Source organism: Agathobaculum desmolans ATCC 43058, assembly GCF_000701665.1.
GTDB lineage: Bacteria > Bacillota > Clostridia > Oscillospirales > Butyricicoccaceae > Agathobaculum > Agathobaculum desmolans.
In genome coordinates, this window is the sequence record NZ_JNJN01000007.1 from 1 (window position 1) to 57671 (window position 57671).

A 57671-nucleotide genomic window follows, 5' to 3' on the forward strand; every position below is an offset into this window, starting at 1 on the left:
AGCGTGCCGGATAGCCGCCCTCGCTGAAGAACGTGGCGTATACCTCGTTCATCGCGCCGAAGTTATTCATGTCGCTCAGGAACACCGTCGTCTTGATCACGCGATCCATTCCGACCCCTGCTTCCGCCAGGATCGCCTTGACATTCGTCAGCGATTGCCGTGTCTGCTCCGCGATCCCTTCCGGGAATGCTCCCGTCGCCGGATCGATCGGCAGTTGTCCGGATGTGATCACAAGTCCGTCCGTTGCAACGGCCTGTGCGTACGGACCGATCGCCGCCGGCGCCAGCTCCGTACTGATGACTTTCTTCATCCTTGCTCGCCTCCTTTTTCTGATATGAATTTATCACCGAGAAAATAAATTGTCAATCGGTTTTTGTATACTTTGTATAAATGAATGAAGCTGACCTGCTTATTTATACACATAAAACACATATTTTGTGAAAATGGATAAAATTTTTTTGTCTATTTGCTCGGATGAAACAAAATTTTCAGCATGAGAAATCCCACATATGCAGGATTAAGCGGATCGCCGGAATATGGAGGAGTGAAAATATGGAAAAATGTCTGTTAAGATGATGTAAAGGTTTGGGCTTATTGTGTAAAGTTTCTTTATTTGGCTTGACCAGAGAGGTTGCGAATGGTATTTTTAGGACGCTGGGATGAGTGGTGGAGTCTGTCATAAAAGCCGATGGCTTTTATTTATTCGCAGCCGTTCATAAGCAATTTTTGTAGGATGGAACGGGCAGGACTCCAGACGGAGTTCTGTCTTTTTGTAACCGGAGAGGCCACATACGCAGAGAAGACCATACAAAGATACAGTGATGACTGGGGGAACCAAAGAAATATGGCAAAGGGACGAAAAACAACGCTGGAAGAGCGGATCGAGATCATCAGTTATTGCATTGCCAATCATAGGGACTATGCAGCGGCGATGCGTCAATTTGATGTGACCTATTATCAGGTTTACGGTTGGCTGCGCAAATATGAGGCGGAAGGGCCTGCCGGCCTGCTTGACCGTCGGGGGCGGCGCAAGGATGTATTGCCGGTGAGCGAGCTGGCGCAGTTATCCGAGCGGCGGTCAGCGGCGGGGCGCTCGGATGTGCTGGTTTTGGCACAGCCTGCCATGATGCAGGCGGCACATTTGAGATTGCATATTCAGGATGAACTGCTGAAAGAACTGCAAAAATAAGCGCCGTGGCAGATGGCTGCTGCGTACCGGTATAAATTTACTGTGATAAGCTGAAACTGCCCCCGGCAGTCCTGCATCAGGACTGCCGGGGGCAGTTGTATGATTGGGGGAGTATTAGAACAAAGCCAGAACCTTGGCAATTTCGCCGCGGGTAATTTTGCCGAGTGGACGCAGGGTGTTGTCATTGTATCCGCTGATCACACCGGCAGAGGTGCAAATCTTAACCTGATCTACCGCCCAGGAAGGAATCGCGGCGGTATCCTTGTAGGTAAGGGCGCCTGCTGCATAGCCGCGCGGCAGGCAGCGGCCGATCACCGTCATCACTTCGGCACGGGTGACAGCGGCATCCGGAGAAAAATACAGTTTGCCGCCGATTGTGCTGCCCTGCATGATACTGGCATCTGCAACTGCATGGACGGCACCGCGCGCCCAATCCGGGATCGAGCGGTCATCAGTGAAGTCGGTTTTACCGCCGCCCGAGGTATCCAGCCCCAACAAACGAGCCATCGTAACGGCAAATTCTTTGCGGGTCAGATTGCGTTCGGGACGGAAACAGAGTGCACCATCAGACGAAAGCTCGCCCTGCATAATGTCGCGGGTATGGAGCAGCGACGCGTAGCCGCGCGCCCAGTGCTTGGCGGTGTCCGAGAACACGGCATTGGCATTGCCGGCCGTGATCGTAGCAGAGACGCGGGTACGGTTGCCGGCATCATCGGATACATCAATCGTCAAGCAGTGCGTACCGGATGCAAGCGAACCGGTCGTAACGGTCATTGTGGAGCCGCTCATGGAAGCAGCGCCGGGCAGAAGCTTACCATCCAGTTTAACTGCAATATTGGATGCACGTGCAGGGTATTTGCCCTTTTCCATTGTGGCGGTACCGGTGACAGAAGCGGAACTGCCGGCTGCGGTGGTGATGTCGGTTTGGTTCAGCTTTACAGCCGGGACATCTGTATTGGTCACCGCGTGATCCGCGGAAAGCACGATTTGATCCATATAGAGGGCAGAGTTTGCCGAACCGGATCCGGTGCGTTCAAAGCGGATTCCTGTGAGCTGTACGGCGGATGCAGGGACAGCGGCTGTCAGCTGCTGCCAGCCGGTGGCTGTCGGTGCGGACAGGGGAGCGGTTAGTTCGTTGCCCTCTGCATCGGCAAAGACGGCGGTCAGCGTGCCCTGCGTGTTTTCGCCACGCGCCCACAGCGTCAGATGGCGGTAATTCTGTACTGCGGCATCCGGCAGCAGCACAGTAGCTGTCAGCACCTTGCGTCCGTCATAGGAAGCGCAAAGCGACCCGGTGCCACGTGCAACCGCAGTAAAATCGGTCACGCGGGAGAGCGTAAACTCACCAGCTGCCGTGCAGCCGTCCATATCGGTTTCAAAATCTGCGAGGGTTTGGGCATCCTGCGGATCTCCCATGCCGATGCTGACCGGGATGCTGCGGTGAGTGTTGCCGTATCTGCATGTCAGTGTGCCTTCGGCCATAGCTGATCCAGCGGTAAATACGCCGTTCGCATCCACCGAACCGATTCCTTCGGAAACGCTCCATGTAAAGGCGGTGTCGGCTGAAGCCATGGCGCGGCCCAGATGATAGGCAATGCCGGTCAGGTCGACGCTTTGTCCGGGCTTAAGGGAGAGCGCAGAGATATCCTTTTTATCCCGTTGAATAGCGATCGACTGCACATCGCCGGTGATGCACAGCTGCATTTCGCCCTGCACAGCGCCGTTGGATGCGGTAACGGTTGCAGTGCCGGTTTGTGCACCGGCGGTAAAGGTTTGGCCGTTTACGGTGCCGCGTTCGTCTGAAACCGTATAGGTCAGGTCGGTCGGAGCCTCGGCAGGCCCGTAGGACGTGTCTGCTCCCTTGACCGAGAACCAGGTAGACGCACCGGGCAGCAGGTAGCGGTAGCTCGGCGTAAGGACGGCGCGGGCGGTCACACCGTCCGCTGCAACATGGTTGACGAAAAAGATATAATTGGCGCAGGCGCGCTGTGAACCGTCGGACGGGCTGGAAATCAGCGAGGCAGAGGCATCACCCGGCTGGCGCAGTGCCATGGCAGAGGAGCCGCCGCCATCCAGACACACCGCGCGGATGCATCCGAGGCTTTTGAGCTGCTCGCCCAGCTGGGCTGCGGTCAGACCGGCGCTGTGCGTAGACTGGTTGCCGTCGATCTCATAGAGTATGACTGTGCCGTCTGCCTTTACACCAATGGCACTGCGTGCCCGGCGGGAGGAGCCGCCGTCGATGCCGGCAGTGGTGATCGTACCGTTATCGATCAGCAGCTTGCCGCCGACCGCGTACTCGACCTCCGACCAGTTTTTATCACCGGCGTAAACAGAGAGTGTGACTTCCTCGCCGATGGGAAAATCCACCCAGGATGGCACATTGGCACCGTCCGACTTGGTCAGTACCATTTGATTTTCTGTGATGGTGAGGGGACTGTTGCCGGTTCCTTTGTTGATGACCTTCATTTTGACCGATCCGTTGACGGTTACCGGGGCATCATCTACCCGTTCCAGAATGATGTTGGTGCCATTTGCGGAAAAATGGGTGGAATCATCGTAGTTATGATCCAGCAGATATGCACCTGCGGTGGTACGGGTCTTGTTGAAGTAGGAAACCGATACCTTGCCGCTGGCACCGGATACCTGCATGCTCATGGTTGGCCGACCGATCACAGCGGTGCCGTCTGCCTTGAAGCCAACGGCGTACTGCCAGGCGTCGGAGGAAATCAGCTCACCCTGATCGATGACCAGACCGATCGGGATACCGCTTGACATAACGAAAAAGTCAGCGTTTGTGCCGCCGATAACAGTGTGACCTTGATTTTCCAGATATTTGACTGCATTGGTGATGGTTGCTTTACTGCCGTAGAGCTGCTCGTCCGCATATACCATAACGGGGGATACGCCGGTATTTGGCTGATAGGTCAGGATATTGGCCCGCTGGGGGCCGCCGCTGTCCTTGCCTTCCATACGGGTGTAGGAGAGCCCTTCACCGACCGCATAGGAATAACTGAAGCCGCTGTCAAATGCAGCGCCCGCTGCGATGGACATAAACTGCACGGCGGCGAGAGAGGCCGCCAGCAGGCGGCAGGATGTTTTAGCGAAGTGTTTCATGTTCCTCCTCATTTCTGGATAAGTGGATGCGAAATGCCCGCGCCGCGCCCCCACTTCGCGCGCAGCGCACCGCTCCACGCGCGCTTCCAGTTCGCGTGCAGCGCTGTATAACAGAAGCGGATAACCGGAATCCGCTTCTGCCAAAACCTGTGCGGCACACAGGTTTTGGTCATAAGAGGATTAAGTGATGCAGTGATCCGATCAGATGCTTTTCACAACCTTTTCCAATACTTCAGACAGTTTGGGGCTGCGCACAGATACATCGGCTGCATGATGATAGATGGTTTTGCGTGCATTGTACAGGCGGCGTGTTTCGGCCTGCTTATCCGGCCGGTCGAGCAGCGGCCGGGTATTGGAGTAGGATAGGTTTTTGACAATGCGGTAAAACGGCGTATCCAGATGGATCAGCAGGCCGGTTTCACGTACCGCCTGCACATTTTCCGGCCGCAGCACCGCACCGCCGCCAAGGGAGAGCACGATCCCCTCGCGCTGGGACAGCGCACGGATATACGCGGTTTCCCGCTCTCGGAAGTAGGCTTCGCCGTGCTCGGCAAAGATATCCGAAATTTTTTTCCCTTCCTGCGCCTCCAAATACTGATCGGCGTCCACAAAGGACAGGCCGGTCAGACGGGCGAGCTTGCGGCCGACCGTGGTTTTGCCGCTGCCCATAAAGCCGCACAGCACAATGTTTTGCTTGCCGTGCTTTTCGTGCAGCCGCTTGACAGCCATCCGTCCGTAGGTGCGGCGCAGGATGGTTTCGCAGGACTGCGGTGCAAAGCACACACCGGACCAGATGGTTTGCGCGTGAGCAGCCTGCATGACCAGCATATACAGCCCGTCGCGCGTTTTGGTCTTTTTAGGGTTTGCCAGCCGCATAGTAGATGTGACCGGCGGGTTATAGATCGCGTCAAACACGTACTCGGTCTTATGCGGCAGAAAATGCAGCGGGGCAGACTGTTCCTTGGGAAACATGCCGACCGGCGTGGAATTGAGCACGATCTGGATGTCGCGCGGGATATGCCGCCGGCTGAACACGGATACATGTGCGCCGGGCAGGACGTCACAGATCTGCCGCTGCAGGGCGGCAGCTTTTTCAAGATCGCGCCCGGTGATGGTCAGGTATGCGCCTTGCGAGGCACAGTGATATGCCATCACCGAAGCGGCGCCGCCGTAGCCAAGCAGCAGTACCTTTTTGCCGCGCAGGGCAATGCCGTCCCGCTTGAGCGATTCGGCAAAGCCGAGGATATCAGTGTTGTACCCGATGGACTTTCCCTGCACAAAAGCGACAGTATTGACTGAATGCAGGTCACGTGCTGCGGTATCGACTTCGTCCAGCAGCGGAATGACGGCTTTTTTGTGCGGGATCGTGCAGTTGATGCCGTGCAGTCTGTCTTTCGCCAGCTGGAAGGCTTCCGGCAGATCTGCAGGCGGCACGGCAACGCCGATATAGTCGGCGTCCTGTCCGGAAACGGTAAAAAGCTGCTGGTGCAGTTCCGGGCTCATCGTGTGGCCGAGTGGCCAGCCGAACAGGGCGTAGGTTGGTTTTTTCGGGTGAAATGCCCGGAATTCCTCCATAGAGAGCAGCATAACGGTCAGCCTCCCAGTTGTTGCAGGGTGTCGAAAAAGTCCGGATAGGAGATCGCAACAACATCGGGATCGTGGATCCTGCTGGCGCCATTGGCGGCAAGCGCGAGCACAGCAAGGCTCATGGCGATACGGTGATCGCCGTAGGTTTCAAATGCTGCGCCGTGCGGTGTTGTACCGCCGCGGATGATCATGCCGTCCTCGGTTTCCTCCACATTCACGCCGGCCTTGGACAGTTCAGCCGCCATGGCGGCGATTCGGTTGGATTCCTTGACTTTCAGCTCCTGCGCATCGCGGATGACGGTTTCGCCTTCGGCAAAGGCTGCGGCAACTGCGATTACCGGCAGCTCGTCAATCAGGCGGGGGATGATCGACCCGCCGATTTCGGTGCCATGCAGCGGACGATACCGCACGGTCAAATCACAGACCGGCTCTGCTTCGTCACAGAAATTGCTTTCCGTGATATCTGCGCCCATGGCGCGCAGCACATCAAGGATACCAGTGCGTGTTGGGTTAACACCGACTCCACGTATGGTCAGCTCTGAGCCGGGAACGATTGCGCCGGCGGTCAGAAAGAACGCGGCAGAGGAAATATCCCCCGGGATGGTGATGTCAACCGCGTGCAGATCCTCGGGCGGGTTGAGGGTGATTATATTGCCATGGGTTTCGATTTCGACACCCAGCGTGCGGAACATCCGCTCGGTGTGGTCGCGGGAGGGAGCAGGTTCGATGACGGTGGTCTGTCCTTCGGCATACAGACCTGCGAGCAGAATGGCGCTTTTGAGCTGCGCTGAAGCAACCGGCAGACGGTATTCGATCCCGTGCAGCTCGCTCGGATACAGCGTGAGGGGGCAGTAATTATCGTTTTTTCCCTCGATCGAAGCACCCATTTCACGCAGCGGGCGAATCACACGGCCCATCGGGCGCTTCTGGATCGAGGCATCACCATTCAGTGTAACGGTAAATGGCTGCCCGGACAGGATGCCGCACAGCAGGCGGGTCGTGGTGCCGGAATTGCCGGTATACAGCGCTTCCTCCGGGGCGGCAAGGCCGTGCAGCCCCACACCTTCCACGATGACCTCATCTTCGCGGACTTCGATCGGCACACCCATTTTACGAAAACAGTCAATGGTGGCGAGGCAGTCTTCTCCCATCAGGAAACCGGTGATATGGGTCGTGCCGCTGGCCAGTGCGCCCAGCATAACCGCGCGGTGTGAGATAGATTTGTCGCCCGGCACCATGATACTGCCGTGCAGCGGACCCAAGGGTTGGATTTGCATGGTTGTTACTCCTCTGTTGTATCGGCTACATAATAGCTGCCGATGACTTTGATGTAGGGAAGCTCCTCATGGAGCTGGTATAGCAGGGACTGTACGGCATGATCGCGCATATTGCCGGTGAAATCAATATAAAACACATAGCACCACGGACTGTCTTTGATTGGACGCGAGTAAATCTGTGTCATATCAACATGATAACCGGCAAAAATATCAAGCACGCCATTGAGCGACCCGGCGACGTTGGGAATATGGAAGGCAATTTCGATACGGTTGTCTTCCGGGCGGCTGGTCAGCGTGCGGCTGACGGCAATAAAGCGGGTTTCGTTGTGCTTGATATCGTTAATGCTTTCTGCAAGGATATCAAGCCCGTTTAATTCGGCTGCCTCACGCGAACAGATGGCGGCAAGTGTTTTGTCCTGTTTTGCAGCTACGGTTTGCGCGGCAATCGCCGTATTGGCCACTTCGATAGCCTGCAAACCATGTGCGGAGATAAAATCGTGGCACTGGGGAAGGGCGTGTGGGTGCGAACAGACCTGTTGAATCTGCGCAAGCGATGCACCGCGCGGAGCTGCTAGACAGTGCCGTATTTTTTTGATGTAAGAATAGTTGATGGAAAGGTCATATTCGAGCAAAAGGTCGTATATTTCGCTTACAGTGCCCGCGGTTGTGTTTTCAACAGGCACTACGCCTGCGTCTGCCTCGCCATCGCGCACTGACTGAAAAACCTGTTCCCAAGTGGGTACGTTTTGGGGCTCACAGGAAGGGAAAAGAGCGCGTGCTGCCAGCTCCTGATACGCGCCGGGCGCTCCCTGATAATAGACCGAGCGTGGATGCAGTGCAGCTTCTGAGGGATGAAAGGGAAATTTGGCAGGGTTCAGACGCAGCACTTCGCTGTATTGATATTCGCGGCTGGCGCGGATCATACTTTGCAGCAGCGCAATATATTTGATGCGCAGCTCTTCGCTCATGCCGGTAGCGCGCTTTTGAATGATTTCAGCCTCACGGTCGGGCTTATAGATGGCGTCATCCGTTTGCGCCTTGGTTTGCGCAACCTCCCGTGCGAGAGACATGCGCAATAGAAATAGTTCACGGATAGCGGCATCTACGGAGTTAATGTCCTGTCGGATCGAGGAAAGCTCACGCATAGCCGTTCGCCTCCCTCAGCAGGTCGGCCAGCGCGATGGCGCAGGCCGCTTCGATGACCGGTGCGGCGCGGGTGACGATGCAGGGGTCGTGCCGTCCGTGGATGGAGAGCGGCTCGGTTTTGCCGGTTTGCAGGTTGAGCGTTTCCTGTGTTATGCCGATCGAGGGCGTGGCTTTGATGCAGGCGCGCACGATCAGCGGCATGCCGTTAGTGATACCGCCGTTGATGCCGCCGTTATTGTTGGTTTCGGTTTTGACCACGCCGTTTTCTTGATACAGGGCGTCATTGGCATGCGAGCCGCGCAGCGCGGCAAAAGCAAAGCCTGCGCCGAATTCCACACCCTTAACAGCCGGAACGGCAAACAGGATGGAGGCAAGACGGCTTTCCACGGTATCCAGCATCGGGCTGCCCAGCCCGGCCGGCAGTCCGATTGCAGCGCATTCGATCACACCGCCAACCGAATCCTGTTCCATGCGCGCGTCCTCAATCGCAGCCAGCATGGCTTCCAGTGCGCGGGGGTTGTTGACCGGATAGTCGGCCTCGCGCAGCGCCTCAAGCTGTGCAGGAGTTACATCGACATCATCGAACGGCATATCCTGAATCTGTGCGATGGACTGGATGTGCGAGCCGACCTGCACGCCCTGCGTTTGCAGCCACAGCTTGCACAGCGCGCCGGCGAATACGAGGGGAGCGGTCAGCCGTCCGGAAAAATGGCCGCCGCCGCGCGGATCGTTGCAGCCCTTGTAACGCAGCATGCCTGTGTAGTCGGCATGACCCGGACGGGGCTGTGCGGCAAGACTGGCGTAATCGCCAGAATGCTGGTTGGTGTTTTGAATGAGGGCACAGATCGGGGTACCGGTCGTTTTGCCGTTGTAGATACCCGATTGGATCAGCGGCAGGTCGGCTTCCTTCCGCTGGGTGGATTGCTTATTGCGGCCGGGTGCGCGGCGCTCCATCTCGCGCAGAACAAATGCTTCATCATACGGAACGCCGGACGGGAAACCGTCGATCACAACGCCGATGCCGGCGCCGTGCGATTCTCCGAAAACAGAAATATGAATGGCGTTTCCCCAAGTGGAACCCATAGCGGGGCCTCCTTACAGTTTGAGTATATAGGTATGCAGGGCTTCGGCGTCAATCGGTGTGATCTCCGCACGGCCCGGTTCGCGGACAAGAATAAAGTTGACCGTGCCGCCGAATTTCTTTTTATCGGACAGCAGGGCGCGGAAAATCTCCTCCCTGTCATAGGGGAGCGCGGACGGCAGACCGATGTGCGCCAGCAGCGAAAGCAGCGGCGCAGTCAGGTCGGCGTTGCCCATCAGGGCGGAAAGCCGCATGGCGGCTGCCATGCCGATCGCAACCGCCTGACCATGCGTCAGGTCAGTGTAGCCGCCGAGCTTTTCTGCTGCGTGGCCGATCGTATGACCGAAATTGAGGATCATGCGAAGGCCGGTGTCGTGCTCATCAATGGCGACGACATCGCGCTTGATCTTGACGCATTCGGTGATGATCTCCTCAATGCGGTACCGGTAATCCGGATGGGCAACCATATCGAGAATATCCCTGTTGGCAATATAACCGTACTTGACCACTTCAGCCATACCGTCGGCAAAGGTTGCTTCCGGCAGGGTGGACAGTACGCCCGGGTCGATCAGTACAAGCCGCGGCTGATAAAAAGCGCCGACCAGATTTTTGCCTTCGGGCAGGTCAACGCCGGTTTTGCCGCCGACGGAGGAATCCACCTGTGCGAGCAGGGTGGTTGGGATTTGGCAGAGGGATACGCCGCGCAGGAACGTTGCAGCGGCAAAACCGGTGATATCCCCCACAACGCCGCCGCCGAGCGCGATCACCAGATCCTTGCGCGTCATACCGGCAGAAAGCATATCGTGGTAGATGGTCTCTACGGTGCAAAGCCGCTTGTGCTCCTCCCCGGCGGGAATCACGGTGTGGGATACCGGCAGGGAAAGCTGCTGCTCCAGCCGCGCCAGATACAGCGGCGCGACTGTGGAATCCGTAACAATATGGATGCGGCTGGGGGTGAAAATATCGGAAAGCACCGCGCCCGCACGATCAAGCAGGCCGGTTTCAATATAGATGTCGGATACGCCGTTCGCGCCCGTCAGGCTCAGCGTCTGCACTGCAAAACACTCCTTTTAGGTCAACTGCACAAGGATGCTGCGTATGCTGCGATGCATCCTTGCGGGGAAAGGTCAGATGTGGGATCAAAGCTCCCGACCGACGGCCTGTGCGACCGCGCGCAGGCTGGTCATGGTTTCGTGGAACGAATCATAGGTCAGGCTCTGGGCGCCGTCCGAGAGGGCGTGCGCGGGATCGTTGTGTACCTCGATCATCAGGCCGTCCGCACCAGCGGCAACGGCAGCCTTGGCCAGCGGTTCGACCATCCAGTAGATACCGCCCGCATGGGAGGGATCGACGATGACCGGCAGGTGGCTCATGCGCTTGAGCACCGGAACTGCGGAGATATCCAGCGTGTTGCGGGTGTATTTTTCGTAGGTGCGGATGCCGCGTTCGCACAGAATGACATTTTCGTTGCCGCCGGCCATGATGTACTCGGCGGACATGAGGAATTCTTCCATCGTGTTGGCAAAGCCGCGCTTGAGCAGGATGGGCTTGCTGGTCTGCCCCAGTTCCTTGAGCAGCTCGAAGTTCTGCATATTGCGTGCGCCAACCTGGAAGCAGTCGCATTTTTCCATGAACAGCTCGATATGCGCGGGATTGGTGATTTCGGTGACAACCGGCAGTCCGGTTGCTTCGTGCGCCTTGTGCAGCAGGTCAAGGCCTTCCGCCTTCAGGCCTTGGAACGAGTACGGGGAGGAACGCGGCTTCCATGCGCCGCCGCGCAGGACGGCTGCGCCGTCCGCCTTGACATGCTCGGCGACCTCGATGATCTGCTCTTCGCTTTCAACCGAGCAGGGACCGGCCATAACGACCAGCTTTTTGCCGCCGACCGCTACGCCCGGCGCGATCTCGACGACCGAATCCTGCGGGTGCATTTTGCGGTTGGCAAGCTTGAATGGTTCCTGCACCTTGAGGATATTTTCCACCTGCGGGTCGCGCAGCAGCGCGTCCTTATCCACCGCGCCGGTATCGCCGACCAGACCGATTACGATCGTGCCTGCGCCGTAGATCGGGTTAGCCTTGACGTTCCAGCGTTCGATATGGCGGGAAAGCTCTTCTACATGTTCGCGCGTTGCGCCGTGCTTCATAATGATGATCATGATGTTTTGCTCCTTTTATATAAAAAGATGATATGGTTGTGTTTGTCTGGGTGGAGAAAAATAAAAAGTCTTCCATCCACAAAGAGGGACGAAAGACAAACGGTTCCGCGGTACCACCCACATTCGGCATATTGCTATGCCGCACTTTTTCGGATACAGAGAACATATCCTATCCCTGTAACGGAGGAAGTCCGTCAGCGCCTACTCGAACCGTGGGATGTTTCAGCGCCGCAGCTCAAGAGGGAACTTCATTGTACCGGCGTCTGCGTCCGTTTCCAGTCATGCCGGACACTCCCTGTAAGCCGCACCCTGAACAATTACTTTCCTCTGTCATCGCTTTGTGCAATATTTGTACCTATTATATGCCTGATGTCCGCGCTTGTCAATGCAAAAAATGTTACGTTTTTATTTCAGCTTTTTCTTATAGCTATGGCAGGTATATCCTGCATGAGACGGGCATAGAGTAGGACAGGTGATGCGAAATGGAAGTAAAACGGGACAATGCTTTCCAGCAGGCGATCCGCTGCCTGCCGCCGCTTCGGGCGTCTCAGCTGGCTGCATTGGAGGAACAGGAAACCGCAGAGGAGGTGCGCTTTCGCGCAGGGCGGCCACCGGCGGTCAAGACCATGTCCGGCGAGCGGGAGCTGCCGCTGCCGCCGGTTTCGGCGGACGAGCTGCGTGAGATCCTCAGCCGGGCGGCACGGTATTCGGTACATAGTTACACGGAAAGTTTGAAGCATGGATTTATCACGCTGACCGGCGGGCACCGTTTAGGTGTTTGCGGTACGGCGGCGGTGGAAAACGGACAGGTCATCGGGGTGCGGGGGCTGTCCTCGCTCAATGTGCGCATTGCGCGGCAGATCAGAGCATTGGAAGCGGAGGTTGCATCGTGGATCTCCACGGGGCGGCCGCAGTCGGTGCTGCTGGTATCGCCGCCCGGATACGGCAAAACCACCCTGCTGCGGGAATGGGTGCGGCAGGTTTCCGGGCAGGGGCGGACGGTGGCGGTGGCGGATGAGCGCGGCGAGATCGCGGCGTTATCCGGCGGCGTGCCGCAGTTTGACATCGGCGGATGCACGGATGTGTTGGAGGGCTGCCCGAAAAAGCAGGCGGCGCTGATGCTGCTGAAAACCATGTCACCAGAGCTGATCGCTTTTGATGAGATCACTGCACCCGAGGATGTTGAGGCTGTGTCGTTGTGCGCACACTGCGGTACGGCGGTGCTCGCAAGTGCGCATGCGGCAGATGTGGACGATCTGTGCCGGCGGCCGCTCTACCGTGCGCTGCTTGCGCTGCAGGTGTTTGACTGTGCGGTTGTGATTGAAAAACAGGATGGACAACGGGTGTACCGGAAAAAGGGATTGGAGGATATAGCATGCTCAAACTGATGGGGGCGGTGATGATTTTCGGTTCATGCGCGGCACTGGGGCTGACGGCGCGGCAAAGCCTGCGGCGGCGGGTCGCAGCGGCGGACAGTATGCTGCTGGCACTTTCGCTGATTGTCAGCGAGATCACCTGCCGGCGGACGCCGCTGCCTGAGATCATTGCAGAACTGGCGGAAAATGAAAACGCGGCTGTGCGTTTGCTGTTTGCAGGACTGCAGCGCCGGCTGCGGGAGCAAAACGGGCTGTCGCTCAGCTACCTCTGGCGTTCGAACCTGCGGGACAATCGGACAGCGCTGGGAATGGGGGTGTCGGAATGCGATATCTTATGTGAAGCGGCAAACTATCTCGGCCGGTATGACGCGTCCGAACAGGCGGACGGGCTGCGGCAGGTGAGCCGCCGCCTTTCCGCCGCACGGGCGGCAGCGGCGGAAGAATTGCAGAATAAAGGGAATTTGTATCGCACCTGCGGTATCGCACTGGGGATTCTGGTCATTCTGGTGCTGATCTGAAAACGGAGGGACATATGGATGTTGATCTGATTTTCCGTATTGCGGCCGTGGGTATCTTGGTGGCTGTGTTGGGACAGCTGCTCACGCGCTCCGGGCGGGAGGAACAGGCCCTGATGACTACGCTGGCAGGGCTGATCGTCGTACTGATGCTGATCGTACAGGAGATCGACCATCTGTTTACGATGATGAAAAGCGTGTTTGGCTTTTGAACGGGCTGGCAGCGGCCTGCGGTCTGGTATTGGCCGCGCTGGTTTTGTCGCTGGTGCTCAAAAAGGACGCGCCGGTAATTGCCTTCCTGCTGGTGCTGACAGCCGGTATGCTGCTGGCAGTGCGCGGCATGGAGCTGGCAGGCAGTGCAGCACAGCAGTTTACCACACTGCTGGCGCAGAGCGGGATCACAGCGGGGCTGTATCGCCCGGTCTGCAAGGCGGTGGGGACGGCGGCTGTTGTGCGTGTGCTGAGCGCACTCTGCCGGGATGCGGGACAGTCTGCACTGGCGGCAAAGGTGGAACTTGTGGGGGCGGTGCTGGCGCTGTCGTTTTGTCTGCCGCTGCTCGAGCAGGTGCTGGCGCTGACATCGGATTGGATGCTGTGAAAGGACAGGAAGTATGAAAAAATGGATCGCGGTGCTGCTGTTGCTGCTCTGCTTGCCCGGTGCAGGGGCGGTGGATACGGCGGCGGTGCAGCAGGAGAGCGGCGCGGCGCTGTTGGATGCTGTGCCGCAGGAGCAGCGCGGCTATTTGGACGGTGTGCAGCCGGATACCGCGGAAGAGGTGGCCGCTTCTTTTTCCCGGCTGCTGGATAACGCGGCGCAGGATGGATGGAGTGCCGTACAGAACGCGGTACATACTTTGATCCGTACGGCGGTCGTTATTTTGCTGACGGCAGTGGCGCGGGGCTTTTCCGGCGCGGCGGGCGGTGCGGCGGACGGGCTGATCGACATGGCCGGGGCATTGGGCTGTGCAGCCATTCTGCTGCGGGATTTTACCGGGATGCTGGCACAGTGCCGGTCTGTTTTGCAGGAGATCAGCGCCTTTTCTGCGGTGCTTCAGCCGGTTTTGGCAACGGTTCTGTCGGTGGGCGGAAATGCCGCCACCGCGACGGCATTGCAGGTCGCTTCGATGTTTGTGTTCGATTTGGTGATCCGTTTGATCAACGTATTGCTTGTACCGGCGGCATGTGCTTATCTGTCGGTTACGGCGGTGGATGCCGCGACCGGCAACGAGATGCTGCATGGGGTGGCTGCTGGGATCAAGGGGGCGGCGAGCGGGGTACTCAAGCTGATTTTGACGCTGTTTACCGCCTATCTGACGGTGGCAGGCGGTGTGTCGGGCAGTGTGGACAGGGTTGCGCTTAAAACTGCGAAGTTCGCAGTATCCGGCGCTGTGCCGGTGGTGGGCGGTGTGATTTCGGATGCGACCGAAACGCTGCTTTCCGGTGCATCGCTGCTGAAAAACTCGGTTGGGATCTTCGGCATGCTGTGCGTAACTGCAATCTGCCTGATACCGTTTTTGCGGGCGGGGGCGAGCTACTTGTGCTATAAGGCCGGGGCAGCGGTGTTGTCGCCGCTTTGCTCGGGCAGTCTGCGGCAGATGTTGGCAGGGGTAGGGACGGGATTTGGTTTGCTGCTCGGTATGCTGAGCACATGCTGTCTGATTTTATATTTGGAGCTGGTATATGTGGTTGCGATGGTGAAGCCGGTATGACAGAGCTGTTTTCAACAATCCTGCTGCGCGTGACGCTGGCGGGGGCTGCTTCAGCAGTGGCGCTGCGCATTGCGGGCGGAGGAACGATGCGTGAGGTCGTTAAGCTGGCGGCCGGTCTGCTGATGCTGTTGGCTCTGCTGCAGCCGCTGCGGGGGGCGGATCGGTACAACTGGACGTCTGAGATTGGGGCGGCACAGACAGATATCGATGCAATCGAGCAGCAGAATATACAGACGACAATGAGCACTCTGGCGGCGACCATTGCAGATACGGCGGAGCAGCGTGCGGCTGTGGAGGGGTTTGACTGTTCTGTGCATGTGGAGATGGCTAAGGGGGCAGATGGTTTGCTGCAGATCGGTCGGCTGACCGTCTATTACAGTGCGCGGGATGCAGAGCGGCTGCCGGCATTGCAGCAGCTTTTAGCGCAGGAATGCGGTGTGCCGGCGGACAGACAGGAGCTGATCAGGCGATGAAACAACAGGTAAAGCAATGGTGGCAGCAGGCAAGCGGGCTGCTGCTTCCGGTTTTGCACCGGTACCGTGCGGTGCTGATCGTACTGCTGGCCGGTATTTTGCTACTGGGATCGGGGGGCTGGTTCGGCGGAGCGCAGCCGGAGGAAAACGCGCCGGTGCAGCAGGAGGAAGAATTTGCACTGCAAGCCTTTGAACAAAAGCTGCAGGAACGGCTTGGCGCAATCGAAGGGGCTGGCCGTGTGCAGCTTATGCTTTCACTGGAGCAGACCGGAGAATCCGTTTATGCGGTGGATGCGCGGCAGAACACAAATAGCGACAGCAGCCGCAGCTATGAGAGCAGTCTGGCGGTGGTGTCTGACGGGAGCTACGGCGAAAAGCCGATCACAGTCAAAAATCTGCTGCCAACCTTTCGGGGGGCGGTCATCCTGTGCGAGGGGGCGGATGACGCGCAGGTGCGGCTGGCGGTGACACGGGCGGTGGGGACGGTGTGCGGTCTCGGGGCGGATAAGATTACCGTTCTGAAAATGAAGGCAGAAGCATAAATCAGTAGTAAAGCTGTATAGGAGGGCAAGCATACGATGAAAAAAATCAAAAAACGCGGGGCGGTGTACGGCGTGATCGCATTGCTCCTGTGCGTGGCGGTTTATCTCAACTGGAGCTATGTTGGTGCGCCGGATGAGCTGCCGGCAGCAGAACAGACCGATGCACAAAATGGGGTGGACGGTGCGGCAAACCCAGCGGCAACGGATTATTTTGCCACTTCCCGGCTGAGCCGCGAGCAGGCGCGGGATGAAGCGGTCAGCACCTTGCGCGAAGTATCGGAAAGCGAGCAGGCGGATCAGACGGCGAAGGAAGAGGCGGCGGCGCAGATCTCGGCGCTGGCAGAGGATTCGGTGGCTGAGGCCAATATGGAAAGCATGATCCGTGCCAAAGGGTATGAGGATGCCGTTGTGATGATTGGAGACGGCAGTGTGAATGTGGTTGTGGCGCCGCCGGAGGGCGGTTTGCAGGCGACGGATGTGACGGTCATCAAGGATATCGTGGTGGCGGAAACCGGCGCAGTCCCCGGGCAAATTAAGATTGTGGAAGCGGCGTAACAGACAAAAAACGTATTTATCCTTGGCATTCCGCCGAAACTGTGCTATAATCCGTTTAACTGATAAAGGAGAGTGAGCATCATGGCGGATCATAAGGAATATTGGGAGACCGCAGGCGACCAGGGCTCTATCCGTATTTCGGAGGATGTCGTGGCGTCGATCGCGGCGCTGGCCACATCGGAAACCGACGGCGTCAGCGGGCTGTATTCCAGCCTGACCAATGATATCGTCAGCTTTTTAAGCAAGAAAAACCTGTCCAAGGGTGTGCGGGTCGAAATTGGTGAGGATGATACCGTAAAAATCGAAATCGGATTTCTGGCGCTGTTTGGCCATAACATTTGTGAAGTGGCAAAGCAGGTGCAGCAGAATGTCAAGGCGCAGATCGAATCCATGACCGGCCTGCGTGTAACAGAGGCAAATATCCATGTCGGCGGTGTAACTTTTGCGCCGGTTGCATCGGGAGATGAACCGGCGGAGCAGCCGGCAGAATAAGCAGCCGAAAGAGGCACAGAGCTGCGCGGCAGATTTCCGCAATCAATATGTGTCACAATGAATATGCATCAAAACCGAGGAAAATTTTCCTCGGTTTTGATGTTTTTTTATGGAAAAGTACCGCGATGGGAGCATCTGTGATTTCTTTAGTACCTTAAGCTGTGTTGCAACTTTTCTCTCTTTATTGAAATGCGCTGTGCATCCGATGCATTGGTGTGGGGAGGGCGTCACTGATTTGTTTCAGTACAGTCGAGTTCATTGGGGAATGCACGAAAAATATAAGCGGCATTCATGAGGATGCGCTGCGTTGACATGGAAGTGTGACAGAAGCGATGAAAATAATGTAGATATTTGTCAAAAATGCTAATTGCTTTATGTGTATAAATATGATATATAGATTGTAGATATTAAGCAAACATACCATAAGATACCACACTTCCGTGTGGAAAGAGTGTCATTTGCTGATAATGATCGTTTGCTTACAAGTATATTCCGCATGTCCGTGCAAAAGCAGGCCAAATGCCTGCTTTTGCTGTGCGTAGAATGCAAATCTCTATCTTATTGACAGAAACGCATTCCGACGCAAGCCTATTCCGCAAAGGGGGGAGTTGATCAAAAAACATAATCATGTGAAACTGGAAGAGTGCTATGCACGGAAAAGTGAATGATTTTGTCTTGCAAATTGAAAAATTGCAAGATGGCAAGATAAAGGTGACGAAGAAGTATGCTTAACAATCAGCAGAAGCGTAGGATTTGCAGAACGCTGTCTTTGAAAAGTGCAGGATTCTTTGACGCGATAGAAAGCTGCTTGGAATTTGTATTCTTCATGTTGTATAAAGCATTCAAGCTTCCGATATCTTGCCGATCTCAGGTTTACCGCATCATATGTAAGGTGTAATCTGTCTGAGGGATGAAATGATCCCTGCTTTAAGCCACAGTTGCGAATAGGTAAACCGGAAGCGGAATACAACGAACGTACTTGCGTCACTGTCATTGTAGTATTAAGATCACTTTATGGGGATGATTGTGGACTATGCAAATGATGCTGAAACGATTTGGACGAGAGTCTTTGTCTGGCATTCCCGGATAGAAAAGACGGGGATACATCACATTTAAGGAGAATTGTACCGAGAAATTAAACAGCTTCTTATCTGCTCTTGATCGAACAGAAAGTAGATATTCTTTCAACATATCAGGCACAGTATGAAGCGCGTATTGTAGAACAGAGGTGTGTGACGTGAAAAATTGGAAGGTAAAAAATAAACTGAGGATCAGCTTTGCGATTCTGATTGTTTTGATGCTGATTATTTCTGCGATTTCCATTTTGGGGCTGAGCTCGCTTCATCAGGAAAACGGCACTTTAGTGAATAAGACACTTGCGAATACAGAATATGTCTGGGAGATGCGAAGGAATTTGATGTCCGAGCAACGCTATGTGCTGATGGCATTTGCTGAAAAGGATAAGCAGGCCATGCAAGAGTATTCTCAAGCTGCACAGGAAGAAGTTGTAAAAAACTCCGATATTCTGAAACAGTATTTCGCCAATACTCGTGTGGAGCAGGATAAAATAAATGCCTTAGATACCTGCTTCAATGCACAGACGGCTCATCGCAATAAAATTATCGAATTGCTGGGACGAGGAACGGAAGAAAGTGTTGATGAAGCTTACGAGATTTTTGAAGCAGAGCTGAAACCTTTATTGGAACAGCAAGCGGATTTGCTGGCTGAAATTGGAAATGAGCAAAATGATTTAGCACGACAGCAGGTAGAGAAGGGTGAAAAAACCTACTGGGGTATGCTTACGCTTATTATTGCGCTTATCGTGCTGTCGATTCTCGTCAGTTTTGTTATCACTGTTGCGCTGATCAAGATGATCACATATCCGATGCAGCAGATTACCAATGCAGCGCATTCTCTTTCTCAGGGTGATTTTGACGCACATATCACATATGAAAGCACCGATGAGATGGGGGCAACATGTAAGAGTATGCAGGACAGCTTTGCTGCATTGAAGGCAATTATAATGGATATTAGCACGGTGCTGGGCGCTTTGAGCAATGGAGACCTTTCAGTGTCCACAGATGTTGAATATCCGGGTGAGATGCATGAAATCCATTTGTCTATCGAAAAGCTGATTCGGAAGCTGAATATGGCATTTGGAGAGATCAAGCGCGCAGCATATCAGATCAACTCCGGATCGGATCAGGTATCTAACGGTGCGCAGGCGCTTGCACAGGGTGCTACGGAGCAGGCCAGCAGCGTAGAAGAATTAGCGGCTACTATTTCGGATGTTTCGGATCGGGTGCAGACAAACTCTGAAAATGCTCGTAAAGCAAATGCGCTGGCTGCTGATGCAGGAGATGTGGCACAGGACACGTTGCGTGATATGAATAACATGATAGAGGCAATGCAGGAGATCTCCAATACATCAGAAGATATTGGAAAAATTATCAAGGTGATCGATGATATTGCATTCCAAACCAACATTCTTGCTCTTAATGCGGCGGTAGAGGCTGCAAGAGCGGGGTCGGCGGGCAAGGGCTTTGCCGTTGTTGCAGATGAGGTCCGGAATTTGGCGGGCAAGTCGGCTGAGGCGGCAAAGGATACGACGGCACTGATCGATCAATCGATTCGTGCAGTATCGCATGGCTCGGAAATTGCAAATAAAGCAAACGAAGCATTTAAGGAGCTTCGCGAAAAGGTCGATGAGGTTGTTACCACAATTAATATGATATCCGCAGCGTCGGCGGAGCAGGCAACGAATATCCAGCAGATTTCTGAGGGAGTTGATCAAATTTCTGCTGTGGTACAGACGAACTCTGCAACGAGTGAAGAGAGCGCGGCTGCAAGTGAGGAGCTGTCCGGACAGGCGAATGAGCTTGAAAGGCTGATAGAACAGTTCCGGTTGGCGGATTAAGGATAACTGTTATTTTGCCACAGAAGACTTGAGCGCGTGAAGAAAATCCTGTAAAAGTAGATATTCTATGTGAATGATAGGGGCTGAAGGCTCGTCTTGGAGCTTTCAGCCCTTGTTTCATACTATAACAGCACCGATGTTGTTGCCTGCAACTTCAACTATAACCGATGAGACCCTATCCTTCATCCTTTTGGTTTTTCCCGAATAACAGCTTGCAAATTTGGCCAAAATAAGATAAAATAAGTCGTATTCATAGATAACTGGGAGGAGCGTTCCGCCGTGAGTGTGATGAGCAGAACCAAAGCAAGAGAAATCGCGCTGCACCTGATCTTTGAGATGGGGTTTCAGCAGTTTGAAGAGGAGCATCTGGAAGATCGTCTGGATGCCAGCATTATGGATTCGATCAGCGGCGATATTGCGCTGTACGCAGGTAAACTGTCCGAACAGCAGACACAGTACATTCGCACGACCGTGAAGGGCGTGGCTGCACATTTGGCTGAGCTGGATCAGACGATCGAAACCTATTCCCGCGGCTGGAAGCTGAGCCGGTTGTCTCGGATGACGGTGGCAGTGCTTCGTCTGGCGATTTTTGAGATGCGCTATGCGGAGGATGTGCCGGTCGGTGTGGCGATTAACGAATCGGTCGAGCTTGCAAAAACATATGACGGGGATGAGGCGGCATCCTTTATCAACGGTGTGCTGGGAGCGGCCGCGCGGGCAGAGTTTCCCAAAAGCAAGGGGGCGCCGACCAAGACGGAGCAAAGCGATGGCTGAATGTTTTTTGGGGATCGACACCTCAAACTACCGCACCTCTGCGGCGATATATGATGCGGAGAGCGGGATGTGGCGCAATGAGGGCGGTCTGCTGACCGTACCGGATGGTGCGATCGGCCTGCGGCAGTCGGATGCGCTGTTTCAGCATACGGTTTGCCTGCACGAAAAGATAGAGGCACTTCCGCAGGGAAAGGTGCGCGCCATTGGTGTTAGCACCCGCCCTCGCGCGGTGGAAGGGTCATATATGCCCTGCTTTTTAGCGGGAGAGAGCGTCGCGCGCAGCGCGGCGCATTTGCTATCTGTGCCGCTTTTTGCGGTGTCGCATCAACAGAACCATATTGCGGCGGCAGCGTTGAGCGCGGGACGGCTTGATCTGCTCGACGGCACGTTCCTTGCATGGCACTTATCGGGTGGTACAAGCGAGCTGCTGCTGGTGCGGATGGGTGTGGACGGATTGCCGGACTGCACCTGCATCGGCGGTACGACCGATCTGGCTGCCGGCCAGTTGATCGACCGCGCCGGGGCGCTGCTCGGCCTGCCATTTCCTGCAGGGGCGGCGCTGGATGCGATGGCGCTGTCCGCAGAACCGGAAAAGGGCTATCGCCCGAAGGTAACGGACTGCAAATTTTCGCTGTCGGGAATGCAGAATCAGGTGGAGACGCGGCATAAAGCCGCATCGGATGTGCAGCTGGCACGTTTTACGTTGGAAACGGTGTCCAATGCCGTTGTCCGGGCAACAGAACAGGCGTGGGAGCGGTATCGCTGTCCGGTGCTGTGTGCAGGCGGCGTGATGGCAAGTGAGATCCTGCGTGCGCGGATGCGGGAAGCGTTTGGGGAAAAGGTGCATTTTGCAGCGCCGGTATTGTCGGGCGATAATGCAGTCGGCGCGGCGGTGCTGGCGGCACGGCTGTATGAAAGGATAAAAGCGTGAGTACCGTATATTCTGTTACGCAGCTCAATAATGAGATCAAGGAACTGCTGGATGCTGTGCCGGGTTATCGGAATCTGCTGGTGCAGGGCGAAATTTCAAATTACAAGGCGCACTCTTCCGGTCATCACTATCTGACCCTGAAGGATGAGGGGGCGTCGATCAATGCGGTGATGTTCCGTTCGGATGCTATGCGTCTGAAATTCCGCATGGAAAACGGTATGAAGGTGATCGTGCGGGCGCGGGTCAGCTCGTTTCCACGTACCGGCGCGGTGCAGCTTTATATTTCCGAGGTCATACCGGACGGCGCGGGTGCACTGAATCTTGCGTTTGAACAGCTCAAGCAGAAATTACAGGCGGAAGGATTGTTTGATTCGGCGCGAAAGCAGCCGATTCCCGCCTGTCCGCAGCAGATTGCGTTGGTAACTTCACCGACCGGTGCGGCTGTGCGCGATATGATCCGTATTTTGGGGCGGCGGTGGCCGTTGGCAAAAGTTGTTTTATATCCGGCGCAGGTGCAGGGGCAGGGCGCGGCTGAAAGCATTGCCCGTGCATTGACACTGGTAAACGCAGTCGGAGAGGCGGATGTGATCCTGTGCGGTCGCGGCGGCGGATCGATGGAGGATCTATGGGCCTTTAACGAGGAATCGGTCGCCCGCGCGATTGCCGCATCCGGGATCCCGGTGATCTCGGCGGTAGGCCATGAGCCGGATGTCACGATCGCAGATTTTGTGGCTGACCTGCGTGCTCCGACGCCGTCGGGAGCGGCGGAGATGGCGGTGCCCGATCGGGCAGAGCTGTCTGTGTCACTGCGCACGTGGGAGACACGGCTGTATGCGGCAGCACACAAACGGTGCAGCATGCAGCGCGCCCGTCTGACAGCCTTACAGGAGCGGCTGGCGCTGCGCACACCGCTGCATTACATGGAAGAAAAACGGATGGAAGTTGACCGGCTCACAGACCGGCTGCAAAATGCTCTGTCGGTACAGTTGGACAAAGCGGAGCAGCGGCTGGCGGTGCAAAAGCAGCGGCTATATACGGCGGCACAGGGCGGGCTGCATATCCGCCGGCTGCGGTTTGCCCGTATGGTGGCAACGTTGGATGCAATCAGCCCGTTGCGGGTGTTGGGGCGAGGCTACGCGGTTGCTACCAAGGGAGTGCGCGGCCCGGTGATAACAGATGCATCCATGCTTTGCCCGGGGGATCGGGTGCAGCTTCGATTTGCCAAAGGTGCGGCAGAGTGCCGCGTAACGGAAATCAGGGAGGAAGCATAATGGCGGAAAAGACGTTTGAAAGTCAGATGGAACGATTGGAGGAGATCGTTCGTCTGTTGGAGAAAGGCGAGGCCCCACTGGCAGACAGCATGAAGCTGTTTGAAGAGGGGACAAAGCTCTCTGCAGCGTTGGGGAAACTGTTGGATAAGGCGGAGCAGAAGGTATCGGTCATGCAGGAAAGCGCACAGGGCGAACTGGTCGAACAGCCTTTTCACGCAGAGGAGGCAGGAAAATGACGTTTGCCGAGCAATTACAGGCAGATATCGGCAGGATTGAATCGGCGCTGGAACGCAGCCTTTCCCGTGAAACCGGGGAAGGGTACGATCGCATTTTTGAGGCGGTCAAATATTCCGCCATGGCGGGGGGCAAGCGGCTTCGTCCGGTGATCGTACTTGCATTCTGCCGTCTGTGCGGGGGCGATGAAGAAAAAGCACTGCCGTTTGCCTGTGCACTGGAGATGATCCACACCTATTCGCTGATTCATGATGACCTGCCGTGTATGGACAATGACGACCTGCGGCGTGGTCGGCCGACCTGTCACCGGGCGTTTGATGAGGCCACCGCTGTGCTGGCGGGGGACGGTTTGCTGACGGCGGCATTTGAAACGGCTGCCGCTGCGGAAGGGCTGTCGGCGCAAACGGTTTTGCAGTGTATCCGTATTCTCGGCCGCGCTGCCGGGATGAACGGGATGATCGGCGGGCAGGTGCTTGATATGGGTGCAGAGCACCGCCGGATCCCGTTGGAGGAGCTGCGGCTGCTGCAAAGCCTGAAAACCGGCTGTCTGCTGCGTGCGGCCTGCGAGCTGGGCTGTGCTGCATCGGAAAAGGCAGATGCGGCAATGGTTGCTGCCGCGCAGATATATGGGGAAAAGCTTGGCCTGGCGTTTCAGATCCGGGATGATATTCTGGATATTGAGGGTGATGCTGCAACGCTCGGCAAGACGATCGGCAAGGATGAGAAGAATGAAAAATCCACCTTTCCATCCTTGTTGGGACTGGAAAAATGCCGTGCGCTCGTGGCAGAGCTGACGGATGCGGCAGTGCAGTCGCTTGCGGGTGCGGCGGATAGAGCTTTTTTGACCGAGCTTGCGTATAGTTTGGTCGGACGCATGAACTAATTTTGAATTTTTATGCAGCTTCCTTGAATATGGAACAAGTTTGTGCTATAATATTTATTAAGTGACGTAGTATCCTAGTCAGCGCATACGATTCCCAGGACGGGCCTAAAAATCCGTAGAAGGGCATATCGATGAAGTCTCTGGTGTTTGCTTCTTACGCCCAGTTTGGGGTGGATGCTGGAGGTTAAGGCTTGCGGGCGCGCTTCAATGGCATGAAGTACCGACCCTCTCGCCGTGGAGACCTGCATACGTGGAGCACCTATAGTATCGATTGATTGATGGATGTTCTACGGTGCAGGATGAAACCTGTATTGCGGTGCGGCGTGAATGCACGTGTTTTCCCGTCTGCCCGCCCTTCGGGGCGGGCAGGACAATGGGCGGCGTGCAGGAGCAAAACGCTGTGTGCAGTGTAGCCTGCCTTGCGTGGCCATGGTGAATAGTGTATCCGCCTGCGTGCCCCCGGCCAGGGGTGCGCGGGAATTGACGCTTGAAACCATGTCTGCAAAAGAGGCTAAGAATCGTGTTGCCTGCAGTGGAAAGCACCTAGGCTATTCGAACGAGGCAGGCGGAGGATTGCAGTGCGGACTAAGTGGCAATTCGGTCCCGGTGATGGTAACATCCCGGCACGGACTTTAATGGGAAACCCCCACGACGGCGACGCGTGGCAGTCCGCGGGGAAAGCCAACCGAACCTCAAGCCGCAAGATTAACTCAGCCTGCCGTCACTTTTTTGAACATTTTTCGGGCCGAGGCTGATTTGCTTCGGCTCGCGGGCAGTGGCTGCACGGCTGCTGTATATTAGTATCCGGCAGCGGAGGGCGGATCGCACTGCTGGCTGCCGGCAATAGGAGCAGAAAATGGATACGTCAGATAAACAGAGGAAAAAGCCACAGCCGCCGCAGAAGCCGCGGCTGATCAACACCAAATGGGTGGCAACGATCATGCCGGTCAGCTTTGTGCTTTCTATTGTCATGTCCTACATGTCGAACGAGGCGCTGGGCAATTCCGGCACTTTGCTGTCCTTTGTGGTGTTGTTTTTCTTTATTGCACTCGGTATTCTGTTTGATATGATCGGCATCGCCGCTACCTCCGGCACGGAAAAGGAGTTTCACTCCATGGCTGCGCACCGGGTGCGCGGTGCGAAAGAGGCCGTTTGGATGACCCGAAACGCTGAAAAGGTCTCCAGCATCTGCAATGATGTGGTAGGTGATATCTGCGGCATCATTTCGGGTGCTACGGGCGCTTTGATTGTGGCAAACATCACCCGGAACATGAGCGGGCCGATGATCGTTGTGGTATCGCTGTTGGTAACCGGTGTGGTTTCGGCGCTGACCATTGGCGGTAAGGCTGCCGGTAAAGGAGTGGCAATCGCGTTCAGCAGCAAGGTGCTGGCGGTGTGCGGACGGATCTTATCCGTACTGCCTTTTTCCTTTGATAACAAGAAGTAGAAAACAGCCTTTGAATGGGATGAACGGAAAGCATGAAACGATATGGAATTTTGGACTGCATCACCGGTCCGGCCGATCTGCGCGGGCTGTCCTATGATGTGCTGAATGTGCTGTGCGCTTCGCTGCGCGAGTTTATCGTGGATTCGGTATCACATACGGGCGGACATCTTGCGTCTAATCTGGGCGTGGTGGAGCTGGCCGTTGCGCTGGAGCGTGAATTTGATTCCTCACGCGACCGCATCATTTATGATGTGGGACATCAAAGCTATGTGCATAAAATTTTGACCGGCCGGCGGGAGCGGTTTGATACCCTGCGTCAGTTCGATGGGCTTTCGGGCTTTATGAAGCCGGAGGAGAGCGGGACCGACCCCTGTGTGACCGGACATGCCTCCAACTCGGTTTCGGTGGCGCTCGGCATGGCGCACGCACGCACGCTGAAAAATCAGAAATATCATGTGGTTGCCGTGATCGGCGATGGGGCGCTTACCGGCGGCATGGCATATGAGGCGCTCAACAATGCGGGCACTTCCAAAGAGCCGCTGCTGGTGATCCTCAATGATAACAATATGTCGATTGCACAAAATGTCGGCGGATTGAGCCGCCATCTGTCGCGTCTGCGTGTCAGCTCGCGTTATCTGCATGCCAAAGTGCGGGTGAAGGAGCAGTTGCGCCATGTTCCCGGCGGCAGTCGTGTGATTCGCGCGATCTCCCGGGTGAAGGCGCGGGTCAAGCGGCTGGTGTTGCCCACTTCACTGTTTGAACAGATGGGGTTTACCTATCTGGGACCGGTAGACGGACATGATCTGAAAAGCGTGTGTGAGCTTTTGGCACAGGCGAAAAAAATCAAAAAGCCGGTGCTTTTGCATGTAATGACGCAAAAAGGACGCGGTTATGCGCCGAGCGAACGCGAACCGGAAACGTATCACGGCGTTTCGCCGTTCGATCCTGTCACAGGGGCGTTTCTGGCATCCAAAAAACAGGATTTTTCCGCTTGTTTTGGAAAAGAGCTGTGTGCCTTTGCGGAGAAAGACGCGCGTATCTGTGCGATCACGGCGGCTATGCCGTCCGGTACGGGACTGACACGCTTTGCAGAACGGTTTCCGGATCGCTTTTTCGATGTCGGGATTGCAGAGGAACATGCGGTTGCCATGGCAGCCGGTATGTCGGCACAGGGAATGGTGCCGGTAGTGGCGCTGTATTCCACGTTTTTGCAGCGTGCATATGACCAGTTGGTGCATGATGTTGCGATTGAAGGACTGCATGTGGTATTTGCGATCGACCGTGCCGGCGTGGTTGGTGCGGACGGCGCTACCCATAATGGGGTGTTGGATGTCGCTTTTCTGCGTTCTGTTCCGGGAATACAGATCTACTGTCCGTCCAATTTTAGCGAGCTGCGCAGTATGCTGTCACATGCGATCTATCATGAAAACGGCCCGGTTGCGGTGCGGTATCCGCGTGGTGGAGAAGGGGCATTTCGCGGGGACACATCCGGTCAGGCGATCGTTTGTGTGCGTGAGGCACCCGGCCACACCCTGACTCTGCTTGCGCATGGCGTTCTGGTGAATGAGGCACTGGCTGCTGCGGAAATTCTGGAAAGCAAACGCATTTTTGCGCAGGTGTATAAAGTTAATGTGATCGGGGATGCTCTGCGGCAGGTCTGGAGCGAGAAGCAGCAGGAATTGGCGGGCCCGTGCATTGTGATTGAAGACGTTGTGCAAAATGGCGGTTTAGGCGAGTGGGTCGCAGCACAGAGGACGGAAAAAACGCTGTTGTGCAATACAGGAGACCGCTTCCTGCCGCATGGCAGCGTGAATGAGGTATATCGGTATTGCGGATTGGATGCGGCATCGATTGCCGCACGGGCGGAAGCATATTGGAAGGAGAACCAAGTTGGCGAAAAAGAGACTTGACGTACTGCTTTTTGAACGCGGACTGTGTCCTTCGCGGGAGCGTGCGAAAATAGCCATTATGGAGGGGATCGTCTATATTGCCGGACAGAAGGCCGGCAAAGCGGGCGATCTGGTGGATGAGAACGCAGAGCTGGAAGTGCGCGGCAACCAAAATGCCTTTGTTTCGCGCGGCGGCAAAAAAATCGAAAAAGCACTGGATTATTTCCATATTGATCCGGCTGGGCTGGTGGCGATGGACGTGGGTGCTTCGACCGGCGGTTTTACCGACTGCCTGCTGCGCCGCGGTGCGGTCAAGGTGTATTCGATCGACGTTGGCTACGGCCAGCTTGCATGGAGCCTGCGGCAGGATCCGCGCGTTAAATGCATGGAGCGCACGAATATCCGTTATGTTACAGCAGAAATGCTGGAGGAAACGCCGAATCTTTGCGTGATCGACGTTTCATTTATTTCGCTCCGTCTGGTGCTTCCGGTCGTTTCCGGACTGTTGGCGGAGCATGGCCGTGTAGCCTGCCTGATCAAGCCGCAGTTTGAAGCTGGTAAGGGAAAAGTAGGCAAAAAAGGTGTGGTTCGTGAGCTGGAGATCCATTTGGAAGTGCTTGGGCAGTTTGTGGAGAATGCGCATGCGGCTGGGTTTGTGGTGCAGGATGTAACGTTTTCCCCCATCAAAGGGCCGGAGGGAAATATCGAGTTTTTAGGCTATCTGGCAAAGCAGGGGGAGGAAGCGATCCCGGATTTGCAGGATATCGTGCGGCAGGCGCACGCGGAATTGGACGGTTGAGTTATGAAGACCATTTTCATCTACCCCAATATGCGGAAAGAAGGGGCGCGCGCCGTTCTGCCGGAGGTGTGCAGACGTTTGACCCGTGAAGGGGTGCGGTTGCTGCTGCCGATGCAGCTGCGCGCTGTATCGCTGGGACTAGCCGGTGTGGACTATACAGAAACCGATGCTGCAGTGCAGTTTGCAGAGCTGGCAGTCGTTCTCGGAGGGGACGGCACTATGCTGCGGCTGGCTCGCGCCGCCGCCCGGCAGAATCTGCCGATGCTGGGGATCAATGTCGGTCACGTCGGCTTTATGACCGAGCTGGAGCCGGATGAGCTGGATGAAATGGAAAAGCTGTTTTCCGGTGCGTACACGCTGGACAGCCGCATGATGCTGCATGTTGCTGTGATGCGGCAGGGGCGTGTGGTGTATGAAAATGATGCGCTCAATGATATCGTGATCGCCAAAGGTACGGCATTTCGTGTAGTGCGGGTGCGTATCGAGGCGGACAGCGAGGAAGTGACGCGCTTCAACGGTGACGGAGTAATCGTTGCGACCCCGACTGGATCGACAGCATACGGCTTATCGGCCGGCGGACCGGTCATCGAGCCGAGTGCGGAAAATATGGCGGTCATCCCAATTTGTGCGCATGCGCTGACGGCAAAGTCCTTTGTGTTTGCGCCCGAACGCCGGATCGCGTTGACCGCCGCCTGCGAGGGCGGCAGTGAGGTGTTCATCTCGGCAGATGGCGGGCAGGGCTTTGCAGTTCGGCCGGATGACCGGGTGATGATCACCCGGTCGGCGCTGCACACCCGGCTGGTTCGTCTGAAGGGCGACAGCTTTTATCGGATATTGCAGCAAAAGCTATAAAAACGGAGGGGTGTGTATGAAATTCCAGCGACAGGCAAAAATCCTTGATCTGATCGATCGGTTTGAGATCGAAACACAGGAGGAGTTGACCGACCATCTGCGTGCTTTGGGTTATAATACTACGCAGGCAACGGTTTCACGTGATATCAAGGAGCTGCGCCTGATTAAGGCGCTTTCGGCGGAGACCGGAAAATATAAATACTCCGTGGCGGCAGCCGGCGCGGCGGACAGTTTTACCACCCGCCTGCGCAACATCTTCCGGGAATGTGTGACCGGGATCGACGCGGCGCAGAACATGGTTGTGATCAAGACTCTGCCCGGACTGGGGCAGGCTGCTGCGATGGCGATTGATGCGATGCGCGCCTCGGATGTGGTCGGCACACTGGGCGGTGATGACACGGTGTTTGTGGTCATGCGGAACAATGATGCAGCGGATCGATTCCGAAAGCAGGCGCATGATATCCTAAAATAAAAGCAGAGGAGGAACCGCGGCTATGCTGCAATTACTCCACATTGAGAATATTGCTGTGATCGAACAGGCGGATATTGAACTGGAAGACGGGCTGACCGTGCTATCCGGTGAAACCGGTGCGGGCAAGTCGATCGTGATCGACTCAATCGGCGCGATCTTAGGACGCAGAGTCAGCCGCGATCTGGTGCGGTCAGGGGCACAGAAAGGCTTTGTCAGCGCGGTGTTTACCGCGCTGTCTCCTGCGTTGCAGGCGTTGCTGGATGAACTGGCGCTGTCCGGAGAAGAACCGGATACCCTGCATATCCAGCGGCAGATCACGGCGGACGGTAAAAGTACCTGCCGGGTGAATATGAAGCCGGTTTCCGCATCAGTGCTACGGCAGCTTGCCCCGTATTTGATCGATATTCATGGGCAGAACGACGGACAGAAACTGCTGGATGAACAGCATCATATCGACTATCTGGATGGTTATGCAGGCTGTGAAGCGCTTTTGGCACAGTATCGCCCCCAATATCAGGCGTTGCTTGCGCTGCGGCGGGAGATTACGGAGTTGGAAACCGGCGAGCAGGAGCGGCTGCAGCGGGTTGATATGCTGACCTTTCATCAGGAAGAAATCGAAGCGGCGCAGCTGCAGCCGGGGGAGGATGAGCAGCTTGCGCAGCGCAAGGCCTACTTTGATCATGCGGGCCGCATCGCGGGTGCATTGGCACAGGCACGTTTAGCATTGGACGGGGATGATGATACTGCCGGTGCATGTATGCTTTTGGAACAGGCAGCGGGAGCGCTGACCGGTCTGCATGCGGTATCGGAAGCGTTTGACGGACTGGCTGAGCAGGCGGAGGAACTGCGTCTGCTGGCCGCCGACCTGCGTGACAGCGTGTGCAGCCGGAGCGACCATCTGGATTTTTCACCGGCGGAGCGGGAATGGGTCGAGCAGCGGCTTGATTTGATCTATCGCCTGCGGCAGAAGTACGGCGGCTCGGTGGCCGAGATCATTTCGTATCACGATAAGATCGCAGCGGAGCTGGATGCGTTGCAGGATTCGGACAACCGGCGGGACATCTTGCGCGAACAGTACCGTGTGCAGCTGGCAGAGGCAAAAAAGCTGGCGGCACAGCTGAGTGAGCAGCGGCGGGCGGCGGCAAAGCATCTGGAAACAGAAATCGTGCGCGAGCTGGCGGAGCTTGATATGGAAAAAGTTAAAATGCGTATTGCTGTGCGCACGGGTACCAAATTATCGGCACACGGATTTGATGCTGTATCGTTTGAGATTTCGGTTAATCCCGGTGAGCCGGAAAAACCGCTGTCCAAGGTGGCATCGGGCGGTGAGCTGAGCCGCATCATGCTGGCGCTGAAAAATGTCTTGACGGCCGGAGAAGATGTTGGTATGCTGATTTTTGATGAGATCGATACCGGCGTTTCCGGACATGCTGCGCAGCAGATCGCGCGCAAACTATCCGCGATTGCACGGAAAAAGCAGACGCTTTGCGTTACCCATTTGCCGCAGATCGCCTCGATGGGCGATCATCATTTGCGCATTGCAAAGTCGGTGCGGGATGGCCGCAGCTATACTGATGTCAGCCCAATGGACCGGCCGCACCGTATCGATGAAATCGCACGGCTGCTGTCCGGTGATCAGATTTCGGATGCGGCGCGGCGCAATGCCGAGGATCTGCTGTGTGCTGCAGGTCAGGAGGGTGAGCTGCATTGATTATTATTGATGAACGCCGTAAAGAGCGTGCACCGTAGCAGTTTATAAAAGAGTTTTCAAAATTACTTTATGATAGATCGGGGAAATAACAGATGACGATTTACGAAGAACTGAAAGCGCGCGGGCTGATCGCGCAGGTAACAAATGAAGAAGAGATCAGTGAGATGATCAACAACGGCAAGGCCACCTTCTATATTGGCTTTGACCCCACGGCAGACAGCCTGCATGTCGGTCATTTTATGGCGCTCTGCCTGATGAAGCGCCTGCAGATGGCCGGCAACAAGCCGATTGCGCTGGTTGGCGGCGGTACAGGCTACATCGGCGACCCGTCGGGCCGTACGGATATGCGTTCGATGATGACGCCGGAGACCATTCAGCACAACTGCGACTGCTTCAGAAAGCAGATGGAGCGCTTTATCGAGTTTGGCGAGGGCAAGGCGCAGATGGTCAACAACGCGGACTGGCTGCTGGATCTGAACTATGTTGACTTGCTGCGCGAGGTTGGCGCGTGCTTCTCGGTCAACAATATGCTGCGTGCGGAGTGCTATAAACAGCGTATGGAAAAGGGTCTGAGCTTTTTGGAGTTCAACTACATGATCATGCAGTCCTACGACTTTTACTATCTGTTCCAGCATTACGGCTGCAACATGCAGTTCGGCGGCAATGACCAGTGGAGTAACATGCTGGGCGGCACTGAGCTGATCCGCCGTAAGCTGGGCAAGGACGCACATGCCATGACCATTACGCTGCTGCTCAATTCGGAAGGCAAAAAGATGGGCAAGACGGCTTCGGGTGCGGTATGGCTCGATCCGAACAAGACTGCTCCGTATGATTTCTTCCAATACTGGCGCAATGTGGATGATGCGGACGTGCTCAAGTGCATCCGTATGCTGACATTCCTGCCGTTGGAGCAGATTGAGGAGATGGACAAGTGGGAGGGTGCTGAACTTAACCGCGCAAAGGAGATCCTCGCGTATGAGTTGACTGCACTTGTGCATGGTAAGGAAGAGGCGGACAAGGCGATGACCGCGGCAAAGGAAATTTTCCTCGGCGGCGGTGTAAGCGAAAATATGCCGACCACAACTTTGACCGAAGAGGATTTTACCGACGGTCAGATCGGCGTGCTGTCTCTGTTGGTCAAATGCGGTCTTGCGGCTTCCAACGGAGAGGCGCGTAAGCTCGTGCAGGGCGGCGGCGTATCGCTCAATGGGGAAAAGGTGGCAGACTTTAAGCAGATGCTGGATCAGTCGGCCTTTACAGAGGAGTGCATTATCAAGAAGGGGAAAAAGACCTTCCACAAGGCGGTACTCGGCTGAAGCTGAATAGGAATTATCCGCCGACAGCTTTTGATAGCGTGTAGGTATATTTTTTGACTTATTTATCAGTAGACACACAGAGACAGGTGGAGGAAATCGCCTGTCTCTGTGCTTTTGTGCCATCGGTTTTTTACAAATTCATTGATTTGCTGAGAGGGAATGGCTGGCTGTGTTGGCTGCTTTCTTTTTTATGCTGCTGATGGTCGTTATTCACAGTTTGGTATTAGGCATTCATGTAAAACGAACATTATAAATGAGATATACCTTCCAGCACCCTGGAGGGGAACCGAGAGAGCAGCTTTTTATGCATTTCTGCTGCGCAGCACCAACTGATCTGGAATAGGAAGGGGCGGAAGCGCTTTTTGCGCTTCCGCCCCTTGATTTTACAGCATATTCGGTTTCCAGAACATCGTTAATCGCCGTAAGAATATCCGTTGTCCGGGAGCCGGAACTGTCCGGCAAGATCATTCAGAAGTTGAGCCTGAGAAGACAGCTCTTCACTGGCTGCGGCAGACTGCTCACTGGTAGCGGAATTCGTCTGCACAACCGCAGCAATCTGATCCAATCCCACGGTGACTTGTGCAACCGCTGCTGCGATAGTATTCACCATTTCAGCTACCTTGACCATATCGCCAACAGCCAAACCGGCAAGCTCTGTTGTTTTTTGGAGCGAATCCGTAACGTTAGCAACAATAACATTGCCGTTCTGCACCGACCGAACAGAATTTTCAATCAGTTCCTTGGTAGCCTTGGCCGCCTGATCCGATTTGGAAGCCAAGCTGCGCACTTCATCTGCAACCACTGCAAAGCCCTTGCCGGCTGCGCCTGCTCTCGCTGCTTCCACAGCGGCATTGAGAGCCAAAATATTGGTCTGGAAAGCGATATCCTCGATGGTGGTAATGATATGACCGATCTGTTTGGAGAACTCTGTAATCTCCTCCATAGCAGTCGTCATTTGCACCATCATTTCGTTGCTCCGCACGACCTGCCCGCCAGCTTCTTCAGCACGCGACTGGGACATTCTCGAGACATCCGCAGTCTCGCTTACATTCTGAGAAATATCGTGCACGGTGGATGCCAACTCCTGCACAGAGCTGGCCTGCTCCGTTGCGCCCTGTGCCAGCGCCTGCGCACCGTCCGATACCTGAGAAGCACCGGCAGCAATCTGGTCGGAGCTCATGTGGATTTGAGAAAGCACATCGCTCAGCTTATGCTTGATACGGCGAATGGAATCCAGCAAGGGGGCAAAGTCTCCGATATACAGCTCCGGAGTCTGGGAATCGACTACAAAATTTCCTTCTCCCATCTGGCTGAGCAGATAGTCGATATCCTTCAGTATGGTACTTAAACCAGTGACAATAATTTTGGTGGAAGATACCAGTTCGCCCACCTCATCGTTGCGGTCGAAATCAGGGACAGGAGCCTCCAAATTGCCTTGAGACAGCAGTTGGAGACGATTCGAACAGGCCTTAATTGCTCCGCCGATACCAACCGCCAACTTTACAGCAACAATGGATGCGGCAATAATGGCCACGATAAGCAGGACAATGGTAGCGATAATTCCCTGAATCGCCGGACCGGTAAAATCAGAAGTCGGGGCGTTAATAGCAATGCTCCAGCCGTTGGTTTTCGGAACAGGTGCATATGCAGTGAACTTTTGATCTCCGCCATAGCTATACTGGCTGAATCCGGTGCCGCCGGCGACCATATCCGTTTCAATAGCGGCCAAATCGGTCAGGGACGGATCACTTTTTGCGTTTTCGATGGTATTTTCCTGATTGCGGACGGTTTCCAGATCGCGGTGGGCAATGGTGTTGCCCGTGGCGTCCAGCATATAGGCAGAACCGCCTTCGCTCACCCGCAGCGTGCTGACAATGTCATTGAGGAAGGTTTCGTGGGGCACAAAGTACACTACACCGGCGATCTGGCCGCCCTCCACACCATCCTGCCATACCGGAGCAGCAACGATGATTGTCATCTCGCCGGTGACAGCGGAAATCAGCGGCTCGGAAACATAGGTATTGCCTTGCATAGCAGCTTTGAAATAGGCTCGATCGCTGTAATTTCCCCCGTCAATCAGGCTGTGGCCCTGTGTATCCAAAAGGTTATACCGTTGAAAGTCGTTATCCTCTACCTTTTGCTGGAGCAGTGCCTTTTTTCCTCCAGCGAGATTTCCGGATCGGAGAGTCGGGAAATGTTTCCGGTGTCCCCGGCGATGAGCTGATATACCTGAAGCTGATAGGAAACACGATCTGCAGCTACGACAGCCAACTCTTCCATGCTGGCCTCCAGCGTCGACTGCGTACCCCGATAGTTCAGGACACAGGAGATGCCGCCGACTGTGATCAGCGAAATTGCCAATGTCAGCACCATGGATATCAATATTTTTGCTTTGATACTTCTTGTTTTTGCCTTCGTGCGCTTCATTTCTTCTTCCTCCATACTTTCTGTCTGTATTTGAATGTTAAGTGGCTACAAGTTTAAGCTTTCGGCATAAGATAACGGCTAAAGAATTCACGCATGGATATTGGCTTCGAGAAATAATAACCTTGTCCGATATCGCAGTTCAGGTTCGTCAGGGCATCGAGCTGATCGTTTTTCTCAATTCCTTCCGCGACAGTTCCCGCCTGTTTGAATGCTTTCCCCATACGTATGGTATAGTCCACAATAATGTGTGCTTTTTCATTTGTCGCAATGTGATCTACCAAGCTCTTGTCAATTTTGATATGATCGAATTCGATCGCGGTCAAAATGGACAGATTGGAGTATCTTGTCCCAAAATCATCCAGAGACACCGAAAAACCAATTCCACGGAGCCGTTTTACAAGTGCGGCCAACACCTGCAGATCCATCTTCGAAATCGTTTCGGTCATCTCAATGTCGATTATATGATAGGGAACTTCGTAATGATTGCAGATATCGACAATATTTTCTGTAAAATCATCGGTCATTAAGGTGATCCGGGAGAAATTGATTGAAATTGGCGGTACAGCAACGGAAGAAAGGTTCCAGTCCCTTACTGCCTGACAGACGGTTTTCAATACAAAGAAGTCAATGAACGGAATCAGCCCTTCGTTTTCATAGAATGGGATAAACATGGCCGGAGGGATCATTTCGCCATTCAGTCCGGTTTTACGAACAAGCGCCTCTGCACCAACGACTTGTTGGGTGCTGAGAGAAAACTGCGGCTGCATATAAACTGAAAATACCCCTTGGCGGATATCCTTCAGCAGCTTTTCCTTCAACTGCACATAGTGGAGCTCCCGGCTGGCGCGCATAGAATTGTAGTATGACTGCTTTTCCATGTCCATCAAATGATTCGCGTCAACCACCTGTTCCATGGCATCTATCGCGCCTGTGGTCCACTTTGTGCCGATGGAAACGCTGAGATCCCCTTCTTTCTTGAACGCTTTCCTGAGACGCTCGGTCAGGAACTGAAAATCCTCCTGACCGATCTCCGGACAGAGCACCACAAACTCATCGCCGCCGATCCGGTAGACATCATAGGGGCATCCTTTGACCAAAAGATCAGCGGTACGGGTGAGCAGCGCATCTCCAAATGCGTGTCCATATGTATCGTTCGCTCGTTTTAGGCCGTCAATATCCAGATATATAATACCTAAAGTAGCCGGTGGCTTTTTTTGAAATTCCCGAATCTGCTCTGTATAGCGGTTGCGATTGAACAGTCCGGTCAAAGTGTCGTTATAACTCAGCTTGTCCAGCTTATCCAGCATGGCACGCTTGCTGATCCCATCCACCACAAAATTGGAAACCGAGCGCAGAAGCCGCGGAGCATCCAGATTGCTCTTTGGGTTATCCACGCGAATCACACCGATTGGTGCTCCGTCTTTGCTTAAAAGCGGAACTGCAATCAGACTGTCAACCCCATTCGACGAAAGCGCCGCATACTCCGCAGAATCAGGTGCAAGCTCGTTTTTTACCGATACGATGCGGATAAAACCATTTTTGTCAAACGCATGAAACCAGTGGTCGATTGCAGAACGGGCGTGGGCAGACGGCTCCTGCCTGATTGGGCAGTTCTCTGAAATCCACTGATAGGTTTGCTGCATCATTTGCGTATTGGCATCCATTTCAAAGATGTGAACCTGATCTGCCTGATAGAATGCTCCGATGTGGGATAGGAAACTGTTCATCGCCAAAGCAGTATCGTCACTGTTCTTCAGCGTGTCAATGCAGCGCACTAAAGATTCATCGATGGCCTGAAGCCGCATTAAATTCGGGCTGCCGCGCTTGCGTTCTGTGATGTCGGTGGCGATCTCCATGCGGACGAGCTTACCCAGATACCGCACCAATCGATCCCGCAGGATGAAGTGGCGGCCAAGTTTCGTATTGTTATGCTCCCATATGTAGAAGTCATGCTCGGTTAAAAACTGATTCGTGCAAAAGGGACAGGGGGCATCTAAACCCTGCAAAGCCTGGTAGCATTTTTCTCCTACATAGTCGTCCGGTGTTCGATCGGTTAACTGCAAAGCGGCAGGACTCAGATAGATCAGATCATAGGTTTCGATATCTGCAAGATAGATACTGTCATCATTTGCGTTGCTGATGATATCTAAAATGCCTTCTTTATTCACATTTTCACCACCAATCAAATGGTTGCTGACAATACAGTTTCCATTCTATTGTAATATTCGCTATATTATAAATTTAGTATACTATATAATCTATCAAAAAGCGACAAAATCTTTAAATAATTCTAATCTTCTTGGTATTGATTATAGATACCTACTACTATGCTATGAATAATTCGGCAAATCAATACAGTATGCCCGCGGGAGAATGCGGAGGCAAACGGCGAATTTCAAGATATCAATAAAATAACCGTCAGTCATCGGAATAATGACTGGCGGCTGTCTGTATTGGTCTTATAATTATGCTCATGGGGCGCAATTTGCACCTATGGCAGCGGTGTCTGTACCGGCAGATATATTGGTATTTCTTTTATACTGAAAAAGCAGTTATCCGCGGCGGAGGAGCTTTTTGATGCCGATCAGCAGCTCGCGGCTGTTGATTACCGTGACCATACCGAACAGGAGAAGCTGCCACAGCAGCCACAGCGGGGGCTCGAGCAGCATGAGCGTCGCTTGCAGGGCGGTTAGAAGCGTAGTGGTGACCATACGGCGTTGTTTCCACTGTATCGGCAGAAAACGGCGCGTATCCACCGCGCGATACAGGAAGAGGAACAGATAGCTGATCAGGGCAGCAGCCGCGGCGCCCATGCCGCCGAACCGCGGGATCAGCAGCAGGTTTGCACCAATGTTGATCACAGCGGTAAAAACAGTACTCAGGAAGGACTGAAAGGTTTTTTTCTCCAACGTGTAGATGCTGTTTTGGAAGCTAGACAGACAGGAGAAAGAGGCTGACAGCGCTAGGATCGGCACAAAGGTCCAGGCTGAGTAGTAGTTCGGTGCAGCCAGAATTTTGATTGCCAGCTTGGAACATAGAATTGCACCGGAGGCGATCAGCAGAACAATGCTGGCAAATACATTGCCGACATTGGAAAAAAAGGTGATTTGCTGTTCCCGTGTATTGTCGTTGATGCTGGAAAGCTGCCAGGCATCAATAAAGATCGAAGCGACCAGCGTAATCATGGTCGGGATGCGGTAGGCGGCGGTATACAGGCCGGAAACCGCTGTATTCGCCATGTTGGCCAGCATGAACTGGCTGATATAGCCAATCAAAAATACCAGAATCTGTGCAGGTACAAGCGGCAGCGCATAGGTGATCATGGAGCGGAAGCCATGTCGGGTGACAGATTTGGGCTGGATGTATCGCCACAGGCGGGCAATAAAGAACAGGCAGACGGTGGAAAGCGCATCCGAGCAGATCACCGAGAAGACATAGCCGAAAATGCTCCACTCAAATACCGACAGGTACAGGATATTGAAACCGATCGTGGTGGCGGTGCGGAAAATACCGTCGATCGCATACAGCTTGACCATGCCCTGCGAGCGGATAAACTGGCTGCAGCAGTTTTGCAGGCAGGCAGTCAGCACATACAGGTAGATCAGGCCGGTGTACGGCTCCATGGTGATGGAGGAGCCGGTCGAGGTCGTCAGATGGATAAAGGAAAAAATCGGATTGAAAGGAATGGAGATCAAAAACCCGCACAGGATCGTAATGATACCCGTGGTGAAAACGCGCGGTTTATTGGTTGAGCGTTCCAGTCCGTAGCGGATCACAGCTTGTCCGATCGAAACAGATACGATTGGATAGAGAATGTTGGTGGTTTTGATGATCAAATCTGCGATGCCGAATTCATCCGGGCTGAGGATGCCGGTGTAAAACCGCATCATGAAAAAAACGAGCAGTTTGGAACTGAACGTGCCGATCGTGAAAATCAGGGTATTGCCGAGCAGGCGTTTGTATTGATTCATTCAGGAACCCTTTCTCAGGCGAAGTGTGTGGATACGGTCAGCCGTGCGGTCGGTCAGCCATGCACCGATCAGGCCGCACAAGATACCGATCAGCAGACCGGCAAGCACATCTGTGGGATAATGCACACTGGCATACAGACGGGAGAAAGCGATTAACGCGGCGGGAACATAGGCCAGCAGACCGGATTTGCGGTGGAAAACGCACAGGGCGGTGGCAGCCGCAAAGGAAGACAGTGTGTGGCCGGAGGGAAAGGACCATTGATCCCCCGGATCGAGCAGCGCAGTCAGTTCAGGATGGGTGACAAACGGGCGTGGCCGCATGATCCATTCCTTGAGCCATACGTTGCCGATCAGCAAGCCGATCACCAGTGCAGCAAGGATCGCGGCGCCGGCCCGCCGTGTTTTGCGGAAGCAGAGCAGAGCAGCGGCAAGCACAAGCCAGCAGGCACCGAAATTGCCCAGCAGGGAAAAAAATGTCCAAACAGTATCCGACAGGCCGCCGCGCCAGTGGTCGGCGATCTGTACCAGAATCTCAAAATCAAAGGAACGGATGATATCCAGTAATACTTCCAAAGTGGATGCTCCTTTACAAATGAATTAAAGGCTGGTATGCGGCAAATCCGAATCGTATTTGCGGAAGCGGATCGGCGCATCCTGCTGTGTTATCTTAACAAATTATAAACACTACTATAGCAGATATATGTTTTTTTCGCAAGATACACACAGCGGTATTCATTTTGTCTTTTCACGATATCATTGATCGTTGACTAAAACATAAAAATAACATAAAATATGCAAAACAATGGAATGAATTTATGGTGCAGAATATTTCAGAAAGGTCGTTGATAGTATGGATGTATTTCTGCTATGGCATATACATGACACAACAGATGATTGTGGTATACATGAAGAAGAAAAATTGATTGGAGTTTTTTCTTCTGAGGCAAAAGCAAACGAGGCAATAAAACAGCTAAAGGGACGAGTAGGCTTTCGAGATTATCCGCTAAATTGCTTTGAGATACATAAATTTCAAATGGATCGTCTGAGTTGGGCGGATGGTTTTTTCGAATTTCATTGGGAAGGCTGAGAATGTTAGGGGTGTTTGCGCAAAGGAATTTTTCTTCCTTTTCGGCGAAGAAGGATGGCAAAACAGGCACTTTTATAAAATGATGTGATACAGCAAAAAAATACTTGACAACTAACCGCACAGGGCATATTATTATACCATACTGAAAAAAGTGATGAACGGGTAAAGTAGTTGCGCTCCTGTCCGCAGAGAACTGCCGGTTGGTGTAAGGCAGCGTCAGAAAGCAATGAAACTCGCCCGGGAGCTGTCCGCTGAAAGCCCGGTCGGCCGGTAGGATGGAACGGATGCCCACCGTTACAGGGGAGGCGCATTGTTAGATGCGCGCTGAGTGGCCGCAATCCTGTGGCAACAAGAGTGGTACCGCGGAGTTTACGCTTCGTCTCTTAATTTCTGATTAAGGGACGAAGCTTTTTTTGTCCCTGTACATCCTGAAATCATGAAAGTGAGGACAAGAAAATGAGCAGAACAATCAAGATTTTTGACACGACCCTGCGTGATGGAGAGCAGTCTCCCGGCTGCAGCATGAACCTGAATGAGAAAATTGAGGTTGCCAAGCAGTTGGAAGCGCTGCATGTGGATATCATCGAAGCGGGTTTTGCCATCGCCTCGCCCGGAGACGCTGCGGCGATTGCCGCGATCGCGGATACGGTGAAAGGCTCTACCATCTGCTCGCTGGCGCGCAGCAATGAAAAAGATATCGATGCGGCATGGAACGCCATCCGGCATGCAGAGTCTGCCCGCATCCATACATTTATTGCAACCTCGCCCGTCCATATGCAGTATAAACTGAAAATGACGCCCGATCAGGTGATTGAATCGGTGGCGCACCACGTTGCATACGCTAAAAAGTATTGCAGCGATGTTGAGTTCTCGGCGGAGGATTCTACTCGTTCGGATCTGGATTTCCTGTGCCGTGTGTTTGAAACCGCAATCAAGGCCGGCGCGACAACGCTGAATATTCCGGACACGGTCGGTTATATGGTGCCGGATGAATACGCTGCGCGTGTGCGCTACATTCGTGAGCATACGCCGGGGATCGAGGATGTTGTTCTGTCCTGCCATGTGCATAACGATCTTGGCATGGCGGTCGCCATTTCGCTGGCCGGTGTGCAGGCGGGGATTGACCAGATCGAATGCACGGTCAACGGCATCGGCGAGCGCGCAGGCAATGCTTCTATGGAAGAATGCGTTATGGCGATCAATACCCGAAAGGATGTGTTCGGGATCGACTGCAATATTGATACCAAGCAGATCTACCGTGCCAGCCGCATGATCCAAACCATTACCGGCGTTTCGGTCGCGCCGACCAAGCCGATTGTCGGCGCCAATGCCTTTGCGCATGAATCCGGTATCCATCAGCACGGTGTACTGGCCAATAAGCAGACATATGAGATCATGACACCGGAGTCGGTCGGTATTCCCAAGAACGCAATCGTGCTGGGCAAGCATTCCGGCCGTCATGCGTTTGAGGATCGTCTGCGTGAGCTGGGCTATTCGCTGGATAAGGAAAAGCTGGATAAGACCTTTGAAAAGTTTAAGGTGCTGGCTGATAAGAAAAAGGTCATCAAGGACCGCGACCTTGAAGCGCTGGTTGGTGCGGTGCCGGTTTCCGGTATGGAACGGTACACGCTGGACCGCTTTGTGATCAACGCGGGTAATTCGATCACATCCACGGCAGTCATCCGTGTGAAAAAGGGCGATGAAGTGTTTGAACGCGTGGCCGCATCCGACGGTCCGATCAACGCAGCGTTCCGTGCGATCAATAAAATTGTTGATAAGGAAATCGAGCTGGAGGATTACTCGCTGAACTCGGTAACGGACGGCGAAGACGCACAGGCAGAGGCGATCGTTAAGCTGAAGATCGACGGCGGGAACGATGTGGTGACCGGCCGCGGCGTTTCGGTCGACGTGATCGAGGCCTCCATCAAGGCCTATATCAACGGCATCAATAAGTATTTTATCGACTAAGGGCAGGGGGCAACTGATATGGGCATGACAATGACGCAGAAGATCCTCGCAAAGCATGCGGGGCTGGAAACGGTAACCGCGGGTCAGCTGATCGAAGCGAATGTTGATTTGACATTGGCCAACGACATCACCGGCCCGGTAGCGATCCGCGAAATGGAAAAAGCCGGTTTTGACACGGTGTTCGACAACACCAAGATCGCGCTGGTCATGGATCACTTTGCACCGAATAAAGATATCAAATCGGCAGAGCAGTGTCTTACGTGCCGTGAGTTTTCCAAAAAGCATGGAATCGTTAATTTTTACGATGTAGGCGCAATGGGCATCGAGCATGCGCTGCTGCCGGAAAAAGGTCTGACCGCACCGGGCGAGCTGATCATCGGCGCGGACAGCCACACCTGCACCTACGGAGCGCTCGGCGCTTTTTCGACCGGTGTCGGTTCGACCGACCTTGCCGCCGGTATGGCGACCGGTAAGGCATGGTTTAAGGTGCCGGGGGCGATCAAATTTGTGCTCAAGGGACAGCTTCGTCCGTGGGTGTCCGGCAAGGATGTCATTCTGGATATCATCGGCCGGATCGGCGTGGACGGCGCGCTGTATCAGTCGATGGAGTTTACCGGGGAAGGCGTGGCTTCGCTGTCGATGGATGACCGCTTCACGATCTGCAATATGGCGATCGAAGCGGGCGCCAAAAACGGTATCTTCCCGGTGGATGAAAAAACCATGGCATACATCAAAGACCGTGTAGATCGGGATATCACGGTGTTTGCGGCAGATGAGGATGCGGTATACGAGCGGGAGATCGAAATTGACCTTTCCGCGCTGCGCCCCACGGTAGCCTGCCCGCATTTGCCGGAGAATACCAAGACCATTGACGAACTGGGACATATCGAGGTGCAGCAGTCGGTCATCGGCTCGTGTACAAACGGCCGTATTGAGGATATGCGGGCGGCCGCGTCTATTCTCAAAGGACGTAAGGTGCATCCGGATGTGCGCACCATTATCATTCCCGCCACGCAGGAGGTTTACCTCCAGTGTATTGAAGAGGGGCTGACCAAAATCTTCATCCAGGCGGGCGCGATCGTTTCCACCCCGACCTGCGGCCCGTGTCTGGGCGGTCATATGGGTATTCTGGCGCATGGGGAGAAGTCGGTTTCGACGACCAACCGCAATTTTGTCGGCCGGATGGGACATATTACCTCGGAAATTTATCTGGCAAGCCCGGCTGTGGCGGCGGCCAGCGCGGTGGCAGGCTATATCTGCGCACCGGATGAGCTGAAATAAGGGAGGAGACCGCAAACATGAATGCAAAAGGCAGAGTTTTCAAATATGGAGATAACGTCGATACCGACGTGATCATTCCTGCACGCTATCTGAATATTGCAGATCCCAAGGAGCTTGCTGCGCACGCGATGGAAGATATCGATGCGAATTTCGTCAAAAAGATGCAGCCGGGTGATATTGTGGTCGCCACACGTAATTTCGGCTGCGGCTCGTCGCGCGAGCATGCGCCGCTGGTGCTCAAGGAAAACGGCGTTTCCTGTGTGATCGCCTCCTCGTTTGCGCGTATTTTCTACCGCAATGCGATCAACATCGGCCTGCCGATTCTCGAGTGCGAGGCGGCGGCGAGCGCCATTGCGGATGGAGATACCGTTTCGGTCGATTTTGACACCGGTGTGATCACGAATGAAAGCAAGGGCGAAAGCTATCAGGCGGCCGCGTTCCCACCGTTCATCCAGAGCATCATCAAGGCGGGCGGCCTGCTGAAGTCGCTCAAGGAAAGAGGGGAGTGAGCCGGGTGGAATACAATATCGCAGTCGTCAAGGGGGACGGCATTGGGCCCGAGATCGTGACCGAAGCGATGCAGGTGCTCGATACGATCGGTGAAAAGTTCGGCCATACCTTCCACTATCAGGAAGTGCTCGCGGGCGGCTGCTCGATTGATGCAAACGGGATTCCCCTGACCGAGGAGACCATTGAGATTTGTAAAAACGCGGATTCCGTGCTGCTCGGCGCGGTCGGCGGCCCCAAATGGGACGAAGTCCCTTCGGAAAAACGTCCGGAAAAGGCGTTGCTCGGTCTGCGCGCGGCGCTTGGATTGTTTGTCAACCTGCGCCCTGCGCAGATGCACAAGGCGCTGTCTGCTGCCTGCCCGATCAAACCCGAGATCATTGGCGAGGGGTTTGACATTCTGGTTTGCCGTGAGCTGACCGGTGATGTGTACTTCGGCAAGCACTACCGCCGTGAAAGCGAAAAGGGCTGGGGAGAGACCGGCGCAGACGATATGAACTATTCGGTGTACGAGGTCGAACGCATCGGCCGCCGTGCGTTTGAGATGGCGATGAAGCGCAGGAAGAAGGTCTGCTCGGTCGACAAGGCAAACGTGCTCGAGACCAGCCGTGTCTGGCGTGAGACCATGCACCGCATCAAGGATGAGTATCCGGAAGTGGAGTACACGGATATGTACGTCGATAACTGCGCGATGCAGCTGGTGCGTAACCCGGGCCAGTTTGACGTGATCGTAACCGGCAATCTGTTCGGCGATATCCTGTCGGACGAGGCTTCTATGATCACCGGCTCGATCGGCATGCTGCCGTCGGCTTCGATGAATGAGACCGGCAAGGGGATGTACGAGCCGATCCACGGCTCTGCGCCCGACATCGCGGGCAAGGGGATCGCAAATCCGATTGCGACGATCCTGTCCTGCGCCATGATGCTGCGCTATTCGTTTGGCCTTGGGGCGGAAGCGGATGCGATCGAACATGCGGTCGAGGCGGTGCTGGATGCCGGTCACCGCACAGCGGATATTGCTGCAAAGGGAGAAAAGGTGCTGTCCACCGCGGGGATGGGCGCACTGATCCGTGCGCAGCTGTAAAATGGAGTATAAAGGGGGACGGCTGCCCGAGGCAGTGTGTCCCTCTTTTTTATATGGTGCACGCGATGCAGCAACAATTCGCGGTACAGGCTTGCGGTTTTGCGGCTGCTGCGGTATAATACAATAGATTATAAGTATTTATCGTTCCATGGGATGTGAAGATTTGGAAGAGAAAAGACTGAATACCGCCTCGATTCTCGGCGTGCATTTTCATGCGGTCACGATGGAGCAGGCGGTTGATTTGGCGATGAGCCGGCTGCGGGCACGGCAGCAGGGGTATGTGGTTACACCCAACCCTGAGATCGTAGATCTGTGCCGCAGGGACAGTGCTTTTATGGGAATTGTCAACCATGCCACATTGGTACTGCCGGATGGGATCGGTATTATTTATGCTGCGAAAATTCTCGGTGAAACCCTGTGCGGCAAGGTTGCAGGCATTGAATTTGCGGAAAATCTGGCAGCGGCAATGGCACGGGAAGGCATGCGGCTGTATCTGCTCGGCGCCAAGCCGGGTGTTGCGGAACAGGCCGGTGCGAATCTGTGTGCCAAATATCCGGGTTTGGTGCTGGCTGGTACGCACGATGGGTATTTTACCGATGCGCAGGAAGCGGTAGAGGCGATCAACGCCTGCGGTGGGGCAGATGTAGTGTTCGTTTGTCTGGGTGCGCCCAAGCAGGAAAAGTTCATCGCGGATAATATGGAGGACATTCATGCCACCCTGTTCTGCGGGCTGGGCGGTTCGCTGGATGTGTTTGCAGGTGTAGCCAAGCGCGCGCCGGATATTTTTATTAAACTGGGACTGGAGTGGTTTTATCGGCTGCTCAAGCAGCCCAGCCGGATCGGCCGCATGATGAAGCTGCCGCTGTTTTTGCTGACGGTGATCCGAGAGCGTCTGTTCGGCGGAAGGGGGAAGTAATACAGTGAAGGTGAAATTGATTGCACACACACCCGATCCGGAGAAGCTGGTGGCAGCAGCGGCGAAAAACTGCTACTCTTCCAGCAATGTAGACAGTGTGATGGACGGACTGACAGCGGAAAAAACCGAAAGCTTTGTGCATATGCTGGCGGAAATCGGCCACGAAAGCCCGATTGAGCATGTGTCTTTTACCTTTGCTGTTGAAGGTGTATCCCGCTCGCTGCTGGCGCAGATCACACGGCACAGGATGGCGTCGTTTTCCGTTCAGTCCCAGCGCTATGTGCGGGAGCATGGCTTTGAATATGTTGTGCCTCCCGAAATTGATAAAATTCCGGCTGCACGGGAACAATTTATCCGAGCGATGGAAGAGGATCAGCGCACCTATGAAGCGCTGACGGCAGCACTGATGGATGGTTATGTTGAAGAACTGCTTGCGCAGGGCATACCGGAAAAGCAGGCGCGCAGTCAGGCGGAAAAGCACGCGATCGAAGATGCGCGCTATGTGCTGCCCAATGCCTGCACGACCCGTATTGTGATGACGGCCAACGCGCGCAGTCTGCGTAATTTCTTCCGACTGAGGTGCTGCAACCGCGCCCAGTGGGAGATTCGCGCATTGGCAGAAGAGATGTATCGGCTGGTATATGCGGTGGCGCCGGCATTGTTCGGCCGCTGCGGCCCTGCCTGTGTGGACGGAGCCTGCACAGAGGGAAAAATGACCTGCGGCAGGGCAGCGGAAGTTCGTGCCCACTATCAGGCGCTGCGGGCAGAGATTCAGTCTTAAGGGAAAGGATATTATGTTATTACCATTTCGTGAAATCACTTTAGAAGATAAGCAGGCGGTAGAGGAATGCGGTTCGCATTATAATTACCATCTGTGTGAACGTTGTTTCGTGGACTTGTTCATGTGGGCAGGACATTATCAGACCCAAATTTGTTTTGCAGACGGCTTTTTATTGGTTAAGATGCGGCCGTTGGACGGCGAACACGATTGTTACCTTGCTCCGATTGGTGCGGGGGATCTCGGCGCGGCGTTGGATGCGCTGGAGGCGGATGCTGCGGAACGCGGTATCCCGCTGACGATCGTTTCGGTCGCGGAGCCGATGATCGAGCGTATCGAGGCGGTGCGGCCGGGAAAATTTGTTTTCTCGCATGACAGCGAGGATGGTGACGACTATATTTATCTGGCGGAAAAGCTGCGCACCCTTTCGGGAAAAAAACTGCAGAGTAAGCGCAATCTGGTCAATCGTTTTCAAGCAGCCTATGAAGGGCGCTGGAGCTATGAGGATATGACGCCGGATAATGTAAAGGATGCATTCGGATATCATATCAAATGGTGCAACCGGAACGGCTGTGCACACAGCCGCGATTTTCAGGGAGAAACCTGCGCGATCGTGGTCGCACTGCGCAATTTTGATGCATTGGGCCTACGCGGCGGTCTGCTTCGGCTGGACGGCGAGGTGATCGCTTTTACGTTTGGGTGTCAGGCTACGCCGGATATGTATGTGATGCAGATCGAAAAGGCGGACAGCGAGATCGCCGGGGCATATCAGATGATCAACCAGCAGTTTGTGCTGCATAATTGCGATGATGTGGAGTATGTCAACCGGGAAGAGGACCTTGGTCTGGAAGGCCTGCGTAAGGCGAAAAAATCCTATTATCCGGTGATGCGCGGTGTGAAGTATATGGCTATACCGAAGGAGCGGCAGGCATGATCCGGTTCGCTGAGCCGCGGGATACGGCGATGGTACGTGCATTGTGGGAGATTTGTTTCCCGGATGACAGCGGCTTTAACGATTATTTCTTTCAGCATCATTATCAGCCGCAGCACACGCTTTTGCTGACAGGGGATGCTGAACTGTGCGCAATGCTGCAGATGCTGCCGTATCGCTTGTCTGCGGCGGAGGGCAAAGGTGAGATCACGTATATCTACGGAGCATGTACAGCTCCGGCGCATCGCCGCAAAGGCTGCATGGCCCGTTTGTTGGAGCAATCTTTCGTACTGGATCAGGCAGCGGGGCGGGCGGCTTCGGCTCTGATCCCGGCGGAGGAGTGGCTGTTCGGGTTTTATGCGCCTTTTGGATACCGTCCCTTTTTTCATATCGATACCCGCATCATTCACCGAACGCAAGGTGGTACGCTGCCGCAGCGATTGACCACGGCGGATATTCCGGAGATGGACAGGCTTTATCGGACGCATACAGGGGGCTGCCGTATCGTGCGGAAGTTTGCAGATTGGCAGACGCAGCTCGCGTTGTTCGACACACTCGGCAAAGGGGTATACGGTTGGTTTGACGGTGCGCATCTTACCGCTTATGCTTTTTGTTGGGAAGATACGGCGCAGGAAGCATTGGGATTGACTGCCCAGCAGGAGCAGGGGCTGCTGCTGGCGCTGGAACGGGAGACCTTATCCATGACCTCCTGTGGGCAGAACCGTGCGCTTGGCTGCATCAAGTGGTATGGTCAGCCGCCGGCTGCGAACGGTTATATGAATTTGATGTTCAACTGAAAGGTGTGATAAGCATGGTATATGTATTGCTGGCTGAAGGGTTTGAGGAAACCGAGGCGATTGCGCCGGCCGATCTGCTGCGTCGTGCAGGGGTAGAGGTGCGTCTGGTAGGCGTAACGGGAGCGGTAGTAAGCGGTTCGCATGGCATTGCAGTGCAGACCGACCTGCCAATCGGTCAGGCGGACTGGGATGCGGCTGAGATGGTCGTTCTGCCGGGCGGTATGCCGGGCACGAAAAATCTGTATGCGGATGTGCGCGTAACAGATGCAGTACGCAAATGCTATGAGGATGGTAAATATGTTGCTGCGATTTGCGCGGCGCCGTCGATCATTCTAGGGGGGATGGGATTGCTTCGCGGCCGTAAGGCCACCTGCTACCCCGGCATGGAGGGCGGTATGGACGGTGCGATCCCGCTGCAGCGCAACTGTGTGGTGGATGGGCATATCATTACCGCGTGTGGTGTCGGCGGTGCGCTGGATTTTGGCTGCGCGTTAGTTTCCGCCCTGTGCGGCGAGGAAAAGGCGCGCCGCATTGCTGCGGATGTTGTGCACCATGTTGCCAGATAAACAGACACTGCGTCGCCGCTTTCTGGCGGAACGCGCTGCACAGGCAGCGCAGATCCGGCAGGAGATTAGCCGGCAAATCGCGGAGCGGCTGCTGCAAAGCACGTTCTATCGGCGAGCCGGCTGTGTTTTTTGCTATGTTTCCACCAGAGAGGAAATTGATACTGTGCCATTGCTTGCCCGTATGCTGACAGATGGTAAAGTGCTGTGCGTGCCCAAATGCGGGGCGCACGGAAGTATGACAGCCAGAAGAATCCATACACTGGAAGAACTGCAGCCCGGCGCGTTCGGCATTCCGGAACCGCCGGATACGGCGGAGCAGGTTCCGGCTGGGCGGATCGACCTGATCGTTGCGCCCGCGCTGGCCTGCGACAGGGTGGGCTGCCGGTTGGGATATGGCGGCGGTTATTACGATCGGTTTATGGAGCACTACAGGGCGGTCAGTGTGGCATTGTGCGATGATTCCCGGCTGGTGGATCAATTACCAACAACACCGTTCGATCAGAAGTGCCGGTATATTATCACCGAAAGGCAGGTGCTGCACCCGGATGAAGAATAATCGAATACAGCTATTTCCTGGTTTGTCGCTGTTTTTGTGTTTTTGCCTGCTGATGGGCAGCGGCAGGCTGGCTGTGCGGCTTGGCGGCGGTACGCCGCTGCTTGCAGCAGCCGAAACCATTTCATTCCTGCTGCCGCTGGGCTTGGTGCTGTTTTCTATGCGGGATCAAAAGCGTTTTCGGAATCGGCTTCGGCTACGCAGCTTGTCGAAGGATGCGATCCTGCTTGCAGTGGAGCTGGGTGTGACAGCTGCGGTATTATCCCTGTTTCTCAATTTTTTAATTTTTCGGTTGGCGGGATTTGCCGGTGCGGATCTGTCCGCGATTGCGCTCGATGTGCCGCAGTCTGGTATGGGGATGGCTGCGCGTCTGCTCGTGATTGTGCTGCTGTCCGCCGTGGTGGAGGAGCTGTATCTGCGAGGGGCGCTGTTTGCTGTGCAGGAAGAGAGTGCCGGTACATCGGCCTGCCTGTTGTTCAGCGGCCTGATATTTGCCATGCTGCACGGGAGCTTGATGAATTTTGCAGGACCGCTGCTTGCCGGCATCGCTTTTGCTTACCTGACTTATGTGTTTAACAGTGTATGGCCAGCAATACTGGCACATGTGGTCAACAACCTGTATTATCTGTTTGTCGTATGGATCACGGATACTTATGCCGCATTTGGCATTTGGAACTACTTTGCAGGGATCAATCTGCTGGTACTTTTGCTGTTTGCTTATCTTTCCCTGCGTTCGCTGGAAAAAATGCTGGCACGGGAGAAAATTCCGCATTTTGAAAAAAGTGCCGGATGGTATGATCTGTGGCTGCTGGTATGCAATCCAGGAACAGCAGCGTTCCTGCTGGCATTTGCGGCAAATTTGGTATTAAAATGGGTCGGCCCGCGCTGACCGCAATCGATAGAGGTGAATTATGGATAACGAGATCAACAATGTTAATCAGGAAACGCAGCGCGTGCCCCAGCCCGAGTCCAAGCGCCGCCGGAGCAGACGGCGCAAAAACAGCGGCTGCGCAGGAACAGTCGTTTATGTGATCGCGGTGTTGGGCATTTCCATTGTATTGTCTTTGGCAGCTATTTTTATGGCAAACGATGTATTTGCTTTCATCAAACCCGACGCAGTGAAAGAGATCAACGTGGCAGAAAATACCGATGTAGTATCCCTTTCTAAGCAGCTGGATGATGAGGGCGTGATCAGCTACGGTTCGCTGTTCAAGCTGTATATCAGCCTGAAGGGAGATAACGAAGGTGTACTTGCAGGCAGTTATCTTCTGAACCCCAATATGGACTATGGGCAAATCGTGAATGCGCTTGCGAATACCTCGAGCACGGAAACTGTAAAGATAACGATTCCCGAAGGATATTCGGTCGCGCAGATCCATCAGCTTCTGTTGGACGAGCATGTGTGCACGCAGGAGGCGCTGGACGAAGTGCTGAACACCTATGCGTTCAAGCATGAATTCCTGAAGGAGGAGCTGCCCGCCGAGGAAGGGTGGCTGGAAGGCTATCTTTTCCCGGACACCTACGAGATCTACAAGGGTAATGCAGCGGTCAAGGATACCATCAATAAAATGCTGAACAATTTCGACAATAAGTATGATGAGCAGATCCAAGCTGGTGCGGAGGCGCTGGGACGTTCGATGCACGAGGTTGTAACAGTGGCTTCGCTGGTCGAGCGCGAGGCGCAGCGTGATGATGAGCGCGCGATTATTGCAGGTGTCATCTACAATCGTTTGAACAATTCATCTGAATTCCCCTTCCTGCAGGTGGATGCTTCGGTTTTGTATGGTCTGGGACGTTCCAGCGGTGCGCTGAGCGAGGAGGATCTGAAGAGCGACACGCCATATAACCTGTATACCAAGCAGGGGCTGCCGCCCGGTCCGATCTGCAATCCGGGACATGCTTCCCTAAAGGCTGCGGCTCATCCGGCAGAGCATAATTATTTCTACTATGTTGCTATGCCGGACGGCTCTCACCTGTTTGCCAACAGCTATGAGGAGCATCAGGCGAATATTGCAAAATCCGATCAGGCGCAGGCAGCGGCTGCTGCCGCTGCAAATGCGGAGGGCGGCGGTGAGTAAAAAACCTGAGTTGCTTTCGCCGGCGGGAGATTTGGAAAAGCTGCGCTTTGCGATTGCTTACGGTGCAGATGCGGTTTATTTGGCGGGACAGCAGTTTGGCATGCGGGCAGCGGCTGCCAACTTTACAGAAGAAGCGCTGCGCGAAGGGATCGCTTATGCCCATGCATGTGGTGTAAAGTGCTATATTACAGTTAACATCATGCCTTCCAACCGAGATTTGGATGCACTGCCGCCTTATCTGGAGGTATTGCAGGATGCAGGCGCAGATGCCTTGATCGTAGCGGATGTAGGTGTGCTGCGTCTGGCGCAAAGGTATGCGCCCCGCGTGCCGCTGCACATTTCCACACAGACCAGCATCCTCAATTACGAAGCGGCAAATTTCTGGGCGGATCTGGGCGCGGAGCGCGCGGTGCTGGCGCGTGAATTGTCGCTGGAGGAGATCGCAGAGATTCGCGCGCATACGCCGAAAACGCTGGAACTGGAGGCGTTTGTACACGGTGCAATGTGTATTTCCTATTCCGGGCGGTGTTTGATCTCGCAATATATGACCGGACGGGATGCAAACCGTGGCGCTTGTGCACAGCCATGCCGCTGGAGCTATGCACTGATGGAAGAGAAACGGCCGGGGGAATTTTTCCCGGTTGAGGAGGATGCGCGTGGCACATATCTGTACAATTCTAAAGATATGTGCATGATCGGGCATGTGCCGGAGCTGATCGCCGCAGGGATCGATTCGTTCAAAATCGAAGGCCGTAATAAAACCGCGTATTATGCAGCCTGTGTGACCGGTGCGTACCGCGCTGCGATCGACAGTTATCAGGCAGCGCCGGAGGAGTTTGCCCTGCCGTCCTTCTGTATGGAGGAGGTCAATAAGGTCAGCCACCGGGAATATTATACCGGATTCTATTTTGGCAGCGCAGAAAACGGTCAGCATTATGGGGACAGCCAGTATATCCGCGAATATGAAGTAGTGGGTATGCCGGTGTGCTGTGAAGCGGACGGCAGCGCGGTATTTGCCCTGAAAAACCGATTTTTTAAGGGCGAGGAGTTGGAACTGCTCCAGCCTGGCCAGCCGCCTTATGTGTTCCGTGCAGAGCAGGCGGTAAACGATGAGGGAGAGGCACTGGAGCTGTTCAATGTACCGCAGATGCGGGTGCATTTTACCTTCCCTTTTGCAGTGGATCGCTTTGCGATTTTGCGTAAGCGCAAGGAGCGCTCGAATTGAAAAAGCTGCTGATGCTTTGTGCTGCCGGATGAGGATGCCGGCCGCTTGCATCTGAAAATGGCTGTATATAGATGAAAAAACAGAAACCGGAGATACATCTCCGGTTTCTGTTTTTTTGTCTGTAGCCGCTGTACCGGTTGTGCGCATTATGATACGGTGCCTTTGACGAACGGATTAGCAGTCAAGATGTCCCTGCCGGATTGATCATGCACGGGGTATCCAGTCCAGACTGCGTCCTACCGCTTTTTCCCAACCAGCAAGCAGGGACTGGCGGGAGGCGGTATCCATGTTAGGGGCATACAGGGTGTCGCAGCGCCAGAGCTGCTGCAGTTCAGCGCGATCCCGCCATACCCCGGTCGCAAGCCCGGCCAGATAACAGGCACCGAGCGCGGTGGTTTCCCGAATGACCGGACGGCGAATCGTGCAGTTGGAAATATCCGCTTGAAACTGCATCAAAAAGCTGTCACGGCTGGCGCCGCCGTCTACCGAGAGGGAGGAAAGCGGAACACCGGTATCCCGCGCCATGGCGGTGAGCAGATCGTGTACCTGATAGGCGATGGACTCCTGCGCAGCGCGGATGATATGCTCCCGCTTGGTGCCGCGCGTCAGCCCGATGAGGCAGCCGCGGGCATACATATCCCAGTGCGGGGCGCCGAGGCCGGTGAATGCCGGTACCAGATAGACTCCGCCGGTATCCGGCACCTTGCGCGCATAATATTCCGCATCGCGGCTTTCGGAGAAAAAGCGCATTTCATCGCGCAGCCATTGGATGACGGCTCCGCCGACGAATACACTGCCTTCGAGCGCATACTGCGTTTCGCCGTTCAGCCGGATGCCGATGGTGGTAAGCAGGCCGTTTTTGCTTTCGCAGGCCTGTATACCTGTGTTCATCAAAAGAAAACAGCCGGTTCCATAGGTGTTTTTGGCATCTCCGGCGAAGAAACAGGTTTGTCCGAACAGTGCAGCCTGCTGATCGCCTGCAATACCTGCGATCGGCACATCGCCGCCGGGCAGCGCAACGTGACCGTATATTTCACTGGAGGAGCACACACGGGGCAGCATTGACCGTGGGATCTGCAATGCATCCAGCAGGGTGTCGTCCCAATCCAGCTTGTGGATATCAAAAATCATGGTGCGGGCCGCATTGGTCGCATCAGTCACGTGCACCTTGCCGCCGGTCAGCTTCCAGATCAGCCAGCAGTCCACGGTGCCGAACAGGATATCGCCGTGCTCTGCTTTCTCGCGTGCGCCTTCGACATGATCAAGGATCCATTTGATTTTTGTGCCGGAGAAATAGGCGTCCGGCACCAGACCGGTCGTCCGGCGGATATGTTCGGTCAGCCCCTGCTGCACCAGATCATCTACCAGACCGGCGGTGCGTCGGCATTGCCAGACGATTGCGTTATAGATCGGCCGTCCGGTCGTGCGGTCCCACAGAATGGTCGTTTCACGTTGGTTAGTGATCCCAATGCCGGCAACCGCAGCGGGGGATACGTCGGCAGCGGCCAGCACCTCGAGCATCGCCGCATATTGGGTGGACCAGATTTCCATGGGATCCTGCTCGACCCAGCCTTCCCGCGGATAGTGCTGAGTCAGCTCATGCTGGCGGATCGCAAGGATGTTTTGATCCTGATCGAATAGGATTGCCCGGGAACTGGTCGTGCCTTGATCCAGAGCAAGGATGTATTGCGCCATGCAGTTTTCGCCTCTCTTTCTGTTTTTATCATACCGTGGGGAAGTGGGGTTGTCAATATCGCCTGAAATGATGAAAATGCGTTGCACCAATGCGCAGAATGTGGTAAAATTACATTTAAATATGGGATCCTTATTCCATATACCGTGACAAAAGATTTTAATTGTAAGGGAAGACCGTATATGAGCGATAATAAGCAAACCATCTTTTCCGGTGTACAGCCTTCGGGTAAGTTGACCTTGGGTAATTATCTGGGTGCGATCCGCAATTTTCCTCTTTTGCAGGAGGCTTATAACTGCATTTACTGTGTGGTTGATATGCATGCGATTACGGTGCGGCAGGATCCGGCTGCGCTGCGGCGTGCTACGCTGGAGGTGCTGGCGCAGTATATTGCGTGCGGACTGGATCCGGAAAAGAGTATTTTATTTATCCAGAGCCACGTGCCGGCGCATGCTGAGCTGGCTTGGGTGCTCAACTGCTTCACCATGTTCGGTGAAGCTTCCCGCATGACCCAGTTTAAGGATAAATCGGCAAAACATTCGGATAATGTCAATGTCGGCCTGTTTACCTATCCGGTGCTGATGGCGGCGGATATTCTGCTTTATCAGGCCAATCTGGTGCCGGTAGGTGTGGATCAGAGCCAGCATATTGAGATATGCCGCGATATCGCCAACCGTTTCAATGGGGTGTTCCCGAATACCTTTACAATTCCGGAGGGACGCTATCCCAAGGCGGGTGAGGGAGCCAAGATCATGAGTCTGTCCGATCCGGAGAAAAAAATGAGTAAGTCGGATGAGAACCCTAACGGATATATTCTGTTGATGGATCAGCCGGAGGACATCATGCGTAAGTTCAAGCGTGCCGTAACGGATTCGGAGGCAAGTATCACGATGGATCCGGCCAATAAGCCGGGGGTATCTAACCTGATCCAGATTTACTCGATCGCAACCGGCAAAACCGTGGCGGAGGTTGAAGCAGAGTTTGCAGGCAAGGGTTATGGAGAGTTCAAGCCTGCGGTAGGGGAAGCTGTGGTTGAACTGCTCCGTCCTATCCGTGAGCGGACGGAGGATCTTCTGAAAAATAAAGATTATCTGGAGCAGGTGTATACAGAGGGTGCGCAGAAGGCTGCATATCTTGCCCGAAAAACTCTGGATAAGGTATATCGAAAGGTCGGCTTTGTTAAGCGCTGACCGCGGCTTTTGAAAGGAAGTTTGCATGTCAGAATATAAAGTGATCGGCATGGTGGTCGCCGCGTTTATCGCGGCGGGCATCCTGTCGTATCTGTTTACGCCGCCGGTTAAGCGGTTTGCCCATAAAATCGGCGCGATCGATATTCCCAAGGATAGCCGCCGTATGCATAAAAAGCCTATCCCGCGATTAGGCGGCTTGGCGATTTTCGGCGGCTTTTTGTGTGCGATCCTGCTGTTTGGGCAGCTTGATCAGACCATGCTCTGTGTGCTGCTCGGTGCTACGATTATTGTAGCGCTGGGCATTTTCGATGATGTGCTGGCGCTGGGAGCCAAGCTTAAATTCGTGGTGCAGATCATTGCAGCGGCAATCCCGGTCTGCGTAGGCGATTTGCAGATTAAGCTGTTTACCAATTTGAACCCGTTTTCGGACGAGCCGTTTTTTCATCTTGGAATTCTGGCGATTCCGGTGACGATCATCTGGATTGTTGGCATTACCAACGCTGTCAACCTGATCGACGGTTTGGACGGCCTTGCGGTAGGTGTATCGTCCATTGCGGCGATTACGATGCTGGCGGTTGCACTGCTGACAGGCAATATGGCGATTGCAATCACAATGGCAGCGCTGGCAGGTGCCTGCATTGGATTTATGCCATATAATCTCAACCCGGCAAAGATTTTTATGGGTGATACCGGTTCTACGTTTTTGGGGTATATGCTGGCTACGGTTTCGATTATGGGACTGTTCAAATTTTATGCGGTTATTTCGTTTGCCGTACCGTTTTTGATCTTGGGTCTGCCGATTTTTGATACAGCCAACGCCATTATCCGCCGTGTGGCGGCAGGGCGCAGTCCGATGAGTCCGGATCGCGGGCACGTGCATCATAAGTTGATTGATATGGGCTTCAACCAGAAGCAGGCGGTTGCGATTTTGTACGCCATCAGCGCAACGTTGGGACTTACGGCGGTCGTGCTGACATCCTCGGGAGAGGTCAAAGCGATCGTGCTGCTGTTGGCCGTGCTGGCGGCGATCCTTGTGGGTGCCTGCGTAATTTACGGCGCAGAGCACTGGACCAAGCATGCACATGCGCAGGAGGAGGAATGCGCAGATCCGGCAGGGGAGCAGGACGTATCTGCCCTTCAGGAAAGCGACACACAGAAGGAGACGAAGAACGATGAATAAGATCAAAGTGATGACCGTGTTCGGCACGCGGCCGGAAGCGATTAAAATGGCGCCGCTGGTGCATGCAATAGAACAGAATGAAAAAATGGAGTCCATTGTGTGCGTCACGGCACAGCACCGTGAAATGCTCGATCAAGTGCTGGACATATTCCGCATCAAGCCGGATTATGACTTGAACATCATGCAGCCGCGACAGACACTGGCCCTTATTACTGAGAAGAGCCTGCATGGACTGGATGAAGTGCTTGAGCAGGCGCAGCCGGATATCGTGTTGGTGCACGGGGATACCTCTACGACTTTTGCAGGCGCATTGGCGGCATTTTATCACAAGATTCCGGTTGGACATGTAGAGGCCGGTCTGCGCACATATGATAAATATTCTCCGTTTCCAGAGGAAATGAACCGTAAGCTGACCGGACAGATTGCATCGCTGCATTTTGCACCGACGCCGCGCAACCGCGATAATCTGGCCCGTGAAAGCATTACGGAGGGCGTCAGCGTGGTTGGCAATACCGTGGTCGATGCGATTCATTTGACCGTTCAGCCGGATTTTGTATTCCGGGATGAACAACTGAAAACACTGGATTTTGCTAATCACCGCGTGGTTTTGGTGACGGCGCATCGCCGCGAGAACTATGGTGAGCCGATGGAAAATATCTGCCGTGCAATCGCGGAATTAAGCGCAGCGTATCCGGATGTGCATTTTGTGTATCCGGTACACCTCAGCC

The 57671-nt window shown here is 54.6% G+C and carries 54 protein-coding genes and 2 other annotated features (1 of these 56 running past the window's edge); of the genes, 40 read left to right on the plus strand and 14 right to left on the minus strand.

Annotated elements, in window-relative coordinates; all coding sequences use genetic code 11:
- The coding region (locus tag T363_RS0103190) for a Rid family detoxifying hydrolase (RefSeq protein ID WP_031473171.1) at positions 1-310 on the minus strand (310 nt) is incomplete at its 3' end.
- A gap of 534 nt (positions 311-844) precedes the next feature.
- On the opposite strand from T363_RS0103190, the gene T363_RS0103195 reads away from it, so the two are divergent.
- Complete coding sequence (locus T363_RS0103195; protein WP_034971525.1) at positions 845-1189, plus strand: helix-turn-helix domain-containing protein; 345 nt, start codon at positions 845-847, stop codon at positions 1187-1189.
- 114 nt (positions 1190-1303) lie between these two features.
- On the opposite strand, the gene T363_RS0103200 is transcribed toward T363_RS0103195, so the two are convergent.
- From T363_RS0103200 to aroF, 7 genes are all read right to left on the minus strand, one after another.
- Positions 1304-4306 (minus strand): phosphodiester glycosidase family protein, encoded by a 3003-nt coding sequence (locus tag T363_RS0103200; RefSeq protein ID WP_031473175.1) that lies wholly within the window; start codon positions 4304-4306, stop codon positions 1304-1306.
- A gap of 201 nt (positions 4307-4507) precedes the next feature.
- Positions 4508-5893 carry a shikimate kinase gene (locus T363_RS0103210; RefSeq protein WP_031473177.1) on the minus strand — a complete coding sequence of 462 codons (1386 nt, stop codon included), beginning with the start codon at positions 5891-5893 and terminating at the stop codon, positions 4508-4510.
- A gap of 5 nt (positions 5894-5898) precedes the next feature.
- Positions 5899-7170: a 3-phosphoshikimate 1-carboxyvinyltransferase gene (gene aroA, locus T363_RS0103215; RefSeq protein ID WP_031473179.1), complete on the minus strand. Its 1272-nt coding sequence runs from the start codon at positions 7168-7170 to the stop codon at positions 5899-5901.
- Between the two features lie 5 nt (positions 7171-7175).
- Positions 7176-8315, minus strand: a complete 1140-nt coding sequence (gene pheA / locus T363_RS0103220; protein WP_031473181.1) for a prephenate dehydratase — start codon at positions 8313-8315, stop codon at positions 7176-7178.
- A complete protein-coding gene (gene aroC, locus T363_RS0103225; protein ID WP_031473183.1) occupies positions 8308-9399 on the minus strand; it encodes a chorismate synthase in 1092 nt (363 codons plus the stop codon). The genes pheA and aroC overlap by 8 nt, the downstream gene beginning before the upstream one ends.
- Before the next feature lie 12 nt (positions 9400-9411).
- Positions 9412-10452, minus strand: coding sequence for a 3-dehydroquinate synthase (gene aroB / locus T363_RS0103230; protein ID WP_034971526.1), 1041 nt, complete (start codon positions 10450-10452; stop codon positions 9412-9414).
- An 84-nt stretch (positions 10453-10536) separates the two neighbouring features.
- The gene (aroF, locus tag T363_RS0103235) at positions 10537-11553 is read right to left on the minus strand and encodes a 3-deoxy-7-phosphoheptulonate synthase (RefSeq protein ID WP_031473187.1); all 1017 of its coding nucleotides are present in this window, start codon (positions 11551-11553) and stop codon (positions 10537-10539) included.
- Positions 11554-11634: 81 nt separating this feature from the next.
- Positions 11635-11896, minus strand: a binding site (T-box leader).
- Positions 11897-12035: 139 nt separating this feature from the next.
- Between aroF and T363_RS0103240 the strand changes: the two genes are divergently transcribed.
- From T363_RS0103240 to tyrS, 22 genes are all read left to right on the plus strand, one after another.
- Entirely contained in the window at positions 12036-12941 is a 906-nt protein-coding gene (locus T363_RS0103240) for a hypothetical protein (protein WP_031473189.1), read from the plus strand.
- Positions 12929-13447 carry a stage III sporulation protein AB gene (locus T363_RS0103245; protein WP_031473191.1) on the plus strand — a complete coding sequence of 173 codons (519 nt, stop codon included), beginning with the start codon at positions 12929-12931 and terminating at the stop codon, positions 13445-13447. Before T363_RS0103240 ends, T363_RS0103245 begins: the two co-directional genes overlap by 13 nt.
- Positions 13448-13461: 14 nt before the next feature.
- The gene (gene spoIIIAC, locus T363_RS0103250) at positions 13462-13656 is read left to right on the plus strand and encodes a stage III sporulation protein AC (RefSeq protein WP_031473193.1); all 195 of its coding nucleotides are present in this window, start codon (positions 13462-13464) and stop codon (positions 13654-13656) included.
- Positions 13653-14042, plus strand: a complete 390-nt coding sequence (locus T363_RS0103255; protein ID WP_051643056.1) for a SpoIIIAC/SpoIIIAD family protein — start codon at positions 13653-13655, stop codon at positions 14040-14042. The genes spoIIIAC and T363_RS0103255 overlap by 4 nt, the downstream gene beginning before the upstream one ends.
- A 13-nt stretch (positions 14043-14055) precedes the next feature.
- Positions 14056-15153: a stage III sporulation protein AE gene (locus T363_RS14970; protein ID WP_051643057.1), complete on the plus strand. Its 1098-nt coding sequence runs from the start codon at positions 14056-14058 to the stop codon at positions 15151-15153.
- A complete protein-coding gene (locus tag T363_RS0103265; protein WP_031473199.1) occupies positions 15150-15626 on the plus strand; it encodes a hypothetical protein in 477 nt (158 codons plus the stop codon). Before T363_RS14970 ends, T363_RS0103265 begins: the two co-directional genes overlap by 4 nt.
- Positions 15623-16168 (plus strand): hypothetical protein, encoded by a 546-nt coding sequence (locus T363_RS14975; RefSeq protein WP_031473201.1) that lies wholly within the window; start codon positions 15623-15625, stop codon positions 16166-16168. The genes T363_RS0103265 and T363_RS14975 overlap by 4 nt, the downstream gene beginning before the upstream one ends.
- A gap of 36 nt (positions 16169-16204) precedes the next feature.
- Entirely contained in the window at positions 16205-16723 is a 519-nt protein-coding gene (locus tag T363_RS0103275; RefSeq protein WP_031473203.1) for a SpoIIIAH-like family protein, read from the plus strand.
- Positions 16724-16804: 81 nt separating this feature from the next.
- Positions 16805-17215: an Asp23/Gls24 family envelope stress response protein gene (locus T363_RS0103280; protein WP_031473205.1), complete on the plus strand. Its 411-nt coding sequence runs from the start codon at positions 16805-16807 to the stop codon at positions 17213-17215.
- Positions 17216-18452: 1237 nt separating this feature from the next.
- Entirely contained in the window at positions 18453-20132 is a 1680-nt protein-coding gene (locus tag T363_RS0103290; protein ID WP_031473207.1) for a methyl-accepting chemotaxis protein, read from the plus strand.
- A gap of 288 nt (positions 20133-20420) precedes the next feature.
- Complete coding sequence (gene nusB, locus T363_RS0103295) at positions 20421-20906, plus strand: transcription antitermination factor NusB (RefSeq protein WP_031473209.1); 486 nt, start codon at positions 20421-20423, stop codon at positions 20904-20906.
- A complete protein-coding gene (locus T363_RS0103300; protein ID WP_031473211.1) occupies positions 20899-21837 on the plus strand; it encodes a tRNA (adenosine(37)-N6)-threonylcarbamoyltransferase complex transferase subunit TsaD in 939 nt (312 codons plus the stop codon). Before nusB ends, T363_RS0103300 begins: the two co-directional genes overlap by 8 nt.
- A complete protein-coding gene (gene xseA / locus T363_RS0103305) occupies positions 21834-23108 on the plus strand; it encodes an exodeoxyribonuclease VII large subunit (RefSeq protein WP_031473213.1) in 1275 nt (424 codons plus the stop codon). Before T363_RS0103300 ends, xseA begins: the two co-directional genes overlap by 4 nt.
- Positions 23108-23344, plus strand: a complete 237-nt coding sequence (gene xseB, locus T363_RS0103310; RefSeq protein ID WP_031473215.1) for an exodeoxyribonuclease VII small subunit — start codon at positions 23108-23110, stop codon at positions 23342-23344. The genes xseA and xseB overlap by 1 nt, the downstream gene beginning before the upstream one ends.
- Positions 23341-24225 (plus strand): polyprenyl synthetase family protein, encoded by an 885-nt coding sequence (locus T363_RS0103315; protein ID WP_031473217.1) that lies wholly within the window; start codon positions 23341-23343, stop codon positions 24223-24225. The genes xseB and T363_RS0103315 overlap by 4 nt, the downstream gene beginning before the upstream one ends.
- Positions 24226-25081: 856 nt before the next feature.
- Entirely contained in the window at positions 25082-25672 is a 591-nt protein-coding gene (locus tag T363_RS0103320) for a hypothetical protein (protein ID WP_031473219.1), read from the plus strand.
- 32 nt (positions 25673-25704) lie between these two features.
- Positions 25705-27582, plus strand: a complete 1878-nt coding sequence (dxs, locus tag T363_RS0103325) for a 1-deoxy-D-xylulose-5-phosphate synthase (RefSeq protein WP_031473221.1) — start codon at positions 25705-25707, stop codon at positions 27580-27582.
- Positions 27563-28360, plus strand: a complete 798-nt coding sequence (locus T363_RS0103330; RefSeq protein WP_031473223.1) for a TlyA family RNA methyltransferase — start codon at positions 27563-27565, stop codon at positions 28358-28360. The genes dxs and T363_RS0103330 overlap by 20 nt, the downstream gene beginning before the upstream one ends.
- Before the next feature lie 3 nt (positions 28361-28363).
- Positions 28364-29212, plus strand: a complete 849-nt coding sequence (locus tag T363_RS0103335) for an NAD(+)/NADH kinase (protein WP_034971528.1) — start codon at positions 28364-28366, stop codon at positions 29210-29212.
- Positions 29213-29228: 16 nt separating this feature from the next.
- The gene (gene argR / locus T363_RS0103340) at positions 29229-29684 is read left to right on the plus strand and encodes an arginine repressor (RefSeq protein ID WP_031473227.1); all 456 of its coding nucleotides are present in this window, start codon (positions 29229-29231) and stop codon (positions 29682-29684) included.
- Positions 29685-29706: 22 nt separating this feature from the next.
- Positions 29707-31395 (plus strand): DNA repair protein RecN, encoded by a 1689-nt coding sequence (recN, locus tag T363_RS0103345; protein ID WP_031473229.1) that lies wholly within the window; start codon positions 29707-29709, stop codon positions 31393-31395.
- A 92-nt stretch (positions 31396-31487) separates the two neighbouring features.
- Positions 31488-32711 (plus strand): tyrosine--tRNA ligase, encoded by a 1224-nt coding sequence (tyrS, locus tag T363_RS0103350; RefSeq protein ID WP_031473231.1) that lies wholly within the window; start codon positions 31488-31490, stop codon positions 32709-32711.
- A gap of 412 nt (positions 32712-33123) precedes the next feature.
- Here tyrS and T363_RS14390 read toward each other — a convergent pair whose 3' ends face one another.
- The 5 genes from T363_RS14390 to T363_RS0103370 all read right to left on the minus strand — a co-directional run bounded on the left by T363_RS14390 (position 33124) and on the right by T363_RS0103370 (position 39682).
- Complete coding sequence (locus T363_RS14390) at positions 33124-34812, minus strand: methyl-accepting chemotaxis protein (protein ID WP_242840218.1); 1689 nt, start codon at positions 34810-34812, stop codon at positions 33124-33126.
- A gap of 29 nt (positions 34813-34841) precedes the next feature.
- Positions 34842-35138, minus strand: a complete 297-nt coding sequence (locus tag T363_RS16505) for a hypothetical protein (protein WP_242840219.1) — start codon at positions 35136-35138, stop codon at positions 34842-34844.
- Positions 35139-35191: 53 nt separating this feature from the next.
- The gene (locus tag T363_RS0103360; RefSeq protein WP_051643060.1) at positions 35192-37306 is read right to left on the minus strand and encodes an EAL domain-containing protein; all 2115 of its coding nucleotides are present in this window, start codon (positions 37304-37306) and stop codon (positions 35192-35194) included.
- A gap of 384 nt (positions 37307-37690) precedes the next feature.
- Positions 37691-39109, minus strand: a complete 1419-nt coding sequence (locus T363_RS0103365; protein WP_031473235.1) for a lipopolysaccharide biosynthesis protein — start codon at positions 39107-39109, stop codon at positions 37691-37693.
- Positions 39110-39682 carry a phosphatase PAP2 family protein gene (locus T363_RS0103370; protein WP_161645939.1) on the minus strand — a complete coding sequence of 191 codons (573 nt, stop codon included), beginning with the start codon at positions 39680-39682 and terminating at the stop codon, positions 39110-39112.
- 277 nt (positions 39683-39959) lie between these two features.
- On the opposite strand from T363_RS0103370, the gene T363_RS15945 reads away from it, so the two are divergent.
- The 14 genes from T363_RS15945 (at position 39960) to T363_RS0103435 (ending at position 52880) form a co-directional block, all read left to right on the plus strand.
- On the plus strand, positions 39960-40196 hold the full coding sequence (locus tag T363_RS15945) for a DUF7336 domain-containing protein (RefSeq protein WP_154658729.1): 237 nt from the start codon (positions 39960-39962) through the stop codon (positions 40194-40196).
- A 145-nt stretch (positions 40197-40341) separates the two neighbouring features.
- Positions 40342-40583: a binding site (T-box leader), on the plus strand.
- Between the two features lie 69 nt (positions 40584-40652).
- Positions 40653-42164 carry a 2-isopropylmalate synthase gene (locus tag T363_RS0103375; protein ID WP_031473239.1) on the plus strand — a complete coding sequence of 504 codons (1512 nt, stop codon included), beginning with the start codon at positions 40653-40655 and terminating at the stop codon, positions 42162-42164.
- Between the two features lie 18 nt (positions 42165-42182).
- On the plus strand, positions 42183-43445 hold the full coding sequence (leuC, locus tag T363_RS0103380) for a 3-isopropylmalate dehydratase large subunit (protein WP_031473241.1): 1263 nt from the start codon (positions 42183-42185) through the stop codon (positions 43443-43445).
- Positions 43446-43462: 17 nt separating this feature from the next.
- On the plus strand, positions 43463-43954 hold the full coding sequence (gene leuD / locus T363_RS0103385) for a 3-isopropylmalate dehydratase small subunit (RefSeq protein ID WP_031473243.1): 492 nt from the start codon (positions 43463-43465) through the stop codon (positions 43952-43954).
- Between the two features lie 5 nt (positions 43955-43959).
- On the plus strand, positions 43960-45036 hold the full coding sequence (gene leuB, locus T363_RS0103390) for a 3-isopropylmalate dehydrogenase (protein ID WP_031473245.1): 1077 nt from the start codon (positions 43960-43962) through the stop codon (positions 45034-45036).
- Between the two features lie 163 nt (positions 45037-45199).
- Positions 45200-45952 (plus strand): WecB/TagA/CpsF family glycosyltransferase, encoded by a 753-nt coding sequence (locus T363_RS0103395; RefSeq protein WP_242840220.1) that lies wholly within the window; start codon positions 45200-45202, stop codon positions 45950-45952.
- A 4-nt stretch (positions 45953-45956) separates the two neighbouring features.
- Entirely contained in the window at positions 45957-46733 is a 777-nt protein-coding gene (gene thyX / locus T363_RS0103400; RefSeq protein ID WP_031473249.1) for an FAD-dependent thymidylate synthase, read from the plus strand.
- Positions 46734-46746: 13 nt separating this feature from the next.
- Positions 46747-47664, plus strand: coding sequence for a DUF2156 domain-containing protein (locus T363_RS0103405; protein ID WP_031473251.1), 918 nt, complete (start codon positions 46747-46749; stop codon positions 47662-47664).
- Complete coding sequence (locus T363_RS14980; protein WP_051643061.1) at positions 47661-48458, plus strand: GNAT family N-acetyltransferase; 798 nt, start codon at positions 47661-47663, stop codon at positions 48456-48458. Before T363_RS0103405 ends, T363_RS14980 begins: the two co-directional genes overlap by 4 nt.
- Before the next feature lie 14 nt (positions 48459-48472).
- Positions 48473-49024, plus strand: coding sequence for a DJ-1 family glyoxalase III (locus T363_RS0103415; RefSeq protein ID WP_031473255.1), 552 nt, complete (start codon positions 48473-48475; stop codon positions 49022-49024).
- Entirely contained in the window at positions 49011-49580 is a 570-nt protein-coding gene (locus T363_RS0103420; protein ID WP_051643062.1) for a 5-formyltetrahydrofolate cyclo-ligase, read from the plus strand. The genes T363_RS0103415 and T363_RS0103420 overlap by 14 nt, the downstream gene beginning before the upstream one ends.
- A complete protein-coding gene (locus T363_RS0103425) occupies positions 49570-50466 on the plus strand; it encodes a CPBP family intramembrane glutamic endopeptidase (RefSeq protein WP_161645940.1) in 897 nt (298 codons plus the stop codon). The genes T363_RS0103420 and T363_RS0103425 overlap by 11 nt, the downstream gene beginning before the upstream one ends.
- A gap of 22 nt (positions 50467-50488) precedes the next feature.
- Positions 50489-51655, plus strand: a complete 1167-nt coding sequence (gene mltG / locus T363_RS0103430) for an endolytic transglycosylase MltG (protein ID WP_051643063.1) — start codon at positions 50489-50491, stop codon at positions 51653-51655.
- The gene (locus tag T363_RS0103435; RefSeq protein ID WP_242840221.1) at positions 51648-52880 is read left to right on the plus strand and encodes a peptidase U32 family protein; all 1233 of its coding nucleotides are present in this window, start codon (positions 51648-51650) and stop codon (positions 52878-52880) included. The genes mltG and T363_RS0103435 overlap by 8 nt, the downstream gene beginning before the upstream one ends.
- 204 nt (positions 52881-53084) lie before the next feature.
- On the opposite strand, the gene glpK is transcribed toward T363_RS0103435, so the two are convergent.
- Positions 53085-54575 carry a glycerol kinase GlpK gene (gene glpK / locus T363_RS0103440; RefSeq protein ID WP_031473265.1) on the minus strand — a complete coding sequence of 497 codons (1491 nt, stop codon included), beginning with the start codon at positions 54573-54575 and terminating at the stop codon, positions 53085-53087.
- 180 nt (positions 54576-54755) lie between these two features.
- Here glpK and trpS point away from each other — a divergent pair, with 180 nt between their 5' ends.
- The 3 genes in view from trpS to wecB are tightly spaced (at most 25 nt apart) and all read left to right on the plus strand, a layout consistent with a single transcriptional unit that may run on beyond the window.
- A complete protein-coding gene (trpS, locus tag T363_RS0103445) occupies positions 54756-55763 on the plus strand; it encodes a tryptophan--tRNA ligase (protein WP_031473267.1) in 1008 nt (335 codons plus the stop codon).
- A 25-nt stretch (positions 55764-55788) separates the two neighbouring features.
- Positions 55789-56943, plus strand: a complete 1155-nt coding sequence (locus T363_RS0103450; protein WP_078096893.1) for an MraY family glycosyltransferase — start codon at positions 55789-55791, stop codon at positions 56941-56943.
- Positions 56936-57671, plus strand: the 5' portion of a protein-coding gene (gene wecB, locus T363_RS0103455; protein ID WP_031473271.1) for a non-hydrolyzing UDP-N-acetylglucosamine 2-epimerase. Its footprint extends 413 nt past the window's final position; the window shows 736 of its 1149 coding nt (coding positions 1-736); its start codon is at positions 56936-56938; its stop codon lies beyond the right edge, outside the window. The genes T363_RS0103450 and wecB overlap by 8 nt, the downstream gene beginning before the upstream one ends.

Coding starts and splice junctions, on each gene's coding strand:
- aroF (WP_031473187.1), bottom strand. CDS start 11,553: ATGATCATCATTATGAAGCACGGCGCAACGCGCGAACATGTAGAAGAG.
- T363_RS16505 (WP_242840219.1), bottom strand. CDS start 35,138: ATGAAGCGCACGAAGGCAAAAACAAGAAGTATCAAAGCAAAAATATTG.
- T363_RS0103375 (WP_031473239.1), top strand. CDS start 40,653: ATGAGCAGAACAATCAAGATTTTTGACACGACCCTGCGTGATGGAGAG.
- recN (WP_031473229.1), top strand. CDS start 29,707: ATGCTGCAATTACTCCACATTGAGAATATTGCTGTGATCGAACAGGCG.
- T363_RS0103415 (WP_031473255.1), top strand. CDS start 48,473: ATGGTATATGTATTGCTGGCTGAAGGGTTTGAGGAAACCGAGGCGATT.
- T363_RS0103320 (WP_031473219.1), top strand. CDS start 25,082: ATGGATACGTCAGATAAACAGAGGAAAAAGCCACAGCCGCCGCAGAAG.
- aroA (WP_031473179.1), bottom strand. CDS start 7,170: ATGCAAATCCAACCCTTGGGTCCGCTGCACGGCAGTATCATGGTGCCG.
- T363_RS0103300 (WP_031473211.1), top strand. CDS start 20,899: ATGGCTGAATGTTTTTTGGGGATCGACACCTCAAACTACCGCACCTCT.
- T363_RS0103245 (WP_031473191.1), top strand. CDS start 12,929: ATGCTCAAACTGATGGGGGCGGTGATGATTTTCGGTTCATGCGCGGCA.
- mltG (WP_051643063.1), top strand. CDS start 50,489: ATGGATAACGAGATCAACAATGTTAATCAGGAAACGCAGCGCGTGCCC.
- leuC (WP_031473241.1), top strand. CDS start 42,183: ATGGGCATGACAATGACGCAGAAGATCCTCGCAAAGCATGCGGGGCTG.
- aroC (WP_031473183.1), bottom strand. CDS start 9,399: ATGGGTTCCACTTGGGGAAACGCCATTCATATTTCTGTTTTCGGAGAA.
- tyrS (WP_031473231.1), top strand. CDS start 31,488: ATGACGATTTACGAAGAACTGAAAGCGCGCGGGCTGATCGCGCAGGTA.
- T363_RS0103195 (WP_034971525.1), top strand. CDS start 845: ATGGCAAAGGGACGAAAAACAACGCTGGAAGAGCGGATCGAGATCATC.
- T363_RS0103200 (WP_031473175.1), bottom strand. CDS start 4,306: ATGAAACACTTCGCTAAAACATCCTGCCGCCTGCTGGCGGCCTCTCTC.
- T363_RS0103265 (WP_031473199.1), top strand. CDS start 15,150: ATGACAGAGCTGTTTTCAACAATCCTGCTGCGCGTGACGCTGGCGGGG.
- T363_RS0103365 (WP_031473235.1), bottom strand. CDS start 39,109: ATGAATCAATACAAACGCCTGCTCGGCAATACCCTGATTTTCACGATC.
- T363_RS0103335 (WP_034971528.1), top strand. CDS start 28,364: ATGAAGACCATTTTCATCTACCCCAATATGCGGAAAGAAGGGGCGCGC.
- trpS (WP_031473267.1), top strand. CDS start 54,756: ATGAGCGATAATAAGCAAACCATCTTTTCCGGTGTACAGCCTTCGGGT.
- T363_RS0103425 (WP_161645940.1), top strand. CDS start 49,570: ATGAAGAATAATCGAATACAGCTATTTCCTGGTTTGTCGCTGTTTTTG.
- T363_RS14980 (WP_051643061.1), top strand. CDS start 47,661: ATGATCCGGTTCGCTGAGCCGCGGGATACGGCGATGGTACGTGCATTG.
- leuD (WP_031473243.1), top strand. CDS start 43,463: ATGAATGCAAAAGGCAGAGTTTTCAAATATGGAGATAACGTCGATACC.
- T363_RS15945 (WP_154658729.1), top strand. CDS start 39,960: ATGGATGTATTTCTGCTATGGCATATACATGACACAACAGATGATTGT.
- glpK (WP_031473265.1), bottom strand. CDS start 54,575: ATGGCGCAATACATCCTTGCTCTGGATCAAGGCACGACCAGTTCCCGG.
- dxs (WP_031473221.1), top strand. CDS start 25,705: ATGAAACGATATGGAATTTTGGACTGCATCACCGGTCCGGCCGATCTG.
- T363_RS0103405 (WP_031473251.1), top strand. CDS start 46,747: ATGTTATTACCATTTCGTGAAATCACTTTAGAAGATAAGCAGGCGGTA.
- T363_RS14975 (WP_031473201.1), top strand. CDS start 15,623: ATGAAACAACAGGTAAAGCAATGGTGGCAGCAGGCAAGCGGGCTGCTG.
- T363_RS0103280 (WP_031473205.1), top strand. CDS start 16,805: ATGGCGGATCATAAGGAATATTGGGAGACCGCAGGCGACCAGGGCTCT.
- T363_RS0103450 (WP_078096893.1), top strand. CDS start 55,789: ATGTCAGAATATAAAGTGATCGGCATGGTGGTCGCCGCGTTTATCGCG.
- spoIIIAC (WP_031473193.1), top strand. CDS start 13,462: ATGGATGTTGATCTGATTTTCCGTATTGCGGCCGTGGGTATCTTGGTG.
- T363_RS0103210 (WP_031473177.1), bottom strand. CDS start 5,893: ATGCTGCTCTCTATGGAGGAATTCCGGGCATTTCACCCGAAAAAACCA.
- xseB (WP_031473215.1), top strand. CDS start 23,108: ATGGCGGAAAAGACGTTTGAAAGTCAGATGGAACGATTGGAGGAGATC.
- argR (WP_031473227.1), top strand. CDS start 29,229: ATGAAATTCCAGCGACAGGCAAAAATCCTTGATCTGATCGATCGGTTT.
- T363_RS0103240 (WP_031473189.1), top strand. CDS start 12,036: ATGGAAGTAAAACGGGACAATGCTTTCCAGCAGGCGATCCGCTGCCTG.
- T363_RS14970 (WP_051643057.1), top strand. CDS start 14,056: ATGAAAAAATGGATCGCGGTGCTGCTGTTGCTGCTCTGCTTGCCCGGT.
- T363_RS0103275 (WP_031473203.1), top strand. CDS start 16,205: ATGAAAAAAATCAAAAAACGCGGGGCGGTGTACGGCGTGATCGCATTG.
- nusB (WP_031473209.1), top strand. CDS start 20,421: ATGAGCAGAACCAAAGCAAGAGAAATCGCGCTGCACCTGATCTTTGAG.
- pheA (WP_031473181.1), bottom strand. CDS start 8,315: ATGCGTGAGCTTTCCTCGATCCGACAGGACATTAACTCCGTAGATGCC.
- T363_RS0103315 (WP_031473217.1), top strand. CDS start 23,341: ATGACGTTTGCCGAGCAATTACAGGCAGATATCGGCAGGATTGAATCG.
- T363_RS0103420 (WP_051643062.1), top strand. CDS start 49,011: ATGTTGCCAGATAAACAGACACTGCGTCGCCGCTTTCTGGCGGAACGC.